Genomic DNA, 57,671 nt, shown 5'->3' on the forward strand with positions numbered 1-57,671 from the left:
AAAACTTTTTTTGCTAAATGTACGATCTTAGCTGATTTTCAGTGTGATATTTTTCGTGCATGAGTCCATTTCTGGACGCTGTTCAGGCGCAGTCAATTTCTCCGTTGCAAAAACTTTCGTTAAAATGTGTAAATAATATTTAATAGTCGGTTAGTATTCCTTAATTTCGAGCCATAAATTAGGATTACCTTATCAATATAGAATGAATTACAATAAGATTAACAACCTGCTAGGATGGATCTGTGCAGCAATCGCAACGATTGTCTATGTAATGACCGTGGAACGCACCGTAAGTTGGTGGGACTGTGGCGAGTTTATTGCTTCCGCTTTCAAGATGCAGATCGTGCACCAACCGGGAGCGCCGCTGTTTCTGATGATTGAGAATGTCTTTTCCAACTTAGCGATGGGCGATACCACCAAGATAGCATTTTGGATGAATATTGGTTCTGCGGTATGCAGCGGGCTTACCATTCTCTTTCTTTTTTGGACGATTACTGCGCTGGCAAGAAAAGTATTCGTCGGTTATTCAAATGCGACCCTGTTAACAGGTGCGCAGTTGTTCTTGGTGATGGCCGCTGGTGTAGTTGGGGCACTTGCGTATGCATTTACGGATACCTTTTGGTTTTCCGCGGTAGAGGCTGAAGTGTACGCGATGTCTTCCCTTTGTACAGCGGTGGTTTTTTGGGGGATCTTAAAATGGGAAGCGCATGCTGAACAGCCGCAGGCAGATAAGTGGTTGATATTTATTGCCTATGTTATGGGACTCTCGATTGGCGTCCATTTGCTAAATTTGTTGGTAATACCCGCAATCGCGCTTGTCATATACTTCCGGAAAACGAAAGAAAGCAGCAGCGCCGGTATCTTGAAAGCACTGGGTATTGGTGTGGTTGTTCTTGCCGTTATTCTTTGGGGCGTTATTCAGTTTTCCATCAAATTTGCGGCTTACTTTGATCTTTTCTTTGTGAACTCGCTTGGCCTTGGTTTTGGTTCAGGAGCCGCATTCTTTGCGTTACTCGTGATCGGTGGTCTTGTATACGGTATTATCTATTCGATCAAAAAAGTAAAACCGCTCTTAAACATAGCGTTAATTAGCACGGTCTTCATCCTATTGGGATACAGTTCGTTTGCGATGATTATGATTCGCGCCAAAGCAAACCCGACGCTCAATAACAGTGATCCTGATAATGCCTTCTCCTTTTTGAGTTACCTTAACCGCGAGCAATATGGCGACGAGCCGTTGTTTAAAGGCCGCTTCTTCGATTCCCGAGCAACGGGTATGGAGGAAGGGAAGAAGGTGTACCGCAAGGACGGCGATAGATATGTTGTAGCCAAACGTAATCCGGTTTATACCTATGATAAGGAAACACTTTTTCCAAGAATCTATAGCGATAAAGGCGGGCATCCCGACTATTACCGGGAGTACTTGGGCTTGGGGCCCAACGAGGCACCGACCTTTGCTGATAACATCAAATTCTTTTTTGGTTACCAAATCGGACATATGTACGGACGCTACTTTCTTTGGAATTTTGCTGGACGGCAAAATGACCAACAGGGGCATGGGTCCTACACAGAGGGAAATTGGATTAGCGGTATTACGCCTATCGATAATGCGTTGCTGGGCGGTCAGGATAAATTACCAACCTCCGCGAAGACCGATCCTTCACGCAATACCTATTTCTTTTTGCCGCTCATCATCGGTTTGCTCGGCGCTTTCTGGCATTTTGGAAGAAGGCAGCGCGATGCAGGTGTGGTTGGCTTATTGTTTTTCTTTACCGGAATAGCAATCGTGCTATACCTCAATCAAACACCTATGCAGCCAAGGGAGCGTGATTACGCGTATGCCGGGTCGTTCTATGCCTTTAGCATTTGGATTGGTCTCGGGGTGCTGGCTATTGCAGACTATATCTCCAAGAAGGCCAATGCGAAGGTTGCTGGCTATACGGCAGCCGCGATCGGTATACTAGCTGGGCCTGTCATCTTGATTGCGCAAAATTACGATGATCACAATCGTTCCGAAAAAAGCCTAGCCCGCGATATGGCGCGGAATTACCTAGAATCCTGCGCGCCGAACGCCATCCTTTTCAGTTATGGCGACAATGATACGTATCCTTTATGGTATGTGCAGGAGGTAGAAGGATTCCGAACCGATGTGCGCGTTGTCAACTTGAGTCTACTGAGTGCTGATTGGTATATGAGGCAAATGATGGATAAGGTGAACGACGCGGATGCGTTGCCCATTAATATCGATCCAGAGCTGGTGAAAGATGGCGTGCGAGACGTCATTTACTACCAAGATTACAACATCCCTGGACACGTACCCGTGCAGGATCTAGTGAAAGTAATGTTGTCGGACAATCCGCAAAATAAAGCACAGCTGCAGAGTGGCGAGTTTGTGAATTTGCTGCCCACCAAAAAAATGCAGCTTGCAGTCGATAAACAGGCCGTGATTGCTAACAAGGTGGTTCCGAAAGATTGGGAATCAGCGATCGTGGATACCATGCACTGGAACTACAGTTTAAATTATGTAAGCCGTGCGGAATTATCGATGTTGTCTATTTTGGCGAACAACAATTGGAAACGCCCGATCTACTTCACGATCACTACGCCCGAAGATAACTACATGGGCTTAGATCGCTATCTGGTTAGCGAAGGTTTTGCCTACCGCCTGATGCCAGTTGATTTTGGACTTAAAGAAGGTGAGCCTAGCTCTATTGAGAACGTTGATCAGACCTACGACAATATTATGAACAAGTTTACTTGGGGTAATTTGGGAAAGGCTTCTTACATAGATCCGGATTCTTATCGCTATATCAGTATGTATGTCGGGACCATCTATGGGCAAACAGCACAGCAACTATTAGCTGCCGGCGAGGCGGATAAAGCCAAGAAGTTGGTGGTAAACGCGTATGAAAATATGCCTAAACGTGCTTACCTCATGTCTGAAGTAATGAGTTACGTAACACTCTTAGAAGCCATGTACAAGGTAGGAGAAACCGCCAAAGCGAATGAGATTGCGCAGCGCAATCTACAGTTCATACGTGAAAATATGGCCTATTATGAGGCCGTATCGGAAGCTAAATCAAATTTGGAATACCGAAATATGCGATTTGGTCTTGCTTCTATTCAACGGTACAAGCAATTGCTGGATGGGGTTAACCAGCCCGCGCTCAAAAAGCAATCTGATGAATTGTTTAATGTGTACAAACATTACTTTGAACAGTCGCCTCAATAAAGGCACATATCGGTAATCCAAAATACACTGCCCCCAAAAAGTTTGACACGATTTGGGGGTATTTTTATGATTGTCGTTATTCCATATGGAAGATGTAGCAGGTTTGAAAAAAATACCGTAAGTTTGCCCAAACATTCCCATAATGAAACAATCGATTTTATTAGAAGGAGCTAAATTCCAGATCACGATCAAACGGCTATGCCAGCAGTTGATTGAGAATCATGGTGATTTTTCTAATGCCGTGTTAATCGGAATCCAACCACGAGGTACTTATTTAGCGAAGCGCATCCAAAAGGAAATCGCGCTTATGACCGGACTTCAGGTACAGCTGGGGGTATTGGACATCACCTTTTACCGTGATGATTTTCGCATGAAGGGGGCGAGCCCGCTGACGGCAAGCAGTACAGTCATTGATTTTATCGTGGATGGAAAAGCGGTGGTACTGATTGATGATGTGCTTTGGACGGGCCGCACGATCCGTTCGGCAATGGATGCAATGCAGGCATTTGGCCGGTCGGGCAAAATGGAGCTGTTGGTATTGGTCGACAGACGTTTTTCAAGACAGATTCCCATACAGCCAGATTATATCGGTATACAAGTGGATTCGATCGATTCGCAAAAGGTCATTGTGAGCTGGGAAGAGGTCGATGCTGATGACAGTATTGTGCTGGTGACAGAGAAAATGTCGGATTAGCAAGCCATCTTTTATCGAACCGTATTAGCGAGGCTCCGTCCGGGAGCGGCCGGACTTTTTTAAAACAATAACGCGCTGGAAATTCAAGAAAACATGTCAACAACAACCGAACAGCTTAGCACAAGACACCTATTAGGCATAAAAGACCTAAACGAGAACGATATTCAACTAATTTTGGATACGGCCGCCAATTTTAAAGAAGTCCTTAACCGGCCAATCAAGAAAGTGCCTTCACTACGCGATATCACCATTGCCAATGTTTTTTTCGAGAATTCTACGCGTACACGTCTGTCTTTTGAGCTTGCCGAAAAGCGTCTTTCCGCCGATATCGTGAATTTTGCGGCATCGTCATCATCCGTTAGTAAAGGCGAGACATTGATCGATACGGTCAATAATATCTTGGCGATGAAGGTAGATATGATTGTCATGCGGCATCCGTATGCCGGGGCCGGTGTTTTTTTAAGTAAGCACGTAAAAGCGCAGATAGTCAATGCGGGCGATGGCGCACATGAGCATCCTACACAAGCCTTGCTGGATTCTTTTTCCATACGCGAGCGCCATGGCGATATGGCTGGTCGTAAGGTGGCTATTATTGGAGATATCCTGCACTCGCGCGTTGCACTATCTAATATCCTATGCTTGCAGAAGCAGGGCGCCGAAGTCATGGTTTGCGGACCGACTACGCTAATCCCGAAATACATATCTTCATTGGGTGTTAAAGTGGAGCACGACCTGCGCAAGGCTTTGAATTGGTGCGACGTAGCGAACATGCTACGCATACAGCTAGAACGCCAAGATATAGCCTATTTTCCCTCCTTGCGCGAATATTCCATGCTGTATGGATTGAACAAGGAAATTTTGGATACGTTGGATAAAGAAATTACCATTATGCATCCTGGGCCGATCAATAGAGGGGTAGAAATCACCTCGGATGTGGCCGATAGTAAGCACGCTATCATCTTAGATCAGGTAGAAAATGGGGTGGCCGTGCGTATGGCTGTACTGTATTTATTGGCTGGTCAACGCGGCTAATACACAAACCCTCAGTTGCCTGGGATTTTATGCTCGACTTTTTTAAAGTGGAGCATATTTTTTGGGTAAAATTTACGTTATATAGGGCAGTTACCAACAGATGTTAAGAACTTTTGAGGAATACGTGGAACTTTAGTTATAATTTAGTATCCTGAAGGTTTGTGCCTTTGTGGGTAGGTTTCCTTTGATTAATGCGCAGATTTAGTAGTTGAATAATTCATCAGTATGAATAAGAAAATTTATGGTGTAGGTATAGCATTGAGTTTAATGAGCTCGGTTTCGTTTGGACAGCAAACAGCTTGGCAACAGATTAACAATGCGTACAAGTCTGGAATGGAGTTGTTTGAACGAGGGAAGTATAGCTCGGCCGCTAAACAGTTTGATCGAGTGGAAGATATTCGCACGAAGTCTACGCTTCAATTGGATGAAACGGAAGAACTTACCTTGATCAAGGAAAATGTGCGGTTTTACCAGGCTATTTGTGCATTGGAGTTGGGCGATTCGGATGCCGAATCTCGCTTTTTGAAATACATTAAGGATTATCCAGCAAGTGCCAATTCCAAAGCGGCATATTTCCAGATCGGCAAGTCGTATTATGCGAAGAAGGATTATGTGAAAGCCATCGAGTGGTTTCAGAAAATCGATAGCAAGAACTTAGCGGGAACAGAGAACACCGAATACCGTTTCAAGTTAGCTTATGCTCAGTTTATGACGGATGACTACGCGGCGGCTAAGCCACTTTTCGAGAAGCTTAAGGATGAGCGCGGACAATATCAGGAGGCCTCGATCTATTATTACGCTTATCTTTCCTATTTAAATGCAGAATATAAAACCGCGCTCAATGAGTTTGAACGTTTAGATGGTTCAAAAACATACGAAAATAGTTATCCTTATTATATTACGGCGCTTTACTTTTTGGATAAACGCTATGACGAGGTTTTAGCCTACGCGTTGCCCATCCTGGAACGTACCAAGCAAGAACACGAAACCGAGATCTTCCGGATTGTGGCAGCTACCTATTTTATTAAAGGTGACCTCCAAAAATCCAAAAGCTATTACGATAAATTCCAGGCGCAGGATCAAGGTAGAACACAAAACAACCAAGATAGCTACCAGATCGGCTATATTGCGTATAAATTGGGCGACTACGAAAAAGCCATCAAAGAGCTGGAAAAATTGACGGAGCCTGATGCCTACTACCAAAGTGCGATGATCACGCTGGGCGATGCCTTTTTGAAGACCGGAAACAAGCAGAGTGCCCGTAATGCTTTCTTTAGGGCATCTAAGCTCGATTTCGATGCGCAGCTGAAAGAAGAGGGGTTGTTCAATTATGCGAAGCTGTCTTACGAGCTGGAGTTCCATCAGGTAGCGCTGGAAGCAACACAGGAATATTTAGAGACCTACCCGCGATCCGCACGTCTAGAGGAAGCAAAAACATTATTGGCTGAAGTGCTGTTAAGTACCAAAAACTATCGTGCAGCGGTTGATATATTGGAAGGAATCAGCAAGCGCGGACGGGAGGCCAACGCGGCCTACCAAAAAGTAACCTATTACCGTGGTCTAGAGTTTTACAACGAACGCGCTTTTGAAAATGCGATTTCCATGTTCATGCGTTCGGAAGCTAACCGCTACGATGAGGAAATCTATGCGCTCTCGACATATTGGAAAGCAGAAGCGATGTATGAGGTGCGTAAATATGGTGAAGCGGTAGCCAATTTCAATAAATTTTTACAGCTGCCGGCAGCCCGAAAAACCGATGTCTACAGTTATGCCAACTATGCACTGGCCTATGCGGCTTTCCGGAATGATCGGTACAACACTGCTGCCAATTACTTTGAGCGGTTTTTGGCTACTGGAGGAAAAGACGGGATTGAAATCAACACCCGCAACGATGCGGTCGCACGCTTAGCAGATTCTTATTTTGGCATGAAAAACTATGGCCGCGCACTGGAATATTATAACCGATTGATCAATTCAAAAGCGCCAAGTCAGGATTATGCATTGTTCCAACGGGGTATCATCCAGGGCTTGCAAGGCGATAATAATGGTAAAATCGCCACACTCAACTCGGTTGTCAAGCAGTTTCCAAAATCCAACTATGCGGATGACGTGGCCTTCGAGGTGCCGTATACCTACTTCTTAATGGGGGATTACAATACCGCGATCTCCGGGCTGCAGGCTATGGTTCAGGAGTACCCGCGAAGCAGCTACGTCCCACGTGCGCTGGTCACGATTGGTTTAGTGCAATACAATAAAGAGGACAACGACGCAGCGTTGGCCACCTTCCAACGTGTCGTCGATCAATATGCTACGACTGATGAGGCGAAGCAAGCATTGCTATCCATCGAAAATATCTATTTGGACAAGGGCGACGCAACGGGCTATATCCGCTACGCAACAAGTACCAATATCGGTGATTTGAGCACCGCCCAGCAGGACGCACACACGTTTAGCGTTGCCAAAACCCTTTTTGACCGCGGAAACTACCAAGGTGCTGTGGAGGCAATCAATGCGTATTTTGATAAATTTCCGAAACCCATACAAGAGAAGCATGCGCGATTTATTCGTGGGGAAAGCTATGCCCAATTGCAGAAGGACAAAGAGGCTATACACGATTTTAATATCATCATGAACGATTGGACCAGCGCCTACACGGAGCAGACGCTGGTAAGCGTAGCAAAATTGCACCTACGCAATAAAGCTTATAATGAGGCTGTTCAGGTATTGCGGAAATTGGAACTTACGTCGGAATACAAGTCGAATTACGGCTTCGCGATCAATAACCTGTTGATGAGCTTTTTCCATATTGGAGACTATGTCGAAACGCTTAACTATGCCAAGCTGGTCAAGAACTATGAAAAATCTTCCGAGGAGGATATTGCTTTGGCTCATTTATATGCTGGAAAGGCTTATGCGGAAACAAATCGTGCAGCAGACGCGCTCAAAGAATTTAATCTAGCAGCGTTAAAAAGTAAAACAGTAACCGGAGCCGAAGCACGCTATCGCGTGGGTGAACAGCAGCTGAAAGCAAAACAATATGATAAGGCCATTGAATCAGCCTTCGACATCTCCAACACCTTTTCTTCCTATGACTATTGGGTAGCCAAAGGATTTATCATGATGGCGGATGCCTATTTGGGCAAAGGCGACAAATTCCAGGCGAAATCGACACTAGAGAGTGTGATTGAGAATTACGATAACGATAAGGATGATGTGCTAAAAGAGGCGAAGGCTCGTTTAGGTAAATTGAAATAACAAGAATAGGATAGCATGATGAAATTGCATAAAACAGTATTTAAGAATTACGCAGCTGTAGCGTTATTGCTTGGTTTGAGTGTCGAGGGATATGCACAAACGGATCCGCAAAGACCGGTAACCATCGATTCTTTTGATGTCGTACGTGACTATAGGCCTATTCTTGCTGACGCAGTAAAAATTCGACGTAGCCCCGATATGACCAATAAGCGCAGCTACATGCCCAAGCTTTCCTATGGTAATATCGCCGATAAGAAGTTGGACATTAATACGGGCCTGAAGGAACTTGATGTACAGGAAACACCGTTTTCCCAACTGCAGGACCAGCGCAGTAATTACGTGAAATTCGGACTGGGAAACTTCAACACGATTTTAGGTGAGGGTTATTTTTCTTACGATGAATACGAAGACCTCCGGGTAGGCGGTTTTGTGAAACATTTGAGCCAGAAAGGCAGCTTGGAGGGACAGCGTTTCGCACGGCAGGAGGTGGGCGTGTTTGGTCGGCGTATTTTGCCAATGTTTACCGTAGACGGCACGTTGGGATACAATCGTTTCGGTACGAATTTTTACGGTATCCCATTGGCCGACGACCGTGTAACAACCTTGAATCCGACACCCGAGAAGCAGGTATTCAACGATATTTACTTTACGGGCGAACTGACCAGCAACTACGATCCCCAGAACGAAGATGCATTTAGTTACTCCGCGAAACTTGACGCTTATTCTTTTAGCGACCGTTTTGATGCGAAGGAGACGTCGTTCGCAGTTTCAGCTTATTTCAATAAGCGTGTGCGCACATTTAACATCGGTGCGAATTTGAGTGTCGATGTAAACAATGTGGACGGAACACCGAATAGCGGCGTGGCCGGAAAAACGAACAACTCGTTAGCCACGTTGAATCCCTATATTCGCTTTAAGGGCGATAATTACGCCATCACCTTGGGTGCTAATTTTGTACCGGAATTTGGTGACAGTAGCAGCTTCAACATATTTCCTTCCGCAGAGCTTGATTTTGCCTTGGCGCCAGAATACTTCCATATTTTCGGTGGGGTAAACGGTGGTGTCAAAAAAGCCTCTTATCGCGATTTCGCACGGCAGAATCCGTTCATTGGGCCTAATCTGGGCATACAGAATATGGTAGAACGCTTAAATTTCTTTGGCGGTATCAAGGGAAATGCTGGCGCTACCTTTGGCTATAAGGTAAAGGCTATCTACCGTCAACTAGAGGGGCTACCTTTGTTTGTGAACAATATGGAAACACCGTTTCAGTTTGATCTGGTGTACGATGGTAACGGAGATAAAGCTGTTCGACACGTGGGCTTGGAGGGTGAACTGAATGTGCGTTTGTCCAAATTGGTTAACCTTGGCGGCCGTTTAAATATCGATCAATACACCGCTGCTCAGCAAGATGAAGTATGGCATACACCTAAAATGCGCCTAACGGCGAATGCTAGGTTTAATGTCTCCGAGAAATTATACATTGATGCGGAGGCCTTGTTTCATGGCGTATCGTATGCGAGGGCATATGCCTACGATGGAGATACTGGCGCAGTGATTCCTTCGGTTCCGTATGAACGTAGAGAAGTGCCTTCTTTTTTTGATCTGAGTGCTGGCGCTGAGTATAAAGCTACCAAACAATTGGGCTTGTTCGTCAAAGCCAATAACCTTTTTAATGTGGAGTACCAAACGTACTTGTACTACCCCAAATTAGGTTTTAACATACTCGGGGGCTTAAATTTTTCGTTTTAAGCGCAGAAGATTATAACTTTGCAATTAAGCATTACATAGGATGAATTTAGGAAAAAACGTATATAATCTGTTAAAAAGACAACCCGAGGTTTATATCAAAGGCTTGGGTGCCTTCAAGCGGAACCATACGCCAGCAACGTATGACGAAAAGCGACAGGTCTATCTTCCTCCTATCAGCTATATTGATTTTGACCAGACGAGCCTGCGGGGGGCGGATTTTATCGCTTATGTCGCGCAACTACAGGCTATCGATAGGCGCGAGGCTGAAGTGCAAGTTGCTGATGTTGTACAAACCTTGCTGCGGGAGATTCGTGAGGAGGGGCAAGCGAAGTTGGATGATTTGGGGTTTTTAGTAAGTTATGGTGAGGGCTACGTATTTAAAGCATTAGATCTTTCCGGATTTAACTACGAGCCTATTGATGCAGCTATAGCGCCGCCGGTTGAGGTCCCACCCACTGTCGCGGCTGCAGAAACGCCTGGTCAGGCCTATTCCGAAGGAGATAAGCCAGCGTTAACACAGGAAGATGTACCAACAGAACAACCCGTTTCAGCGGAAATCTTGGAGCCATTTTTCGAGAACGGCAACTTGGGGAATCAGCAGGCTAAAAGTAATGCCATATGGTATATCTTGATTGCTCTACTAGCTTTAGCGACTATCGCCGCTTTATATTACTTCAATAAGCGGTCAAGCAGCGTTGTAGAACAGGTCGTCGTGGTTGATTCTCCGGAAAATGAGGTGGATACCACGGCTACGGCTCTACCGGTTGATACGCTAAGCCGCCCCGATTCGTTGGCACTTGCGTTGATGGACAGCACGCAAGCAGAAATGTCTGCTGCTACGGAAGCTCCGCTCAACAACGATGTTACGCCTGATCAATGGCAAATTGTTATCGGCATTCATCCGACAATGGCTAAGGCAAATGAGCATGCCGCAGCCATGCGAAAGAAAGGGTACACTAGTGTCCGTGCGGTGCCGAGCAAGATGGTGAAGAATAATAAGAAAGTCATTTGGGACAGCTACGTCACGAAAGAGGAAATGGAAGCTGCCTTGCAATATGTTCGCAAGAATATCGAGAAGGATGCTTGGCCCGATAAAATCAATTGATAAAATAAACCTTATAACAAAAATACACAAAAAAGACTATGTCATTCATGCAAGATAATGTAACGATGGATTCTGTGAACACGGTTCAACAGCAAGCAGTACAGGTGGCAACAACGGGTGAGAATCTGAATCTTATCCAACTGTTGATGAAGGGTGGTTGGATTATGGTTCCGATTATTTTCCTTCTGTTTTTAGCGCTAGTCATATTTTTTGAACGCTATATCACGATTCGCAAAGCATCAAGAAGGGATTCCGGACTTATGTCTCAGATCAAAGGTAATGTCATGTCAGGCCGTTTGGACGCAGCCATAGCGGTGTGCCGATCAAGTAATTCAGCCCTTGCGCGGATGCTTCAAAAAGGACTTTCCCGAGTCGGACGCCCCATAAAGGATATTGAAGGAGCAATCGAGAATGCAGGTAAGTTGGAAGTATCGAAGTTGGAGAAAAATATCAATATTCTCGGTATTGTTGCGGGGATTGCACCGATGCTGGGATTTGTAGGAACTATTTTTGGAGTCATCCAGATTTTTCGGGATGTGGAAGTAGCGGGCGGTATCGACATTGGTTCCGTATCAGGGGGATTATATGTGAAAATGATCGCATCGGCCAGCGGCCTTACCGTGGGTATCTTGGCCTATATCGGCTATCATGTCCTGAACATGATGGTAGAACGTGTTATTTTAAGGATGGAAACAGATTCCGTTGAGTTTATAGATTTGTTGGACGAACCAGGCGCTTAAATTTTAAAGCATTCGTTACTTTTTAATTTGGAAGATGAATTTAAGAAATAGAAGACATAAGCCTACGGCAGAAGTACATACAGCGGCTTTGAACGACATCATGTTTTTCTTGATGTTGTTTTTCCTGTTGGCCTCTGCGGTGGCCAATCCGCAGGTGGTCAAGTTATTGCTGCCAAAGTCAAGTGCCGGTGAGCAGTCGGTCGCTAAAAAAACAATGACCGTGTCCATCACAGCGGATCTAAATTACCATGTCGATAAGCAGACGGTGAATCTTGAACAGCTTGAGCCTTTGATTCAAAGCCAAATCGTTAACGGCGATGAACTGACGATTATGCTCTACGCAGATAGCTCCGTGCCTATTCAACATGTTATTTCGGTCATGGATGTGGCAAACAGGAATCGTGTCAAGCTTGTTTTGGCAACAGAGCCAAAGAAAGATTAAAGAAGTAGGATAAGCTGCGTCTTACTCATGCTCGTTCAGCAAAAATGACACAGCAGGATAAGCTATTGCTTTTTTGACTTTTTGATGTTGACTTTTTAATTTGAAAGAAGATGTATTATCATTCGCAAGAGGAAAATAATCTGCCGAAAGCCCTCGGGTTGTCGACAGCGGTGATGGGGCTACTGGTGCTGATTGCGTTTTTCGTGGTTTTCGGCGGTGATGTACCGCGCTACGGAATGGGAGGGATAGTGGTGAACTATGGAACCGCAGAAGAAGGTATGGGCGATGACTATATGAGTGTTGACGAACCGTCGATGGATGAAAATGCCAACAGTGTGAAACCCGATAAAATAGATCCCATTTCTACGCCGGTACCCACTCCATCCCAACAAGTGGCTGATAAAATTGTGGCTACGCAAGATCTAGAAGATGCGCCCGCTGTGCCAAAAAACGAAAAACCTGTCAAAGCCAATGCTGATGTGGCAACGACGGAAAAGAAAGACGCCAAACCTGCGGTGAATCCCAATGCACTCTACAAGGGAAAAAAGAACAATGCAACGGGTACGGGCGATGGCACTGGCAGCACGGCAGGCAACCAAGGAAGTAATTTGGGAGACCCTTTGGCCAGCAACTATGGTGAAGGCGGCTCGGGAGACGGTAATATGATGCTGACTATTGCAAACCGTCGGTTCGAAGTTCCGCCGCGTATCCAAGATGATGGCCAGCAGGCAGGGCGTGTTGCGGTAGAATTTAAGGTCAACAAAAGTGGTGTTGTGACGTATGCCCGGGCAGGGGTTCGTGGCACAACGATTTCCAGCCGTAGCCTGTTGGAGAAATGTGAACGTGCGGTCATGGGTGCTAGGTTAAACCAGTTGCCAAATGCGCCCGACTCCCAGACGGGTGTGATCGTATTCAATTTCAAGTTAAGGTAGCCTTACATGATCAACACATATGATGAGGTAATCGCGTATCTTTATGCTCGCTTACCCATGTTTACACGCGATGGCGCTAGCGCCATAAAAAAAGATGTAAACAATATCATTCGTTTGTGCGCGGCGCTCGATAATCCCCACCAAAAATTTAAGTCTGTTCATGTTGCGGGAACCAATGGAAAAGGTTCAACTTCGCATATGTTGGCTTCCATACTTGCGTCGGCAGGTTACAAGACTGGCTTGTATACTTCCCCGCATTTGGTTGATTTTCGAGAGCGTATACGCGTTAACGGAGAGATGATTCCAAAGGCTGAAGTCATCGCATTTGTCAACGACTATGTGCAGACGATCGATCAGATTAAGCCCTCTTTTTTTGAAGTTACAGTCGCCATGGCTTTCGACTATTTTGCCAAACAACAGGTTGATATTGCTATAATCGAAGTTGGTCTAGGTGGTCGTTTAGATAGTACCAACATTATCCATCCCGAGTTATGCATCATTACAAATATCGGGATGGATCATATGGACCTTTTGGGCGATACCTTGCCAAAAATAGCCGCTGAAAAGGCAGGAATTATGAAGGCCAGCGTACCGGTGATCATAGCAGAACGTGACGAACAGGTGGCCCCTGTTTTTGAAAGGCATGCCGCTTTGGTCGGGGCGCCACTACGATTTGCTACCGCCGACATGCAGGCGTTGGATGTGACAAGGGACGCCTCAGGCCTACACATCAATGTGCTTCAGGTGCAGGCCGGGAAGAAACAGTTATGGGATCTGCAGTTGACAGGTTTTTATCAACAAAAAAACTTATTGGGCGTCCTGGCAGCGGTTGACGAGCTTAAAAAGCAAGGCTGGCGTATTCAGGACGCACAAATACGCGAAGGTCTATCGCATGTTCAAGAGTACACTGGTCTGCAGGGGCGTTGGCAAACCTTGTCGGTCGATCCGTTTATCATCTGTGATACGGGACATAATGAGGACGGAATCCGAGAAGTCGTACGAAATCTGCAGCAAACAGATTACGGTAGGTTACACATGGTCATTGGCGCCATGCGCGACAAAGATTTAAAACACATGCTGCCCCTTTTACCAACCGAGGCGCAATACTATTTCAGTAGCCCGGCCATGCCTCGGGCGTTGCCAGCAAAAGAGCTACGTGACGCGGCAAAACATTGGAAACTACGAGGCGAAGCGTTTGTTACCGTTGTCGATGCTTTGCAGGCAGCTAAAGAAAACTTTCAAAAAGGAGATCTCATTTTTGTTGGTGGAAGCACCTTTGTGGTCGCTGAAGTCCTGCAAGCAAATGGCTTCGCGTAAAATGGAGAGATTAGCCATCTCGAGCTGATCAATGATGCCTTTATTTGGCAAGATAGCCTCCATCCACAGGATAATAGCTGCCCGTTACAAAGCTCGCTTCGTCTGACGCTAACCATAAGGTTAAAGCGGCAACTTCCTCGGGCTTCCCCAAACGTTGCATCGCATGTTGTTCAGCCAAGTACTTCTGGCTGTCCTGATCAATATGATCATCAATCAAAGGCGTCGATATAAAGCCGGGCCCAACCGCATTGATTCGTACACCACGTGTTCCGTATTCCCAAGCAGCAGATTTTGTTAAACCTACCACACCGTGCTTGGCGGCCGCGTAGGCAGATGACTGCGCAAAGCCAACAGCACCCAAAATCGAAGCCATATTGATAATCGAGCCCCCAACCTTTTCTATCGCGGGAAGTTGGTAATGCATACCATAAAACACGCCATTTAGATTGATATTGATGACATTATCCCAAGCGTCTAGCGGATAATCGGCTACTGATGCAGCGGGCCCACCGATACCGGCGTTGTTGACGGCGATATGCAAGGCCCCGAAATTCTCAACGGCTACGTCCACGATTCTTTTGTTGTCTTCGGCCGAGGATGAATCGGCCCGAACAAATAAAATGCTGCCATCTTTGTCCGCATTCACTAATTCGTGCCCAAGCTTCTCATTCAAATCGGCCACGACGACTTTAGCCCCGGCCCTGATAAATTCTTCGACAATTGCTTTACCAATGCCAGAGACACCTCCTGTGACTATAGCGACTTTATTTTCTAGCTTTTTCATAAATCCTGCGATATGAAGACAATTTACGGAAAAGGCCGTAGGGAATTCAGGTCGCCTATCACCAAAATCGTGAAGATGAAAATAAATTAACAAAAACCCCGGTATGTGACACTCGTTTGATGATTAAAATCGATCAATCGTTCTAAAGGTCAGGTTGATACGCGGGCTCTTAATTTTTGTCGTCGGTGGCAAACGGTGCATCCAGTAATCCTGCGTTTGATCCTGCATAGTCAACAAACTGCCATGGGCGAGTTCGAGGTAAACCGTTTGTTTATTGAGCTTATGTTTGAAGCCAAATTTCCGTCGCGCACCAAACGTGACGGAAGCAATAACACCATGTTTCTTTAAATCTTTTTCCGCATCGCTATGCCATGCCATGCCTTCGGATCCATCATGGTAGAGGTTGCACAAACAGGAGTTAAAGGTTGCACCGCTTTTAGCTTCCACGGCTTGCTTAATATATTCCAGCGGGGCAGTCCATGGCATCGCTGTTTTCAATACGCCGGAATAGGTATACTGAAAAGGCTGGTCCCCATACCACGCAACCTTTCGTTTCGTGTGGATAGTTTTTCCATAAATAACTGCCCGATCATGTTCCCAGGCGAGCTGTGCTAACAACTGCTGGTAGTAGTGATCCGCCAAAGTTTGCGGAAAAATTTGTCCATAGTAATATACGCTGCCATCGTAGGGAAGCAGGTTTCTTTCCGGTTGCGGATCTGCTTCAAATAGTATCATCATGCATAGTTTGTATTGCGCTTTCCCAAGCGATAATTGCTGTTTTGCGAGGCAACCCCCAACGATACCCCCCCAAGAGGCCCGAAGTCTGTATGACGCGATGACAGGGGATGAGGTAAGCGATTGGATTTTGACCAATCGCTGTGCCGACGGCTCGAGACGCGGCAGCATTGCCTATCTCGGAAGCGACCTGTTGGTAGCTGACTAATTTTCCCATCGGAATTTTTAGAAGAGCCTCCCACACGCGCAATTGGAAAGGCGTACCTCGAAGGTGTAGTTTTAAGGCCTGTAGGTTTGACCAATCGCGGTGGAAAAAGGCGATGACGGCATCATGCAACGGCCTATGTTCGTTGGCAAAAGTCGCATTTGGAAAGCTCATGAAAAGTGATTCACGTAGGTTGTCAATTCCATTTTCGAAAGCAACCTCGCAAACGCCCTTGCTTGTAGAAGCGATCAGCATGTTGCCAAAAGGTGAGGGGTAGATGGCATAACAGATCGTCAACGATCGGCCCCCCAATTTGTATTCCGCAGGCGTCATGCCTTCGATTTGGATAAACAAATCGTGCAATCGGCTAGTACTGGAAAGACCAGTTTCCAAAGAAGCGTGAAAGAGGTTGGTTTGTGATCCCGTCAATAAGCGTTTTGCATGTTGTATGCTCGTATATTGAAGAAATTTCTTAGGGCTGATACCCGCCCATTCCTGAAAGATGCGCTGAAAATGCTCTGGGCTAACATGCACGTGCCCCGCGATATCCGATAGAGACGGCTGCGCTCGAAAATTTTGCTGCAGAAAGGCGATAGCCTTGGCGATGCGTTCAAAGTTTAAGTGATCTTGCGGCTTTTCCATATTCAAATGTCCAAATTTTCGAACGCATAAAAAATCTGTTTCTTGTGAAAATACGAATTATCCCTTGTCCCGATAATTTTCCATAGTGCTTCATACAGAAATAGCGAGAGAGATGGTCGACCTACGACACGTTTTCATATTCGTGGCTGTACAAATCACCGTTCCTATCCATTATCATAATAAAGCCTTTGTAACACGATATTTTCCTTAGGTATGATTTTTTTATAAAAATTACGCAATCGATTGTTTTTAATTATTTTTTATTATACAAGAAAAAATAATTAAAATTGAGAAGAAACACACTATAAATCACTACAATTATGAGAACAAGAAACACATTTATCTGCGTGGCTACCTCCCTGGCCATGTTGTTCATTTCGTGCGAGCAAACTGTGCTGACAGAATCCGTCGTTGAGCCGGATAATAGTACATCAATCGCGTTTGACACCATTCAAACTTTTACGGAAAAGCCATCGGGACCAAAAGAAGCTCGTCGGCTGGGACAAAACAACCCTGCTTCCGATTTTACGGCTACAGGCTTATTCGTACCGCCTAACACGGAGCTTACCGTGTATGTTGAACAGTTGGAGCCGGGGAGCGGCGTTCCCCGGCTTCTTATTGGATCCTACTCCCGCTATCTGGCACGCTGGAATCCACGTTCCGTTGACCTGACCGCAGGTGTGCAGACTATTTCCGGAGATGACCTCGGCGGATTGCTGTTCATACGCTACAATGCAAATGACGCTAGCCCGTTGGCTACAGGTAAAATCCGCATCGAGTTTCGTCAAGGGCATCTGCCCGTGCCATACTACGTATTGGGAAAAACAAGCAATGCGCAGTGGCAGACGATGTTAGATACCTGGACGGAAGCGCCGGATGTGATTTTGGAGAACAGCACCAATATGATCGTTGCATCGCGAAGCAAAGCATTGGAATACCGGACAGAAAATCAAGAAGAACTCCTTCAGTCGTTGGAGGAAGTCTCTAGAGCGGAGTATGCGATCAGCGGGATTGACAACTCATCTCCGCAGCATGCGACCAATGTGCACAAGATCCTGCTAACAGAAACCGATAGGCCGGACACTTACATGGCTGCCACTTTCTACCGTACCTGGTATCACAGAAACACCATGAATTTCGTACTGACAGTGGATGCCTTCCGTAACAACGGGTGGGGGCCATGGCATGAGCTTGGGCATATGCACCAACAGGGTGCGTGGAGATGGAGCACGTTGGGCGAAGTGACCGTCAATATCTATTCCCTTGCAGCCGAGCGAAAAATGGGTATATCTCCGTCTAGGCTGACACGTGATGGCGTGTGGACTAGAGTAATGGCCTATTTGGATAAACCGGAGACAGAAAAAGATTTTAATGCATCAACAACGAACGTTTTCGTCCGACTGGCTATGTTTCAACAACTATGGTTGGCATTCGGTGATAATTTTTATCATCGTCTGCATAAGGAAACGCGTGAACAGCAGGTTTCGCTGACCACGGATGCACAAAAAATGCGCTACTTTATGCTAAAAGCCTGTACCATATCCGGCAAGAACCTCACCACATTCTTCAGAAAGTGGGGTTTTAAGGTCGATGAATCGGTGTATTTAGAAATAGCGGCGTTAGGACTGCTAGCGCCTAATGAAGATTTGACTAAAAAAACCGATGACCCCAATTGGGCGAATTGAGAAAGACTGTAGGCCGAAGGATTTATCAAGAGATAGCATGTTATTCAAGCGTTTGTTAAATCTCTTTTTAATCCGTTTCGGATTGGGAGAGTGGGGGGGATGCTAAGGAGCATTCCTTTCATGTCGCCGCGCAATCGAAAGTCGATATTTATTCGATATTACATAGGCCGTCTTCTTAGGAGGACGGCTATTTTGCTGAAAACCTTAACGAAAGTACGCTTGACAATAATTAAAAAAGACCTGCAATGAAAATTATCAGCTCGGAAAAGGCGTTACTGTCCAAAACGGACGGTTACCTCTACCGGCTTGTTTCGCCTGCCTCGTTCCCATCGCGGCCCGTCGTTTAAAAACCTTACGGCCGTCGCATCATGCATGGCACTAACGGATTTTTTAATCTGTATATTTTCAGGATTGCCTTGCGGGTCTACTTCGAAACGCAGGACAACGTTTCCAAAGGATAAACCTGCTTCTTTTGCAGCCGCTGCCATATAGTTATCAAACGAGCCCCAGCCCCCATTTGGGCGGGGACTTTTTGGCGTAGACACTTTTTTGCCACGGCCTGCAACGACTACTTCATCTAAGCTGTTTTGTTCAGGATGCAGGCGGATTTCCAGTTCAGACGTCGTCGCTAATAGTCGCTGCTTGGGTTCGTAGCCGAGGTGATGCATGGCCAAATTAACCCGGCCTGAGTCCGATACCAAAAGGAATCGACCCAGACTATCCGCATGAACGGTTTTCTGGGATATCTGGTCGTTGATCACGACATGGGGTAATGGTCTGTTTGTTTGGCTATCCAATATTTTTCCGAATACTACGGTTCCTTTTTTTTCGTGGTTTGTACCGCTGCTCATGCCCCGGATTCGTAGCGATCGTGTCTGGACATTTGCGACCCGTCGTTGGTGAGCTTGCGCCCCTATCATATCTATGGCATCTAATTGTTTATCGGGTGTTTGTGCAAGGAGAAGCGCACTGCTGTCGAGACCAATACCTTCGGGCAGCTCTTTTGCAGCAAATAGCCCTGTGTCCGTCGTATCCAACGGTGGCTTTTTCCGCTTGGACTTAGCAGCTATGGCTTTCGCCGCTCCCGTTGGTTTGTTTTGCGCCAGGGAAGGGGCGGGGCTGTTTGTTTGGCGGCCCGTCAAGCTATCGTGCTGTCCGTCGGTTGGCCGATCTACTTCTTCAGTCGCTATCTTTTCTTGCTGTGCATGTTGGAATGGAGCCCCAAGATAGAGGTAGACCGCGATACCCATCACGGCAAACAGTGAAGCAGCGGCGCTTAATGCGATCCAAGGCCGTCGCACTTTTGTCTTGCCGGCTCGGATACGATCATCGATGTGCCGTTGCAGGTTGTCGGTAGGTACAGGAAGCTGTTGCGCATATTCGGTCTCAACGCCTAGAATAAGGTCCATCAGCATTTCGTCTGCTTCCGCGGCTCGTTCCAGCGCATGCATCTCTTTGGGAGAAAGATCTCCCCGTACATAGCGTCGGATATAGGCGATATCGAATTTTCTATCCTGCATTTTTCTCCATACAAATTTTCAAGTTTCTTTTCCCATTTTGGATAAAGCTCTTTACTTCACTCAAATCATACCCGCTCAATTCGGCGACCTCCTTGTAACATTTCTCTTGCAAAAAGAAAAGGTCTACCGCGATCTTTTGTTTGGCGGGAAGCTTGTCGATACACTGTTCCAATAGCGATAACCGTTCCTCTTTTTCAAGGCTGTTGTCCTCTTGATGCAGGTTTGTCGAAAATTCCACAAAGTCGTCTACCGGCACAATAAATCCTTGTTTATTATTGCGTAAAGCCATCAAGCAGTGATTTTTGCTGACGACGTACAGCCATTTTGGAAAATCTATTATTTGCTGTCTGTCTACTTTATGGATAAGATCCTCAAAAATTTGCATAACACCATCTTTACTTCGCTCGCTATCCTTAAAATAGCGCAAGCAAACATAATAAACCATCTCGCTATGCCGACTGTAAAGCTCGCCCAAGACCGTCAAACTGCGCGTCGCTGTATAGCGGTCGAGTAATTCTTTGTCAGTTAGGGCTTGTTTTGACGCGGTATGGATCTTCATATTTCGATAGCAAAATAATTTATTTTTCGCGATTATGGAAATTAAGATTTTCCCGCATCCATACCCAAAAATAGATAGGTTATGAAAAATAGAACATTTTTATCTGCACTATGTGCGATCTTGATGGGGATTGGCACCTGCCTGGGCGCGGAGGTCAGCGGTTGGGTACTGGAATCCGGAACAGGCCAAGCAATTGCTGGTGCTTCTGTATCGAACCATCGCACTCAAGTAACTATGCAGACGGATAAACACGGTGCTTTCAGCATCGAAGCTTCGGTAGGAGATAGTTTGGAAGTTAAGATGATCGGATTTGAAACCAAGATTGTCAAGCTTGGTGAAAATAACAGAATCAAGATCATGTTGAAACCTGAAGTGATGTTCACGGAAGAAGTCGTTGTAACAGCCCATGTTGGACGTGCTAAACAATCATCGAATGCGGTCATGATACGAGGTATGGCAATAGCTTCTCCAGCAAAGGCACCGCAGGAGAGCTATGCGCAGATTAAAGAGAATACCTTTATCAATCCACGGAAAGAACCGCTTTCTACCTTCGCTGCGGACGTGGATGCCGCCTCGTACAGCAATGTGCGCCGGATGTTGAAGATGGGGACGGTTCCGCCGAAAGATGCAGTGCGTGTAGAAGAAATGCTCAACTATTTTCAGTATGACTTGGAGGCTCCTAGCAATGGCGATCCGGTGTTGATAAAGACCGAGTTAACTGTGGCCCCGTGGAATAAGGAAAACCGGTTGTTGCGTATTGCGCTTAAAGCGAAAGACGTGCCTAAAGAACAGCTGCCCGCTTCCAATTTCGTGTTCTTGATCGATGTATCTGGTTCGATGTACGAAGCCAATAAATTGCCGTTGGTAAAATCTTCGCTGAAGATGCTGGTGGATCAATTGCGGACAAATGATCGGGTAGCAATTGTGACCTATGCTGGATCCGCAGGGGTGAAGCTGGAAAGTACATCGGGGAGCGAAAAAATGAAGATCAAGGATGCTATCGAAGCCTTAGAGGCTGGAGGCTCCACTGCTGGCGGCGCTGGCATTGCCAAAGCATACCAAATAGCTCAAGCCAACTATATACAACATGGTAACAACCGTATTATCATGGCTACCGATGGCGATTTCAATGTCGGAGCATCCAGCGATAACGATATGGAAGCGCTGATCGAGAAATATCGCGAAACCGGGATCAACATCTCGATATTAGGTTATGGCATGGGAAACTATAAAGATAGCAAGATGGAGATCTTAGCAGACAAAGGGCGGGGCAACTACGCTTATATCGACAATATATCAGAAGCCCGAAAGGCGATTATCAACGAATTTGGTGGCACCTTGTTCACCGTGGCGAAAGATGTCAAGATTCAGGTTGAATTTAATCCAGCGCAGGTGCAGGCCTACCGTTTGGTCGGTTATGAAAATCGTTTAATGGAAGCACAAGATTTTAATAACGATACCAAGATCGGTGGAGACATGGGCGTAGGCCATACTGTTACCGCGCTGTATGAGATCGTGCCGGCAGGTACGAAATCATCCATTATTGGCACGATAGATCCGTTGAGATACCAACAAGAAGAGACACCGGAAGGCGGACGATTTATGAGCGAAGTCGCAACGGTGAAGTTCCGTTATAAAGATCCCAATTCGAATAACTCAGAATTAAAGCAGGCGACCGTTAGCAATAAGATCATACCATTAGATGAAGTATCCGAAGACTTTAGATTTGCGTCGGCTGTCGCCGAATTTGGTATGCTGTTACGGCAATCCGACTATCGGCAGAGAGCCAGTTTTCCGTCTTTAATAGCTCGCGCCCGCGCGGCACGTGGCACCGATACAGAAGGGTATCGTATGGAGTTCGTCCGCCTGGCAGAGGATGCCGAAGCGTTGCTAAAAGCCCAAGAGGTCGACTAAGGGATCAAAAAGGATCCCAGCGAGCACATCCTGTACAAGAAGGATTTTTAATCCGTAGTTTGTCCATCGTCATCAGGTACGATGGGCAAACTACGGGTTGGCGAAGCGTTGGTTTTATCCTCTACCATATATCGGTATTCGCAGTAGCCGATCTCGCCTGCCGCATTAAAGGCTTCGATGATGATGGTCATTTCGCCCGTGTTATCGCCATTGTAATACGCAACGGAAGTTGTACCCTTTTCATCCGTCAGAATGTCGGGAAGCCAATGCAGCAATGTTCGAAAGTCGGGTTTAGCTGCTTCTTCCGCAGACAAGGATGTATAACGCGGCGCATAAAACTCTACCGAAGGCGAGTAGACAGGAACGGAAATCTGTAAAAGGCCTGGCGATCGACGGACGTTATACACCCCTTGGCCAGCATGTGTGTAAATAGCAATAACATGTCCCGTCATGGGGATCGTCATGGGCGAAGCTTCGGGATAGGTTTGCATATACAAATTGGCGAAGTTTTTCGCGAAGCGGATAATTTCAAAACTTTTTACTTCGCTGGGTGGGAAGTTAGGTATGATGTCGTAGGAATGGCCGGGCACAGGAATACCGTCTACTACGACTAATGTCGGTTCGCTTCCGTGAACTTTGGCCACCAAATACCCTCCGGCGTCTTCCGTACGTTCGATGCGGATATCATTTGGGAAATTAAACAATAAGACACTGTACAATCCGTAGGACCATTTTTGTTCTTTTTCTTGGATATCTTTCCCCGATATCACAGCGTCTGCTTCGCCATAGGTGTCCAATACCTTCTGTTCCTGTTTACTTAATTGTTTCCTTTCTACAATAACCTCGTCTAGCAGAATGCCGCCGTTAGCTGTGCGGTATGCAGCCTCCTGTCTACTGCGGTCCTGTCTTTTCCGTGCCAATAGGGCGATGGTGCTGTCGATACGTTCCATCGATTGGAAAGCGTCGTAGTTGATATCCAACGCATGCCGCTTATCCAAATGAATGGTATAATCGCGGTTTTTTCCGGCCTTACTGGCCGTTTGGAGCAGGACGTCCAGTGTATCACAGTACTGATCGGGCAATTGAAAGAAGAAACTTCCTAAGCTGTCAGTACTTTGCACCTGGAATATGTTGCTGGAACCAAAACCGATCAAGGAAAGCTGTACGCCAGCTTGCTTTTTTTTCGACAAAACGCCTGTTATTTCGCCTGCGATATACGGCATGAATTCTGGTGAAAATGAAAACGATGTTGGCATGGGTTCATTATACTTGTAATTGCGCCATCCTTGGGTCAGCATCAAGGCATCCAAGTCGGCTGCACGGATTGCAGAATCGCCGTGGAAATAGTAGTTTGGTTCTTCGACTTCACCACGTAGTTCGGATTGCAGCAAGAAATGTGTTAAGATATTTTGCCGTGTGGAAGCTTTCTTTCCGATATGGTCGCTTGCCACTGCCATGACCGATAACTTTGCTTGCGTAGGAAGGCCGTCGCTTCCCCATACTTGAATCGCCAAGTCTGTTTCTGAACGTTTTTGATGATGTTTACTCGCCGTCGCTGCTTGTATAGCCAGCCGATTTTCAGGTCGTTCATGAAAGTAGATACGCGCTGCGATGGGACGCATGTGCCGATCCAAAAGGGTAAAGAGTAAAATACCTTCCGGCAGGCTTTGCACGGGTATAGACGCAGAAACCTGCTTGCCTTGGCTGCCAGTCTTGATGAAATAATACAGGTTTCCTCTACAACTGACCTGTACAAATAAGCTGTCCCGAATGGCTTCCGTGCTTTGGATGCTTATCCTGATCTGCTGTTCGTCCCGTGATATGGCCAACCGCTGACCATCGCTCCTTGTCGCGGGCAGTGCATAGCGCGGCGCGCGCACAAGATTGCGGTCTGTCGTACTATCGAGCACGGCATGGTAGGTATGCCCTTCGTTCGCTGTGAGGTAAACAGCCCCGATACCTAAATGGTTGCTTGTAAAGGAGCTGATCGTATCGCCGACATTATTGCATATGGTTCCCGATACTGCGACTCCCTTTCCGGCAGGGTCGACAGCCTTAAATCCAAGTTTTGTAGGTATGTTTTGTAGCCATTCACCGCCTTCAGGGAAAAACTGTAGATCTATGGGGGCTGTTGGGGTTGCTAAGCTTTTGGTATAGCCGATACCATTATGCGTGCGCATTTGGATGATGGCCGTAGCGGTATGCGGCGGCAATTGCTTATCCAATAGATAATATCCCTGATCGCTTTCTTTTAACAACATGCTGTCTTTTTTACCGTCCAAAATGAGGTGTAGCGACAGGTGTTTGCGATGCGCGGGGTCGATCAAGCGAGGGAACAATTTTGCTTGCAATCGATAACTGTTGGGCTCAAGTTCCAGCATCTTGATATCGATGATGGGCGCCATCTTCGTTTCTACCACGGCCGGAAAGAGATCGATGTATCGGCTGAAAATGAAATCTTTGCCAAAATTATGGTTCCATTCTGTGTATGCGCGCAGTAGGTATTTCCCTGCTGGATAAGTCTTTTGTAATGTAAAGGCACCATGCCCACTCCCTTGGCTCAGCTGTATACGCTTGCTGTTCACGATTTGTTCGTTTGGCGCGATAAGTTCGACGTGTAGCACCCCGCTAAATTGAGAGGGGTAGTGGCTAGCCGATTCCAGCACAATAGCCTTGAACCAAACGGTTTGGTCGGTCGTGTATACATCGGCGTCCAATTGCAAGTAGATCTTCTCTGCATAGGCGCCTTTCCGCTGGAAGGTACTTGGATGCATTTGCGCGTAAGCATGCATGTGCATAGAACTCAAAAAGCCGACGGCCAACAATACTTTGCCCAGACATCGAAACTGAAGCCAGAGCAGACAAGAGGAAAAATACCGAAACGACATACATCTAAAATAAAAAATAATTTTGGAATAGTATGGCTGTTTTTGGGTCGAAAAAAAGCCTGTCCGTGGATTGGACAGGCTTTCGTAAGGTTGCTAATAGACTTCGTCAGAAATCTGTTTTACAAGCTCTTAAGTTATGCACCTAACTGTACGCGTTTGAAAGCGGTAACGGTTAAACCTTTGGCAACCGAGTCTAGGAATTGCGCAATGTTTTTCGAAGAATCTTTTACAAATTCTTGGTTCAACAAGGTGTTCTCTTTGTAGAATTTGTTCAATTTACCGGCAGCAATTTTTTCAACCATCTCTTCTGGTTTACCTTCCGCACGGATTTGCTCTTTAGCAATTTCAAGCTCGCGCTCGATCGTGTGTGAATCTACACCATCTTTATCGATCGCTACGGGATTCATCGCAGCGATTTGCATCGCTACATCCTTACCAGCTTCTTCCGCACCGGCAGCGTCAGCAGATAGACCTACCAACACACCTAAACGGTAATTACCATGGATATAAGCAACCACTTTATCGCCAGAGATCGTTTCGTACTTCGAAACATCGATTTTCTCACCGATAACGCCAGTTTGTTCGATCAACGCATCAGCAATTTTCTTGCCATCGATATCCAAAGCTTTGAGCTCCTCCAAAGAAGAAGGTTTATTAGCTAATGCAATATCAGCGATTTTTTCTGCGAAAGCGATAAAATCAGCATTTTTGGCCACGAAGTCTGTTTCACAGTTTACTTCCACTACAATACCTGATTTTGCATCTGCTGTAGCTTTCGCGATGATCACACCTTCGTTAGAATCGCGGTCTTGACGACTAGCAGCAACTTTAGCACCCTTTTTGCGTAGGTAATCAACTGCTGCTTCGAAATCGCCATTAGCTTCCACTAGTGCTTTTTTACAATCCATCATACCAGCGCCAGTTTGTTGACGCAATTTGTTTACATCTGATGCAGAAATTTGTACTGACATATTTTTATTTCTTTAAAAATTTACAATCTAAAAGCCTTGCAAGTATAGCATCATGATGCAACTTGGGCATTAAACTTATGTTAAATAACAAAACCGGACAAACCGGTGTAGACACTTTGAAGTTTGACTTCAAAAAGGCTAACACATGTTTATCCGGCTTTTTATAGGATATTATTCTCCGTCTTTCGCTTTACGAGGGCGTTTTCCAGCGTTAGCATCGGCATCAGCCTCTGCAGTAGCGCCATTATCTACAGCCGCCTTTGCTGCCGCAGCTTCTTTCTCTGCGTCCTCTTCTTTATCGCGTTTACGTTCTTCTAAACCTTCTTGGATCGCTTTTCCAATAATTCCTGCGATTAAGCTAATAGACTTCGTCGCATCATCGTTTGCCGGAATCGGGAAATCGATATTCGAAGGATCAGAGTTTGTGTCGACCATTGCAAAAGTAGGAATGCTCAACTTCATTGCTTCTGCTACAGCGATGTGCTCTTTTTTCACATCGATGATGAATAGGGCAGCAGGCAAACGGTTCAAATCAGCGATACCACCTAAAAGGTTCTCTAATTTGATACGCTCCCGTTGAATCATCAACTTTTCTTTCTTAGACAATACATCGTACGTGCCATCTTTTTGCATCTTGTCGATGTTAGACATCTTTTTGATAGACTTACGTACTGTTTGGAAGTTTGTAAGCATACCACCTAACCATCTTTCTGTAACGAAAGGCATGTTCACATCTTTCGCTTGTTGTGCGATGATTTCTTTTGCTTGTTTTTTAGTAGCTACGAATAGTACTTTGCGACCTGATTTTACGATCTGTTTGATAGCTGAAGCAGCCTCTTCCAATTTCGTAAGGGTTTTATTCAAGTCTATAATGTGGATACCGTTACGTTCCATGAAAATGTATTTCGCCATTTTCGGATCCCATTTACGTGTAAGGTGACCAAAGTGCACACCTGCATCCAATAATTCTTGATAAGTTGTTCTTGCCATTTTTTGATCCTCCTTTGATTAACGTTTACTGAATTGGAATCTTCTACGTGCTTTGCGGCGTCCTGGTTTCTTACGCTCAACCATACGGTCGTCACGCGTAACTAAACCTTTCGCACGTAAAGCTGGTTTTACTTCTGGGTCAAGTTCGACCAAAGCTTTAGCGATCGCTAAGCGAACGGCTTCAGCTTGTCCTTTGACACCACCACCTTGAACGTTAACATTTACATCAAAATTTCCAGCAACACCAGCTACTTCTGTAGATTGAGTAACGATATATTGCAAAGGCAATGTTGGGAAATATACTTTAAAATCTTTACCGTTTACGGTAATGTTTCCGCTACCAGCAGTCAAGTAAATGCGGGCAACAGCAGTTTTTCTTCTTCCTGAAGTGTTAGTTGTTGACATGTTTGCTCTCCTTAAAATTTAACTGGTTTTGGGTTCTGTGCCTCATGTTTGTGCTCTGATCCCGCATAAACAAAAAGGTTTCTGAATAACTCACGTCCTAAACGATTTTTAGGAAGCATACCGCGAACCGCTTTCTCAACAATGCGCTCGGGGTGTTTTGCCAATAGCTCTTTTGGAGAAACAAAACGCTGACCACCTGGGTAGCCGGTGTAGCGAACGTATACTTTGTCGCCCAATTTGTTTCCTGTCAATCTAACTTTGTCTGCGTTGATAACGATCACGTTATCTCCACAGTCTACGTGTGGGGTGAATGTAGGCTTGTGCTTTCCGCGAATTACTTTCGCAATTTCGCTTGCCAAGCGCCCCAAAATCTCTCCTTCAGCGTCAACAACGATCCACTCTTTGTTAACGGTGTTCTTGTTGGCAGAGACAGTTTTGTAACTTAACGTATTCACTTGCTTTTATTTAATTAATTAAAAAATGTATGTCCCTCTTGTAATCCCTACAATGAGGTCTGCAAAGGTACGATAAATATTCTGTAATATAAAAGCCAAATTTGTTTTTATGAACTTACCGGCAGGACACCTCATGGCGACGCCAAACTTGCGGGTTGGATATTTAACATGTTTTAAGATAAGATGCTTAAACTTTTGCTTTTTTTTGTCATCTTTATAAAAGGTGTGCTGTGCACCGTGTAATCAAACAAGAAGGGAAATTAATGAAGATCAGTAAGAAGTTAGTCTGTTTAAGTCTGTCGGTTGTTTTGGGATTGTCCGTGCTGGTTGATGCCCATGCGCAACAAGTTCCAGTGGGCGATAAGCCATACAAGAACGATTTGACGTTGGTGGAAGGCAAACTTCGGAATGGCGATCTGGCCGGGGCGGTGGCCATATTGGATACCGTTATCGCGAAGTACCCAGATGCCGCAGAGGTATATTATGCAAAAGCGCTGCTTTTTGGTCAAGCAAGGAATTTGGAAGTCGCGATACCGCTGGCGCAAAAGGCGCTGACACTGGAGCCCAGAAACCTGCTTTTCGCCAATTATTTGGTGGAGCTCTATAAAGGTGCCGGTGATTTGATCTCGGCGATAGCTGTAGTCGATCAAGTTATCCTGCAGTACCCGGCAAACGCATCGCTTTACCGGGAGAAAATGCTACTGCTGCACGCGAGTAAGCAATCGGAACAATCTTTGGACGTTTACACGGATGCTGTGGATCGCTTTGGTGCCTCTGATACCTTGGACGTTATCAAAGCCGAAGTACTCGTGGATATGAAACGTGCCGATGAGGCCCAAGCCGTCCTGTTACCTTGGGTCAAGCACAACTCAGGTATTCGACAAGTGTACAGTACGTTGGCATATATTTATTTGGATAAAAAACAACCGAAGCAGGCACTTGACGTGTTGAAGAGAGGAGTGGAAAATACAAAAGACGATCTATTGTACCTTGATTTGGCAGACGCCTATAGCGCAGATAGAAAAAGTAAAATGGCCTTTGAATCGTTGAAGAAGGCCTTTGAGTCAGGCAATGTCGATTATGCAGATAAGTATCGAGCGATGTTTACTATGCTAAGCGGTACAAGCGGGTTTGAGCTGGATCAAATACAGGAACTGGCTAACATATTGGTGATCAAATATCCACGGGTAGCGGACAGCCATGTTGCGAAAGGGGATATTCTGTGGCGTCGCGGAAAATTACAGGAAGCGCGTTCCTTGTTTCTAACGGCTATCGGGATTAATAAAGGGCATATTGATGCTTGGCGGATGCTAATGAACGTGGAGCTCGCACTAAATGAGGCCGATCAGGCCATTGCACATGGATTTGAAGCGTTGGAAGCAAATCCTAATAATCCCATGCTTCTGTATTTTACCGGTTTAGCCTATATGGTGAAGGACGATAGTGAACATGCACGCAAAATGATGGAGTCTGCGCTTGACAATAGTGGTGAGGAAAATTCTTATTTACAGTCCCTGATCTATGCCGGTTTGGGCGACCTATATCATAAACTCAAGATGCCAGATGTGTCTGACGTGGCTTATGAAGAAGCCATAAAACTTGACAGCACGAATGCTACGGCGATGAATAACTATGCATACTACCTTTCAGAGCGAAACGAAAAGTTGGCATTGGCTGCGTCGCTGTCAAAGCAGTCGAACGAATTGGATCCTACATCCGCTACCTTTCAAGATACGTATGCATGGGTTTTATTCAAGCAGGAGAACTATAAGGAATCATTAAAGTGGATAGAGAAGGCGATCCGTGGTTCAGCACCGTCCGCCGTGCTTTACGATCACTACGGGGATATTTTGTATAAAAACGGAAATACGAAAGAAGCGGTAAAACAATGGGAGAAGGCGTTGTCGATGGATGGGAGCGGCGTGGATGCAGATAAGTTGAAATTAAAAATAGAGAAAAAGAGCTATGTGGAATAGAGGTTTAATTATCCTCCTATGTGGGTTGGGATTGCTGGCAGGAGGCTGTAAAACGAAGCAGCGTATAAAATTGCCTGATCAGGGGGCTCCAACGGCGGTGACAGCAGCTAACGAAGCCAGCATCAAAAGTTTCGAAATGAGTAATCTTGATTTCCATACATTTTCAGGAAGGGCCAAGACCAAGGTTGAACTAGATAAGCAGGTGCATGACCTCACGCTGAATGTGAGGATACAGCGGGATAAGGCTATTTGGATGTCCGTAACTGCGACGTTGGGTATCGAAGTGGCTCGGATCTTGATCACGCCAGATAGCGTTCAAATCTTAAACAAACTGGCGGGAGAGTACATTGCTAAACCATTTAGCTACATTTATCACTATACCAATCGGGGGGTTAACTTCCATACGCTGCAGGATTTGCTGATCGCAAATGTTTCCTCTAGCCTCTTGCGCAATAGTAGTATGCAGGTAGCTAGCGCCACTGACGAATTTATTGTCGTAGGACTAAAAGAACAACTGTCTTACCAGTACAGGATTAATAAAGCAAACCGGCCCTTTAATTTTGTGCTGCAGGAAGTTGGCGGATCGCAAAACCTAGAAGCTTTCTATAGCGATTATGCTATGTATGGTGGGTATAATTTTCCGAATAATACAACGTTGAATATCTTAGGCGACCAGATTTCCTTGAAAGCGAGCATATCCTACAATCGCGTCACGTTCAATGATGATGTAGCGATGCCCTTCTCGGTATCCGGACGCTACAAAGTGATAAATTAGTGACCACTAAGCAGAAAATCGCAAAATAATTGCGTGCTTAACAGGTATATCCTTATTTTTGTAGGCTAAATTTAAACCGATATAGAGAGAAAACGGTTCATGGATGTAAAAAAGATTATAGGTAGCTTCTTCGTGGTTTGGGTGTGCGGATTGACTTTGCTGCACGCACAGAGTAGCGCCGAACTCAAGAAGCAACGGGAAAAAATAGATGTGGAAATTGCGGAGCTAACCAAGGTGCTTCGCGCCAAGACACAAGAGAAATTACTTTCCCAAAGAGAGGTCAATGCATTGAGCCGACAACTGGATTTGCGGGAAAACAAGATAAGCACCATCAACGCGGAACTGCGGATTATCCATGCCAATATTCGTACGAATACGCAAAAGGTGGATCAGCTGAAGGCAGAGCTGGAGAAAATGCGTAAAGATTATGAAAAAATGATCCTTTTTGCTTTTCGAAATAAGAACGGATACAATAAATTGATGTTTATTTTCGCTTCGAAGGATTTCAATCAGGCATTCAAACGGGTGAAATATTTACAGCAGTTTAATGATGCCAGAAAGATAAAAGCAGCCGAAATTGAAGCCACAAAGAAGGAGATCGAGTTGAAGATAGCGCAGTTGGAGCGCGATAGGCAAACGCAAAACCAATTGTTGAAGGAACAACAGGCTGAGCGCGCAATTATCGAAAAAGATCGCAGGGCCCATGCCAATGAACTGAGCCAGTTGCGTCGGGAAGAGTCTAGCTTTAAGGGACAGCTTACAAAGAAACAGCAGGAGAAGAAACGTATCGACGCGATGATCCAGACGGCGATCCGCAGGGAAATCGAAGAAGAGCGGAGGAGAGCAGAGGAGGCACGCCGCAAAGCAGCAGAAGCTGAAGCCAAACGAACAGGTAAAACTGTTGAAGAGGTGGAGAAGAAGACCCCGCGAAAATCTGATAGCGAAATACTGCGCTCCACGCCGGAAGCAGCCAAACTCTCGGCGGATTTCAAATCCAATCGAGGACGTCTGCCTTGGCCAGTAGCGCAGGGTAACATTGTGCGTAACTTCGGTTTTGAAACGGTAGAGCGCAATGTACGTATCGATAACTCTGATGTGGCCATTCGGACTTCAACCAATGCGGCGGTGAAGGCCGTTTTTGAAGGTGAGGTGGTACAGGTTATCGGTAGTTTCGTTGTTATCAAGCATGGCGAGTATTTCACCTCTTACTCAAACCTGAAGAGCGTAGCCGTCAGAAAGGGGCAGAAGGTAAATCGGGGACAACAAATTGGCTCTGCGGATGAAGATGCCGATGCCGGATACTCGGTTGTCAATTTCGGGGTGTTCCAAGGGCAAACGGCGATGAACCCGTCATCTTGGCTAGCAAAATAGTTACAGGGATTTAAAAAATTAAATTATATATTTGTAATACGCTGATAATGAAAGCAGCGTTAAGAAATTAAAACTATGTACACATCGGGATTATTATTTATCGGGACGCAGGAGATTATCATCATCGTGGTTTTAGTATTATTACTTTTTGGTGGTAAGAAAATTCCAGAGTTGATGCGTGGTCTGGGACGTGGAGTGAAAGAGTTCAAAGACGGTCAACGAGACGAACAGAACAACGAAACCAAAAACAATACAACAAACAACACGACCAACAGTAATACACATAACTAGTGTCTTGCGTGTAAAAAAATAGAGAGTTTCTGGTGCAAAACCTGAAACTCTTTTAATTTTTATAGCAACCTATACTAATGAACATTAATTGACGTTTTACTAAGCATGTGGAACGTATCGAAAATCACAGACCTTTTGACCGTGCATTGTTCATGAAATAACGACGTATGAAGAAAATCCATTTATGGGTACTGCCGTTTTGTGCCCTGAGCTGGCTACAGCCAATCCAAGCGCAAGATATGGCATTCACAGAAAATGAAGAATATCCCCTGCATTTGAAGGAGCTTGCCAGCATCCAACGCGAAGCTATCTTTTCGGGTATAGATTCTTTAAAAAAACTCTCTCACACCGATCCTATCCATACTGCCGAAGATTCTTTGATATTTCATCGGATGCGTAAAATCCAGAAGACCATTCCCCTGGCCCTCAATGAAAAGATCAAATTTTACATTGAAAAATATGTTTCCCGGAATTACAACCCTTATATGAGTAAGCTCCGTGGACTATCCGAACATTATTTTCCTATTTACGAGGAAATTCTCGCCGATAGCCAGCTTCCCGATGAAATCAAATATATATCTATTGTGGAGTCTTCTTTAGACCCGCATTTGGTGTCGCGATCTGGAGCTGTGGGGCTGTGGCAGTTTATGTATGCTACGGCAAAGGGCTACGACCTAACCATGGATAGTTATATTGACGAGCGTAAAGATCCGTATGCTGCCTGCTATGCAGCGAGCCGATATTTTAAAGAGGCCTATGACGAATTCAATGATTGGCTGCTAGCCTTAGCCTCCTATAATTGTGGGCGTGGAGCTGTGCGGCGTGCCATCGAACGATCGGGGCTGGATAATCCAGATTTTTGGCAGCTTTCTCCTTATTTGCCAGAGGAAACGCGAAACTACGTGCCGAAGTTTATAGCGATGACGTATACCATGAAACATGCCGATGCATATGAGATCGTTGGATCGGAAACAGATTTTACGTGGTCGGCAAAACCTATCATGCTGCAGAATAATGTTGATTTGAACCGTGTCGCAGATGCTATTCATGTACCGCTCTCCACGTTAAAGATGTTCAATCCTTCGTTCAAAAAAAATATCATCTTAGCTAGTGTCGATAAGCCTAAGCGGCTGATCTTGCCTGAAACATCGGAACGAAACGATAGCTTGTTATATGCCGCTTTGAACAACGTTTTGGCTCCGGGTGCGGATATTGAACCGACTGGACTTTTGGCGTCCAAAAGCTCTACACACTATACGGCGAGGCGGGGCGAGTCGTTGGCGTCCGTATCCCATAAATTTGGCGTCAGCGTTCAAGATTTAAAGGCTTGGAATGGCTTGTCTAACAACACGCCAATTGTCGGGAAATCCTTGATCATACAAAAAGAAGAACGCTTAGCAAGCCGCAATAATCAACCTACAGCTGCCAAGACGCGTAATGTCGTAGCCTATACCACCTATACCGTTCGGAAAGGCGACACCCTTTCCCATATTGCAAATAGATTCAAAGGCTGTACTGTAAGCCAGATTAAATCGGATAACAATCTGCACGGAAGCGCCTTGAAAATTGGGCAAAAGTTAAGGATTAAAAAGATATAGATAAAAAAGGTGCAGCTAGGAGAGCCAAGCTGCATCTTCTTTATGATCAAACTCTTCCAATTCCACTTCTACATGTTCTTTCAATATAGTCGATAGTTTTAAGCCATAATAGTCGCTAAAGAGCGGGAACTGATGGTGTGAACGATCGATAAGTACCGCTGTGCGCATTTTCTTCAAAGGGACGTCGAGAAACATACCTAAGCCATAAGCCAATGTCCTTCCGCTGTTCAATACATCATCGATCAGGATAATAACTTTGTCTTTGGCGATCTCTAATGTCCCGTCTGTTGTTGCTTCCAAACTCCGTTTTGTTTTGGCTATATTGATCCTTAACAGATCAAATGTTTTCCCGGGTGCGATACGCATCAGTATCTCCTGAAGCCGTTGCGCGAATACATAACCCCGATCAGCAATCCCCACCAGTAAAATGGAGTCTTCTTCGAAATTGTCTTCCAAAATTTGGTAAGCGATACGGATAGATTTCTGACGAATTTGCTCTTTATCCAAGATAAGCGTTCTTTTATTAGACATGTTGGATGCTTTGTGTACAGCGTTAAAAATACGAAATCTTTTAAATAAATATCCAGGAGCGAGGATGTTTCGGTAGAGTTTATGCTTGTACAACAAAAAAGGTCTGGATTTCGAAATCCAGACCTTTTATGCTATGGTGAAATATGGAAACTAATTCAAGTTTTTATTGTCGTCATCCAATTCTGCATTTGCAGTCATTGTTCCCGGTTCTTCAATAGGTCTTCCCCCATTGTAATAATAGCGTTTCCAATAAGCTTCATTAAGATTGCTTACCATAACGCCGCGGCTGGAAGAAGCATGGGCAAATTTGTCATCGCCCAAATATACGCCAACATGTGTGATCTGTCTGCTTCGGATCTTAAAAAACACCAAGTCGCCAGGCTGCAAGTCATTTTTACGTACCTGCTTAACATTGGCATATTGATTGCGGCTATTGTAACCGATCGTGGTGTTGAAAACATTCTCATAGACTGCAAGGGAAAATTTGGAGCAGTCAATACCTTTTTTCGAATCCCCGCCCAAGCGATAAGGTGTTCCTACCCACTCGTAAACAAATTGATAAAGCTTCGTGTTTGCCATGGCATTCGAAGCAACACCCATGATTTGGGAAAAGTATTCCTTTGCTAAGTTATCGGGATCGGAAGAGGTGGTTTTGGTTTTGGTTGATTGTGCCTGCGACACTAGACATAAGCCTATGAAGAGCATTCCTGCTACTAGTTTCTTTGTATTCATTTGTTCGCTTTAATTACAACTTCTTTATACACTGTCTTGTATTTTCTACAGGACTGAAGCAAAACTAATACATAATGGCTACCCTTCCAAACATTTTCTTGATTATTTAATGACAATTTAACGAATTTTAACATTTTAATTTATATACTAAAATCGATCAATTTACGTTCAGTCAAATGTTCCATGAACCTCAAGACTGGACTACATCTTGATAAATCTTCAAAAAAAATGAAAAATAATTTGATATATATAAAAATTAACACTTATCTTTAAAAAGTTTTTAAAAGACCATGTACAAGCACACTATTATTACATCCATTATTATTACCACCGGCATAACGAAGCGGAGGAAGTAATTCTATTGTATAAATAAGTGTACACAGCATATAGAGCCTTCCTCCATCGGGGAAGGCTTTTTTATTGAAACACACTATTTTAAAATTATAAAAAAGCAAGCATGAAAGTATTAAAGTTCGGTGGAACATCAGTAGGTACGGTGGAGAGCATCAGCGCAGTACTGGAGATTGTTAAAAAATCCTACGACAACGGCGAGAAGCCGTTGGTTGTGTTGTCCGCAATGTCCGGCGTAACAAATCTGCTCACCAAGATGGCTGAACATGCGGCAACGCGCCTCCCTTTCGAAGATGATCTAAAGTTTTTGGAAGACCGACATTTCGAGGTGGTGAAGAAGCTGATCGCCGTAAAATTTCAAAATCCGGTCTTCACCAAGTTGAAACTCATGCTCAACGATTTGGAAGAAATCCTTCAGGGGGTGAGTGCTTTGAAAGAACTAAGTGCACAAAGTAAAGACCTGATCGTATCTTTCGGCGAACGCTTTTCCAATTATATGGTGTCAAAAGTGATGGAACAATATGTCGCACAAACGGAATTTATCGATGCAGCCTATTATGTGAAAACCGATTCGAATTTTGGACATGCACAGGTAAATGAGGAGCTTACGCAACAATTGATTCAATCCTTGTCCCATAGCCATGCCGATAAACTACTGTTCGTAACGGGCTTTATAGGTTCCAACGATAAGGGTCGAGTGACTACCTTGGGTCGTGGCGGGTCCGATTATACAGCCGCCATCTTTGGGGCTGTGTTGCAAGCATCGACCATCGAGATCTGGACCGATGTAAATGGCATGCTTACCGCAGACCCTCGTATCGTAAAGAAGGCTTTTTCTCAAAGCGTTCTTTCCTACACCGAAGCGATGGAGCTTTCCTACTTTGGCGCAAAGGTTATTTATCCGCCCACGATGATCCCGGCTTTTTTAAAGAAAATCCCGATTGTGATCCGAAACACTTTTGAACCTGATTTTCCCGGTACCACCATCCAATTCGAAAGTGGCAAATCGACTTTTCCAATAAAAGGCATATCGTCGATATCCGATATTTCAGTGATCAATCTATCCGGAAGCGGTATGATTGGAAAATCGGGCTTTAGTGGGCGGTTATTTACCTTATTGGCGCGCGAGCAAATTAATGTGGTGCTGATCACACAATCGTCCTCCGAGCATAGCATCACGTTTGCGGTAAATCCGGATGATGCGCCGAAAGCGGTGGATTTAATAAAAGCGGAATTTGAACTGGAATTGGAGGCGAACAAACTGCAGGTGCCGGTAGTCGAAGAGAATCTCTCGGTGTTGGCCATCGTCGGTGAGAATATGAAACGTACACCGGGCATGTCTGGACGCTTGTTTTATGCGTTGGGCCGAAATGGGATCAATGTACGGGCCATTGCACAGGGATCCTCCGAACTGAATATTTCCGTGATCATCGGCAAGGAGAATTTGGGCAAGGCGTTAAATGCCGTGCATGATGCTTTTTTTGCTCAACTTAAAAAGACCCTATATGTATTCAATTTGGGTACGGGCAATATAGGTGCCACGCTGTTTAGGCAGATTGCCGAGCAGCATAACTTCCTCTTGGAAAACAATGATATGGAGATCAAAGTGGTAGGCATTTCCAACTCGAGAAAAATGGTTTTCGATGTAGAGGGAATCGATCTAGGCAGTTGGACAGATACCTTGGAAGCCAGCGGCGAGGTAGCTGATCTAGCCCTGTTTATAGATCGTATGCGAACCATGAACCTTCCAAACTGCGTGTTCATCGATAATACGGCGAGCAAACTGCCGTCTACTTATTACGAGGAAATATTCAAAGCTAATATTTCGATTGTAACTTGCAATAAAATCGCGAATTCGGGAACCTATGCCCAGTATCAGCTGTTGCATGAAACAGCGCGTAAACACGGTGTGGATTTCTTCTACGAAACGAACGTGGGGGCTGGATTGCCGATTGTACGGGTACTAAAAGATCTAATGCTGAGTGGGGACCGCCTTGTGAAGATCGAGGCCATCCTTTCTGGAACGATTTCCTATATCTTTAACAACTTTGTAGGCGAGGCTTCTTTTTATGAAACGGTGAAACAAGCGCAAGCGTTGGGCTATACGGAGCCCGACCCTCGCGATGACCTCGGAGGGGTAGATTTTATGCGGAAAATGCTTATTCTAGCCAGAGATGCTGGCTACGCCCTCGAGCCGGAAGACGTAGACTTGGGCGCTATCTTGCCGCAGGCTTGTCTAGCGGCTTCTTCGGTCGATGACTTCTATGCCGAACTTCTGAAAGCCGATAGCTATTTCAATAGCCTTAAAGAACAGGCCGCTAGCGAAGGGAAGGTGATCCGTTATGTCGGGAAGCTGGAGAATGGCCACGTATCGATCGCACTGGAGATGGTGGACGATAGCCATCCGTTCTATGCATTATCCGGAAGCGACAATATCATCTCCTTTACGACAGAGCGCTATAAAGAACGTCCATTGGTCGTCAAAGGCCCGGGGGCAGGTGCCGAGGTAACGGCTGCAGGTGTATTTGCGGATTTAGTAAATGTTGGAGCATAAAAAATAGGTTATGGAACTGGAAAAAAAACAATATCAAATAGATTTTAGCAAAATACGCGATCGCGTTCGGGTTTTTGCTCCCGCGACTGTCGCCAATATGATCTGTGGATTCGACATATTGGGCTTTGCTGTAGACGAACCTGGCGATGAAGTAGCGATGTACCGCGTGGCTGAACCTGGCGTCCGTATTCGTTCAATCGCGGGAGACGATGGCAGGTTGCCGCTAGACGCAGACAAGAATACGGTGAGTGCATGCGTAAAAATGTTGTTAGCGCATTTGGGGTTGGAGAACGAGCTTGGCGTAGAGATCGAGTTAACGAAACATATGCCTATTGGTAGCGGATTGGGATCTAGTTCGGCCAGTACGGTAGCGGGTCTCTTTGCAATCAATAATCTATTGGGCGACCCGCTTTCAAAAGCGGAGCTGATGCCTTTTTGCGTAGAGGGTGAACGGATTGCTTGCGGCCACGGGCACGCTGATAACGTGGCTCCCGCATTGATGGGCGGGATCACGCTGATCCGAGGCTATAGTCCTTTGGACGTAATTGACCTGCCCGTGCCAAATGAACTGTATGCGGGTATCGTATTTCCGCAGGTAGATGTGCCGACGCGTGATGCACGGCAGCTGATCAAGCAAAAGGTGCTGTTGAAAGATGCCGTAACGCAGTGGGGTAATATAGCTGGACTCATTGCAGGGCTGTACGAATCGGATTATAAGTTGATCAGCCGAAGCATGCAGGATGTGTTGATCGAACCGACGCGCGCCATTCTTATCCCAGAATTTTACGAGATGAAACGCATCGCACTATCCGCAGGGGCGTTAAGTTTCGGTATTTCGGGTTCCGGCCCGTCAGTGGTGGCCATCACCCGGGGAAGAGATGTTGCAGAACGTGCCACCGCAGAAATCCAACAACACCTAACCGGATGCGATATCGATAGCCTGAAATATGTTTCCGCCGTGAACATCGGCGGTCCCAAGGTTTTAGGATAGTCATTTTTTAAAGCAAAAAAATATTAGATAATAATGAAATTATATAGTACCAACAATAAAGATTTACGTGTCTCTTTTCAAGAGGCGGTCTTCCACGCACTGCCGCAGGATAAAGGCTTGTACATGCCGGAGGTTATCCCGACGCTAGATTCCGCGTTTATCCGCCATATCCAACAGTACTCCTTGCCAGAAATAGCTTTCCATGTAGCCCATGCATTGATTGGCGATGCAATTCCCTCGGCCGACCTCAAAGCGATTATTGCCGATGCCATCAATTTCGATGCCCCCGTTCGGTTTTTAGATGCCGAGCAAGCGGTACTGGAGCTATTTCACGGTCCATCCTTTGCTTTCAAGGATTTTGGTGCGCGCTTTATGAGCCGTGTGATGGGATACTTCTCTAAGCAGGGCGATCAACTGCTGGATGTGCTGGTGGCAACATCGGGGGACACCGGAGGAGCTGTGGCGCTCGGATTTTTGGGTGTAGAGGGTACGCGGGTAACCATTCTTTACCCCAAAGGAAAGGTGTCAAAAGTACAAGAAGATCAACTGACGACCAACGGAAAAAATATTCGTGCACTCGAAGTGGACGGTACCTTTGATGACTGCCAGGCTATGGTAAAGACAGCCTTTAGTGACGAAGACCTGAACAGGACTTTGCGTTTGACATCGGCCAATTCCATCAATATCGCGCGCCTGATACCGCAAACTTTCTACTATTTCTGGGCCTACGCCCAGCTGAAGTCGCAAGGGGCAGGCGATGTTGTTTTCTCTGTGCCGAGCGGAAACTTTGGAAATATTGGAGCTGGTCTTTTAGCCTATAAAATGGGGCTCCCCGTGCAGCACTTTGTCGCCGGGACAAATGTGAACGATACTGTTCCACGGTATTTGACGGATGGTCAGTATCTACCCCAACCCTCTATACAAACGCTGGCCAACGCCATGGATGTGGGCAACCCGAGCAATTGGGTGCGCATACAAGATCTTTTTGACCAGGATATCGATTCTATACGGCAAGTTGTTTCCTCCTACACGTTCACGGACGAGCAGACCAAGCAGGCTATGGACGAGCTGTTTGCGCAATATGCCTATGTCGCCTGCCCGCATACCGCCATCGCTTATCTCGCAGCTAAGCAGTACAGAAACGAACACCCAGGAAGTTATGCATCGGTGTTTTTATCGACAGCACATCCCTGTAAATTTCCAGACGCGATACCTGCAACCGCTTTTCAAGCCGTTAAACTTCCCGAAGGAGCCGAGGCTTTAGCAGGAAAAGAACGTAGGGTCACGGAAATTGGTGTAGACTACGAAGCCTTTAAAACGTACTTACTGGACAACAGGTAGCATCTTGCGAATGTTCTTCTATAAAAAAATTTGGTCTTTTCCTACGCGAACTACAAAAGGTATGACTTATTTTTGCAGCAATGGATAAAATAACCCTTCACCGAGGAAAAGATAAAGCGGCTTGGCAGCTGCATCCTTGGGTATTCTCTGGAGCAATCGCCAAAATGACAAGAAAGCCCGCCAATGGTGCCGTGGTAGAGGTCTATAATGCCGATGAAGAATTTATCGCTTTCGGCGTGTATAATGCGATGTCACGTGTCGCTGTCCGCTTGCTGGAGTGGCACCCAGAGCGTGTTATCGATGATCGTTGGTGGCGCGACCGGATACAGCGTTCCGTTGATATGCGTAAGCATTTGTTAACCATGGATAATACGACGGTGCGGTTGGTCTTTGCCGAAGCGGATTTTTTACCGGGGTTAATTGTGGATAAGTATGGTGACTTTATCTCCATACAAGTGCATTCCTCGGGCGTAGAGACGGTAAAAGACGTCGTTATTGACGAACTGGTTAAGCAATTGAAACCAAGAGGGATCTATGAGCGTAGTGACTTGAAATCACGGGAGCATGAAGGCTTGGCGGATGCCAATGGCCTCTTGTATGGCGAAATGCCTCCCGCGTTTGTGGAGGTCATCGAAAACGGTATTCGCTATCAAATTAATATCGTGGAAGGGCAAAAGTCAGGTTTCTATTGCGACCAACGGGATAACCGATGGCTCACGGCCCGATATACGAAAGGAAAGCGCGTGTTGGACGGCTTCTGCTATTCTGGAGGGTTTACGTTAAATGCTTTTCAGCAGGGAGCTGCGGAGGTTGTGTCAGTAGATAGTTCGGCCTTGGCGATCGAAACGTTGAAGCGCAACCTGTCAGCAAATGGTTTTGGCGAGGTCGTGCACCATGCCGTGCAATCCGATGTCAATAAATACTTGCGGCAGTTAGGCGATGCGGGAGAGAAATTTGATGTAATCGTGCTGGACCCCCCTAAGTACGCGCCTTCCCGATCGGCATTGGATAAAGCGTCGCGCGCCTATAAAGATTTGAACCGTCGCGGCCTGATGCTGTTGGAAAGTGGCGGTTTGCTGGCTACATTTTCGTGCTCTGGCGCGATGGACATCGACACCTTTAAACAGGTTGTTGCTTGGGCGGCGCTCGATGCAGGAAAGGAGATTCAATTTATCCGACAGTTTACACAACCGGAAGATCACCCTATTCGGGCCTCGTTTCCCGAGGGCGAATATTTAAAAGGTTTGTTGGTAAGGGTTGTTTAACGACCCTTACCAATTTCTTGCGTTACGTAGGACCGAAAATAGCCGCACTCCCGAATCACTTCTTGATAATATTTGGTGTCAGCGTAATCGTTTTTTAGCGTTTGAAAGCCCGCCCAGTCCTTAAACATCGTTTGTTTCGCATCTGCCCAATAATAATCGTCGGCTTGCAGGTACTGTTGCCGGTAGAAGTTATTCCGATCTACTTTAGCCAATAAGTAAGACACTTTTGCGCGTTGCTCGTTATCTTGAGCAGCATGAAACGCCTTTTCATAATACTTTTTTGCGTTGGACATGCCCAAAATATAGGGTTGGTTTTTCGTGGAAATGTAATTGCCGTATTCGGCGATAATCGCATTATAATAGAAAACACGTGCATTGCCGAAGAAAGAAGTATTGTAATAAGCATTCCCTAGCAACAGGGCGTTGGCGTACAGATCGGTGCCCTGATCGACATTTTGCTTTAGCTCCTGCACCTTCCGCAGAAAGTCAAGCTTTGTGTATTTGACCTTCTGCGGTGCTGCATGGTCACAATCATTACAATCCTTAATCTTTCCATTGAATGGGTTGCCCCGCAATACGGCATTGTTGTAATGCATATCATTATAGCCACGATCGTTTCGCATCCGTGGTGACGTAGCGCGCTCCATCAAATCGATCGCCTCGTCGATATGGTCTTGGTAATAGGCGTATATCGCTCGACTTTCATAGATATCGCTCAAGTTGTAAGGGTACAGTGTTGCAAATAGGGTGTTCCATCCGCTTTTGTTTTCTTGCAGTAGAAATTGTACCATCCGATCGCCGAGTTCTTCGTTATCATAAAAACCCTTTTTGCTATCAAGCAACTCCGCCATAAGCGGATTGTCGTTTTTAGTATACACTGCCGAAAGGGCTGTTTTTATCCAGCTGGAAGCGTACTCATAGCGGAAGGACGGGATAAGTACAGAATCTTTGGGCACCTCGTGGTATAGCCATGTAAGCTCAGGAAGCAGCTCTTTTTCGTTTTTTGCACTGACATGGCCGAGCTGTGAAATGTTGTTGAGCAAGTTGAATAGACGAATTTGAGCGGCAACCAATGGCTTGCCTCGCCCAAAGCGCTTCGCTTTGGAATAGGCGACTTGGGCAACGTCATGTTCGTTGCACAACATGTTGATGTATCCGTAAGCAAGGTAAGCAAGCCCGGGATTATGCAACTTTCTAGGCTGCTTCAATATCTCTCCCAGCCAGTTAAGTGTCTCTTTATCTATTTGGCTTGCATCCCAAGTAGCGTTGCTCTTTTGCACGTTGTAGTAGTCGGTTACCTTCGATTCCTCTGCATTCACCCAGCGGGTGAGTAAAAAATCGAGATGCGGACTGTTTGCCTGAATGGCGTAGATGCGCTTCATGGCCTCGGCTGCATCATGGTAATAGCCATTCATGGCTACCATGCTGGCCTGTACAGCTTTGCTGTCAACCCGTTGTAGTGCTTGATGGAGAGAGTCCGTGGAAAGCGGTCTAAAGTTATATAGTGCTTCGTGTCGTTTGCTGGGCGCATCGTTGAAGATGGAGGCAAAGAGTGCATTGGATTTATCGTAGGCTGATTGCTGGTAGTAGGCGCCCGCTACATAGCCTAGTGCACGATAATACAGATCGTTTTTGGGCTGTTTGTTAGCGCTGGCTTCGAAAAATGGAATGACACTGCCACGATCGTTGGAGTAGAATTTTGCTTTCAATACCTGAAACCAAATCCGGTTGGCGAAGAAAGCATCCGGCTTTTCCAGGTTTTGGTAAAAAGTCTCGATGTCCGCCACAAGAGACGGTTGGGTTTGAACAACGATACGGTCTTCATAATCCCAAGAGGAAAAGGTTGTTGTAGAGGAAGCTTCCACTGCCTTGGCATAATGTAAAAACTGTACAAAGTTCTGTGCTTTTTTCGAGGCGAGAAGGCCTGGTTGCTGCGTCGCATCTCCTTGTAGCGCTCGGTAAAGCTGCTCGATCTCTGCCGCGGCCGAGTCGTTCAGCAGGTAAAATGCGATCTTGTTTTTGGGAAATGCAGAACCAAGGTAGTGTTGCCAGTCCAGCAGGATATCTTCTCGGTCCTTTTCGATATACTCCAGCTGTGCATAGTCGTAAAATTTTTCTTCAGGAGCGTAGAACAGGGGCTTGTAGGATTTGTCGGCGAATGCCTCGGGCGTAAAGGAGGATACATAGGAATAACCCCACCATCCATCCGCGCAGCCGTATACGTATATGCCCGTGCCTAGGGCCATGAAGCTAGCGGAAGCGAGAAGCAATTTCTTGAAAAAAGTCTTTTCCATGGCGACGGATATTCGTTTGATCTAAATCGTAAAATATGATTTCAGTAGGCTGTTGTGTAAGGTGCTTTTTAAGGTCGCTGGCCATTTCCAGCAACATCTTGGGATCTACACTTTCCAGCTTTATCTCATCTCCCAAAGCAAATAGTTGACCAAAATATGTTCCTGCACGGGTTATTTTGTATTTTCCGCCTTCCGTTTTTTCAGACGTAGGTAGGGCAGCTACTTCCTGTTCTTCCAAACGATTGATCAGGTTGACAACCTTCCCATGACGGAGGTGTACACCCCAGCCGAATATGGGCAAGGCAACCTTCAGGGGCAAAGGGTATTTGGCTAGACTTGAAATGTACCTTTTTGCCGTATTCCTATCGTAGATCGAATTGGATTGATTCGCTGAAATTGTTCCCATGTTATAGTACATAAGCACGCCATAATCGACGGGTGGGATGCCTGTTTTTTCGAAGTACTTCACTTGGTGCAACCGTATTGTACAGGAGAGGACACCCTTCCATTTCGTCTTCAGCTCCTTCACCAGCAAAAAAAAAGCGTCTTTGCTCTTTAAGCTCCAATCGCAGTCGAGCTGAAGTTCCGGTGTGGTTACGCCATAATGGTCGTTTATCTGTACGATGTATGCCAGGATACGATCTGCAAGGAGCGGGACATCGGTGGCTGGACTTAACAGCACTTCATTTTTGATGTAAACAACGGGTACGATTTCTTGCTTTGGTATTTTTTTGAAGACAATAGCGCTGATTGGAAAAGGCTTTCCCTGCGTTAGACCCACATCAAAGTAACGGATATATATCCGCCTGCTTTGGTTATCTTGTAATGCCTGCTCTTCGGCTTCACTTGGTTTAAATGACGTTTTCCAATAATAGAAGGATACGTCCACGGGCTTGGAGGAAGGTGTGCAACAGCCACATAACAGGATCAGGATAGCCCAGCATATTCTCATATGCGTACAAAGCTAGCTATTTTTGCGGCCCATGCGATGGACAGTGCTTAAAAAAAACGCTGTATCTGTTGGCGCGGCCATAGGATACAACGTTTTCTATATTACTTGATTAAATCCAGCCAAGCTTGAGCCATCAGGTTGGCGCCTGCCATGGACGTATGCACGCCATCGGTTGTCCAATAGTCGCCCGACCCTCTTTCTGCTGCTTTATCGAACACAGTCTGATAGGGGAGGAAAACAGCTTTAAATTCTTCGGCAATCTCCTTCGCTGCCTGCTGATATCCCAAAAAATCGGGGTACCAATCGTCTTTTACATGTTTCACTCCTTTTACACCGAAAGGTTCCCCTATGATAAGTTTCACATGTGGTAGTGCCTTGTAGGTGGTTTCGAGCAATTGCCGATATTGCTCTTTGTACTGTGCCGGACTATTGCTGGCACCGCTATCTTTCGTGCGCCAAAAATCATTGACGCCAATGAGGATACTGAGTATTGTCGGCTTTAGCTGGAGCGTATCCTCTTCCCAGCGTTTAATCAGATCTGGAACCCTGTTGCCGCTAATGCCTCGGTTATAGACCTTGATGTGTTTATTTGCATACTTATTGAGCAAGGTGCTGCCCGCCAGCAATGCATAGCCATGGCCAAAAGCTGCGGTATCGTTTGCCATTGTTTGTTCTCGTTTGCGACCGGCGTCGGTAATGGAGTCGCCTTGAAACAGGATGATGTCATTTGCCTGTACAGCGATCTTGCCCGTAGGCTTTGGTTTTGTCTCCGTTGCCAGCAGCCTTTCAGCACCCAATGTGGCAGCGCCCAATGAGAGTAGGCTTTTCGTTAAAAATTTTCTTCTTGATTCCATAGGTTTACAGCTGTTTATATGTATTCTAAAATAATATTTTAGCAGAACTTTTCAATGGCTGTACGAATAATTTTACAGGCATCCTCTATTTCTTGAAAGGAGATAGTTAGGGGAGGCGCGATGCGCAATGCAGTTTCGCAATGCAAGTACCAGTCAATCATGACGCCCTGGTTCGCGCAGTAGCTACTTACCGAGCATACTTGGTCAAAGGATTCCAGTTGTAAGCACATCATCAGTCCAAGTCCACGGATCTCCTTGACCTTTGGGCTAGCCAGTAGTTCGCGGAATCGGGCAGCTTTAGCGGGAACGTCGGCAAGCAATTGTTCTTCTTGTATCACCTTTAGCGATGCGCGTGCTGCAGCACAGCTAAGCGGGTGGCCACCAAAAGTGGTGATATGTCCGAGCATGGGGTTGTCTTTGATCACATCCATTATCTCTTTTCGTGCGATGAAAGCGCCAAGTGGCATGCCACCACCTATCCCTTTAGCCAGCATCAGTATGTCCGGAACGATATCAAAATGTTCAAAAGCAAACATCTTTCCCGTCCTGCCAAAGCCGGTCTGTATCTCATCAAAAACCAATAGCGCCCCCGTTTCATCACATTTCTCCCGTAGCGCCCGGATATAGGCCACATCTGGCACGCGAACGCCAGCTTCACCTTGCACAGCCTCGATGATGACGGCTGCGGTATCGCTCGTAATCTTCTCCAGCGAGGCTTGATCGTTAAAGCGAATGAAGTCGATCTCCGGTAGTAAAGGGGCATATGCCGTGCGGTAGTCTTCGTTTCCAATTAGGCTCAGTGCACCCTGGGTGCTGCCGTGATAGGCGTTCTCAGCAGCTATGATTTGGCGGCGACCGGTAAACTTTTTAGCGATTTTCATTGATCCTTCTACCGCTTCTGCACCACTATTGGTGAAATAAACCGATTCAAATGTTCGGGGTAGTATCGTCAAAAGCTCGCTGGCGAAATAAACTTGTGGCGCTTGCACAAACTCTCCATATACGGTGACATGAAGGTACTTGTCCAACTGCTGTTGTATAGCATCCAGAACCTTAGGATGTCGATGCCCGATATTGCTGACGTTGAAACCCGACACGAGATCCATGTAACTTTCGCCATTTATGCCATAAAGGTAAATCCCTTCTGCCCGCTCCACTTCGATAAGTCGGGGAGAGGACGAGGTTTGTGCGGTATTTTGTAAGAAAAGTTCTCTATTACTGATCATCACTTGTATAAAGAAACAAAAATAGCTATTATCTTATTAGAAACACAAGCTGCTTGGTAGCAATACGTGGAACGATTACCATTCATAAAAAAAGAAGCTAAACCTAGCTTCTCTTATCTGTTTCTTCGCTGTAACTCTTTATAAAGGAGTTCTCTGAAATTTTGCTCGATCTCAAAAAACTGGGAGGCTCGCGAGTTGCCGATCACCTCGGCGAATTTCTTGCGGTATTCTTTTTTCACCTCCAGTTCTTTTGCATCATAAGACAATACGTCGCGTCTAGCTGTGCCATTGAATGAGCTGGCTCCACGTGGTGCATCGCCTGATGCGCCGGTTTTTTCCGATTTCAAAGCCCACATTTCCTTGTTATATTGATTATAAACCGGAAAAAAGCGTTGGGCCTCAGCTTGGGAGAGGTTTAGTTCTTTGGTGATGTATGCTACTTTTTCGTTTTCTATTGCTGCAAAGCGTTTGGAATCACGCTGTTGGGCGCTTAGACAAAACACACCAAAAAGCAACATACTGAACGTGATGGATAAATGTTTTAAACGTAACATTATAGCGTGTAATTTAAATAGTCTTCGATATCATCTTCTTTAATCTTACTGCAAACGCCTTCCGACTCTGCAGGCTGGTAGATATATTCCATGATATAGAGCACATCATCATTTCCTTTAGAAGATGTGAGGTAATTGATGATTTCCTCCTCTTCAATGGCGGCCAGGTGTGAAGCCGTAACATCCACTTGGTTATGATCAATTACGGCATTATAGGATGCCGTTCCAAGTACTGTCGCTACGCAGGCCGCTGCGGCATATTGGATCCAGCGTTGTGCCCGTAACTGGCGTACCGGTCTTTCTGCTGACACACTTTCTGACGCGTTTGCACCTAGGCTTGCGCTGATGCTGCTCCTTAACGCTTCAAAATACTTGGGCGGTATAGCGAATCCATCTGATGGAATTTTGCTGCGGAGATCTTCTTCAAAAATATGGGTTTGAATTCGATCACCTAACGATTCGAAATAGCCAGCGGGCACTATGAAGTTTTCCTGCTCTTGAAAAGCCGATTCAACGGTTATGCGTGATTGGATTTTGTCTTGAAGCGTATCGAAATAGTTTTTGGGCGTTGTCCACGATTGGACTTCTTCTTTTGGGTTCGTAAGCGCGATCTGGGCAGTAACAAGCTCGGTTAAGTGGGCGAAGTATCCTTCAGGGACAACAAATGGCTGCTTCTCTGGCGGCACCTTTCCTTCCAGACTAGCCTGGGCGATAAGCATCGATTCGAGTCCATCGAAATAACCTGTAGGAACTGAAAAAGGATTTACACGCAGCGATTCCGGTAGATTTTGGCCTTCCATTCCTTCGTGATATGTGTTATTTTCCTTCATAGTCTATTTTAGAGTAGTGCATGCGGTAAAGGTTTAATCATTCGAGGAAAAAAAGTACTCTATTTTTTTTACAGCCAAATGATAGGATGCTTTCAACGCGCCAACACTAGTTCCCAGAATTTCTGAAATCTCGTCATACTTCAGGTCTTCAAAATATTTCATGTTAAATACCAACCGTTGTTTTTCAGGAAGCGTCAATAGCGCTTGCTGTAGTTTCATTTGCGCCTTGTCGCCACTAAAATAACTTCCTTCCGCCAAGGTGTCTGCCAAATAAGCAGAACTGTCGTCGTCCAACGACAGGTTCCGCTTCTGCTTTTTCTTATTTAAAAAAGTAATGCACTCATTGGTGGCAATCCGATACAGCCAAGTGTACAGTTGGGCGTCTTCCCTGAATTTTTCCAAGTTGCGCCACACCTTAATGAATACATCTTGCACCACATCGTCCGCATCGTCATGGTCAATGACCATCCGGCGCACGTGCCAGTATATTTTTTGTTGGTATTTTTGAAGTAAATAGCCAAACGCCTCCTCGCGTGTGCGTTCATCAGCAAATTTTGATATGATTAAGGCGTCTTCCATTTATGCTTTAAAATGTTATTTCCTAGCGATTACTTTACGTGCGGCAGCAACAATGGAGCTTGCATTCAAGCCATATTTTTCCATCAGTTGCGTTGGCGTTCCTGACTCTCCGAAGCTATCGTTCACCGCCACAAACTCCTGTGGGGTCGGGTTTTTAGTGGCCAACAATTGTGCCACGCTATCTCCCAAACCGCCAAGTCTGTTGTGTTCCTCTGCCGTAACAACACAACCAGTTTTAGTCACTGAGTTTAAAACAGCTTCCGCGTCCAGTGGCTTAATCGTATGGATATTGATAATTTCCGCATGAATGCCTAACTTTTCTAATTCCTCACCCGCTTGGATGGCTTCCCACACTAAATGGCCTGTCGCGATGATCGTGACGTCGGAACCCTCGTTCAGCATAACAGCTTTACCAATTTCAAACGTTTGGTCTGCAGGAGTGAAGTTTGGTACAACAGGGCGACCGAAACGAAGGTAAACAGGTCCTTCGTAGTTGGCGATAGCCATCGTAGCAGCTTTTGTTTGATTAAAATCACAGGGGTTGATGACGGTCATGCCTGGCAGCATTTTCATCAGCCCTATATCTTCTAGGATCTGGTGTGTAGCGCCATCTTCACCAAGGGTAAGGCCAGCATGCGAAGCGCATATTTTTACGTTTTTGTCGGAATAGGCTATGGATTGACGGATTTGATCGTAAACCCGGCCGGTAGAGAAGTTGGCAAAGGTGCCCGTAAATGGGATTTTTCCGCCAATTGTCAAGCCAGCCGCGATTCCCATCATGTTTGCTTCGGCAATACCAATCTGGAAGAAACGTTCCGGAAATTCCTTGATGAAGTCGTTCATTTTTAGCGATCCGATAAGATCCGCACATAGCGCAACTACATTTTCATTTTGTTTTCCCGCTTCCAATAGTCCTGCACCGAAACCTGAACGTGTATCTTTTGATTCGGTATATGTATATTTTTTCATTCTTTTAGCATTATGCAGTACATCGTCGCGCTATGGTATTCGTTTGGAAACGAATGCTTAGGGATGATGCACGAGGGTCTAATATCTGGTTAATAATCTCCGATGGTTCTTGGCAGCTGGTTTAAGGCGAGCTCCAATTGTTCGTCGTTCGGCGCCACACCGTGCCATTTGTGCGATCCCATCATATAATCGACGCCATTGCCCATTTCGGTGTGCAATAGAATAACGACGGGTTTTCCTTGGCCGGTTCTAGATTTCGCTTCTTCAATACCCTCGATCACAGCAGTCATATCGTTCCCTTTTTCTATATCCAATACATCCCATCCAAACGCTTCCCATTTTGCGCGAAGGTTTCCAAGCGATAATACTTGTTCTGTAGAGCCGTCTATCTGTGCACCGTTGTAATCTACGGCTGCGATCAAGTTGTCAATTTTGTTATGCGGAGCATACATGGCCGCCTCCCAAACTTGTCCTTCCTGCAATTCACCATCACCCATCAATACGTATATCAAGCTGTTGTCTTTGTTGAGTTTTTTTGCCTGCGCAGCACCAATGGCAACCGATAATCCTTGTCCTAAAGATCCTGACGCAATACGGATACCAGGAAGATTTTCGTGTGTGGTAGGGTGCCCCTGCAAACGAGAGTCGATTTTTCTAAATGTACTTAATTCACTTGCCGGGAAATAGCCCGCACGTGCCAATGTACTATAGAAAACCGGTGAAATGTGACCATTGGACAAGAAGAATAGATCCTCATTGACACCATTCATGTTGAAGCTGGGGTCGTGTTTCATCGCATGGAAGTAAAGGGCTACAAAGTAATCTGTACAACCCAGCGAGCCTCCTGGATGACCAGATTGACAAGCATGTACCATACGAACGATGTCTCGTCTTACCTGTGAAGCGATCTGTTCAAGTTTGTTGATATCTGCACTCATTTTTTATATAATGTTTCGATTATTTTAAGGGTAAAGGTAATGATTTTTAATTGTGTAGATGACAAAAATGAGCACTAAAATCCCAAAAACAGTAGCCCAAAACAGGTTGTCGTACGCTTATTCTCTTGAACGTCGTCAGTCGACGGCAGCCTGCAGGATAGGTAAAACGAATTAGTGCAGCACAAAAAAAGGAAGACCACGTCTTCCTTTTTCTATAAAATAACTTGTGTTTTTTACATGGCCTCGGCCACGACCTCTTCCACTTCAGGCACCATACGTTTGAGTAAACCTTCGATCCCTGATTTCAAGGTAATGGTAGAGGACGGACATCCGCTGCACGAACCCCGAAGTTCAACGGTAACCACGCCGTTTTCAAAAGCTTTATAAGCAATCGCTCCGCCATCTTGTTCCACGGCAGGACGAACATAGTCATGTAAGACCTGCTGTATTTTTACCTCCACTTCGGTGCCTTCAAAATTGACATCGTCGCTATGCTCAACGGGCTTCACGGAAAGTTCGGATTCGACAGCCCCCTTAACAAAGTCCTTCAATAGCGGCTCGATATCCGACCAGGCTACTTCTTCTGTTTTGGTGATCGTCACGAAGTTACTTGCGAAAAAAACACCCTCCACAAAGTTGAACTTAAAAAGCTCGCGCGCAAAGTCAGATTCTTGGGCCTTTTCTTTATTCGGATAATCCAAACTTCCGTTGATCAACAACTTGTTGACCAAAAACTTCATCGTTGACGGGTTAGGAGTGGATTCTGTATATACGTTGATCGTTGCCATAATTTCTTAATATTGAACAAATATAAACCAAAAGTCCCTCATACTAGTCATTTTCACGTCAAAGCTTACAGGCTAACGCCGGTGTATGTGCTTGGTGAGATGGCTTTTATTTCGGCTTTTATTGCTTCGGAGACATTTAGTCTATCCACAAATTGGGCGATTGTTTCTCGTGTCACCTGCGTATTCGTTCGCGTCAGGTCTTTGAGGGCTTCATAGGGCTTTGGATATCCTTCGCGGCGAAGGATGGTTTGTATGGCTTCCGCCACGACCGCCCAGTTGTTTTCTAAATCGGTTTGCAGAGCGACCTCATTGAGGATAAGTTTACGCAATCCGCGCAAGGTCGACTTGATCGCGATGATGGTGTGCGCAAAGGGGACCCCGATGTTGCGTAGCACCGTAGAGTCTGTAAGGTCGCGCTGAAGACGTGATATAGGAAGTTTTGCCGCTAAGTGTTCAAATAGCGCATTGGCCAGCCCTAGGTTTCCTTCGGCGTTTTCGAAGTCAATAGGGTTTACTTTATGTGGCATCGCTGATGAACCAATCTGCCCAGCGGTGATTTTCTGCTTGAAATATTCCATGGAGATATACGTCCACATATCGCGGCAAAGGTCGATCAGGATATTGTTGATTCGTTTGAAACCGTCACAACTGGCCGCAAAATTATCGTAATGTTCAATTTGCGTGGTGGTCTGGGACCGCGAAAGTCCCAATGCTTCATTGACGAAACGATTGCCGAAGGATACCCAGTCTATTTCGGGGTAAGCAACATGGTGGGCGTTGAAATTCCCGGTCGCACCTCCAAATTTTGCGGCATAGGGCACTTGCTTTAATCCCTCTAGCTGCTTTTCGATCCGTTCAATAAACACCTTTACCTCCTTGCCTAACCGCGTCGGTGATGCGGGTTGTCCGTGCGTTCGCGCAAGCATAGGTATATCGCTCCATTGCGCCGAAAGATCGCGAAGCTCGGTTAAGAGTTCTTGAATTTGAGGAAGGTAAACCTGATGGAATGCTTCTTTCCAGCTGTATGGAATGGCGGTGTTGTTGATGTCTTGCGAGGTCAAACCAAAATGGATGAACTCCAAGGAATCGTGGAGGCCTAACTTTTCAAATTCATGCTTGAGAAAATACTCCACAGCCTTAACGTCGTGGTTAGTGACCTTCTCTTTCTCTTTTATCCATTGTGCATCTTCGGTGGAAAAGTTTTGATAGATCTGGCGTAAGCGATCGTTGAGTGAGCCGTCAAAGTGCGCCAATTGCGGGATGCCAGACTGGCATAACGCGATAAAGTATTCTACCTCGACCAATACGCGGTATTTAATCAAAGCGAATTCAGAGAAATAGGGAGCCAGATCGCTTGTAGCATTATAGTAGCGTCCGTCGATAGGCGTGACAGCGGTTAAGGGCGATAAAGTCATGATCAAAATGAAAATAATAATATATAATACATGTCGCTATTGTACCGTTTTACCGTGGATAAGGATGTACAATACTTGGCAAAAATAAGAAAACTCGTCGACAAGGAGGTTAGAATGGGGGTATAAAAAGAAAAACCCACACATGGTGTGGGTTTTAAGTATCTTTTGAATGCGGTTCGGATTACTGAACGTTTTTCAAAGAATCAGCGATTGAATCACCAGTAGCTTTTACTGAATCAGCAACGTTGTTCAAAGAATCAGCGATAGAGTCAGTAGAGTTTTCTACTTCAGTAGCCAATGAATCAGCAGCTTGCTCAGATTTAGTTTCTGCACCACCACAAGCAGCGAAAGCGATAGTTAATGCTAAACCTAAAAATCCGAATTTGAATAAATTTTTCATCTTTTAATCTTCTATTTTAATTGAAACAAATTTGTTTATTTATCCTTTTATACCAGTAACCTAAAAAGGTAACCCTACTTCCAGAAAAAAAATAAAAAAAGCGAAATATTTTGATTTTCACCTCTTTAGCTTACGTTCTTCTGCTGAAAGCCGGGGCAAATATAAGACTGTTTTGCTGAATTGCAACAATAAAAAACAATTTTGATAAAAAAAATGTTACAACTATATAAAACACCGTATTGAACCATGATAAAGAAGCTGAAAAATATTATTCAATTATTGCGGACTGTGGACTTGGAACAGATTGAGAAGCTTTCACAAAAGGTTGATCTGCCTGCTGTTATGAAAGCCGTATCCAAAATGGAAGACAATCAGTTAAAAGGCTTGATGAAAATGCTGACCAGTTCAAGTAAAAAGCGGGAAGCACCGCCAATAGATGCTGATTTTTATGCTGTTGAAGCCAAGCTTTCGCCGGAGGATCGGGCGCTACAGTTGCGTATACGTACTTTTTTGGAAACAGAAATTAAGCCCATTGTCAATAAATATTGGTTGCACGATGAGTTTCCTTTTGAGATTATTCCCAAGTTGGCAGCGTTGAATGTTTGCGGTTATGTATATGAAGGTTATGGCTGTGCGGGTGGGTCGTCTCTCATGGACGGCATTATCGCCGCCGAGTTCGGCCGAATAGATCCCTCGATAGCTACATTCTTGGGTGTGCAAAGCGGCTTGGCCATGGGATCGATTTACCTTTGCGGATCCGAGGAACAGAAACAAGAGTGGCTTCCGAAAATGCAGCGTCTGGAAAAGATAGGTGCATTTGGCTTGACAGAGCCGGAGGTAGGATCAGCCACGGCAGGGGGACTCACCACCACCTGCAAGAAGACTGAAGCGGGATGGGTTTTGAACGGACAAAAGAAATGGATCGGCAACTCCACGTTTTCTGATATGACGATTATCTGGGCCAGGGATCTCGAGGATGGACAGGTCAAAGGGTTTATTGTCCGAAAAGAGAACCCCGGCTTTGCAGTGGAAAAGATCAAGGGCAAGATGGCGCTTCGCATCGTACAAAATGGATTGATCACACTGACCGACTGTCTGGTGCCAGAGAGCGATCGACTAACAGGAGCTAACAGTTTTAGAGATACGGCTAAGGTATTGCAGATGACTCGTGCAGGTGTTGCGTGGATGGCTGTAGGCTGCGCACGTGGGGCATATGAGAATGCGTTGGCATACACCTTGCAACGCAAACAATTTGGGAAACCTATTGCTTCTTTTCAGCTTATCCAAAACCATTTGGTGGAAATGCTCTCTAATTTAACAGCTATGCAAACCTTGGCTTTCCGTCTGTCCGAACTGCAGGACGAAGGTAAGTTGAAAGATGAGCACGCATCATTGGCGAAGGTGTTCTGTACTTTACGGACAAGGGATATTGTTTCCCGTGCACGCGAAGTGATGGGCGGAAACGGTATTCTGTTGGAGTACAATGTAGCCCGTTTTCTTGCCGACGCTGAAGCTATTTATTCGTACGAAGGTACAAAAGAGATCAATTCCCTTATCGTGGGGCGCAGTATTACAGGGTTCAGTGCTTTCGTGTAAGGCATAAACGAATGGTCATTTCCGGTTGTCTGGAAAAGCAGATGTGCTGAAAGTGGCAAGGTATTCAATGTGTCCGACATGCAATCGAAACGTCTGTCGATCGGATCGCAGAGAATGGAGATGTGGTAGATGTCGGCAAGATAACCGGAAACGCAAATAGGATGCAATAAAAAAGAATAGTCCGGAAACTCTCCGGGCTATTCTTTTTTATTGTGTCAGCAACCTTACTTCTTTTTCTGGTTGGCTTGTTGTTGGCGCATCATATCTTCCATTTTTTGCTGGAAAGATGATTTCTTCTGTACTTTCGGATTCTTTTTATTCGATTCGATCTTGGCGAGGATCTTTTCATCGTCAACAAACTGACGGATAAGTACCTGTGTTAAGAAAGTGAATACCGCAGCCAGGAAATAATAATAGTTTAGTCCGGCAGGGAAGTTGTTCAATACAAAGAAGAAAATCAAGGGCATGATATAACCGATGTATTTCATTTGATTATTTGCTGCACCCGATGTGGAATTGTTGTACCAAGTCGTCAATAAGGTGGTCAGGGTCATCAATACACACATTAAAGAGATGTGGTTGATACCGAAGATGGCCGGGAATGTAATTGCCGCATCGTAGGTAGACAAATCTTTAACCCAAAGAAAGCTTTCCCCGCGTAGCTCGAACAGGTTAGGGAAGAAAAAGAAAAAGGCGAGGGTAAACGGCATTTGCAGCACCAAAGGTAAGCATCCGCCCAATGGATTTACACCGGCTTGTTTGTAGAGCTTCATCTGCTCCTGTTGCAGCAGCATCGGGTTATCGTCGCCCACTTTTTCCTTTATTTCATCCAACTGCGGCTTCAATACACGCATTTTGGCCATCGACTGGTAGGATTTATAGGTGAGTGGGAAGAGTACGCCTTTCAGGAATATCGTTAAGACCAAAATGATAATCCCATAGCTCAGCGCAAATCCGTCCAAGAAGTCAAAAATTGGAACGGTGATAAATTTGTTGATCCAGCCCATTGGTCCCCATCCCATGTTGATGATTTGTTGGAAATCATTTCCTTGAGCCTTCAGGACTTTGTATTGGTTTGGTCCGAAAAAGAAATTAAAGGAGTATTGGTTGTCTTTTTGCGCAGCAAATTCGAGGTCAGCGCTAGCTTTGTAGTGCTTCACCACATGTGGAGCTGCATCCGCGCGAACATCGAGTTCTGTATTCGATAAAGGTTGATTGGAAGTCAATACTGCCGAAAAGAAATGCTGTTTGAAAGCGATCCAGTTCAATTTTTCTTCCGGTTTTTCATTATCGTCGCTTGTTTCGGAAAGGTGCTCCACAGCACCGGCTACCTCTTTGAAAAAGATGGTTGATTTTTCCCGTTCCGACTTGCCGTTGAGCTCTTTTTGAAGCAATGTGGTTTCCCAGTTTAGCGCTATGCTTCTGGTTTTGACATCCATAAGATTTTGGATACCCACCGCCTTTACGTCTAAGCCCAAGCTGTATTCATTCCCTTTAATGGAGTAAGTGTATTCCAGATATTGGGTATCACTGTAATTCAATCGGAAGGTAACCGACTGCGCATCTTCGCCGGTTACTGAAACACTGCTATTTTGGGGTGCAAAATTCAAGGTGCTGGTGTTGATGTTTTCACCGTTGGCTTTAAACGCAAACCCGAAGCTGTTGTAGTTTTCTTCCAAAATCATCAATGGCTTACCATCGTAGTTTGTTTCATCTTTCAGTTGGACCGATTTTATCTGTCCGCCTTTCGAACTGATTTTGGCGATTATCTTCTCATTTTCCAAGGTCAACACCTGTTCTTCACCTAAACGTGCGTTGCCAAAGGGTTGGCCCAGCACGGCGGCAGAGTCGATGACGCTTGGAACATTCGCCTTTAACGTGTCGGCCAATGGCGATAATCCTTCTTTGGCTCTTTTAATTGAATCTTGGAGTTTTTGTTCTTGTTTCAATTCCTGCTCGGAAGGTTTCATCAAATAAAACGAGCCTGCCAGAATTCCAAAAATCAGCACTAATCCAATTAGGGTATTTCTATCCATTTTTTATTTTTTTATTTACAAATTTCCTATCCTGTCGATCATTAACCTTTTTTGTTGGCTAAAGAAGCGGCTACAAAGCTAACAAAAAGTGGGTGAGGATTTGCCACGGTGGATTTTAATTCTGGGTGAAATTGTCCAGCGACGAAAAAAGGATGGTTTTTGAGTTCTACAATTTCGACCAATCCCGTCTTTGGATTTATGCCAGAGGCGACC

The 57,671-nt window shown here is 45.4% G+C and carries 48 protein-coding genes (1 of these 48 cut by a window edge); 22 read left to right on the top strand and 26 right to left on the bottom strand.

Annotation, left to right across the window (positions count from 1 at the left end):
• The first annotated feature begins 202 nt into the window (after positions 1-202).
• The 10 genes from IE165_RS14695 to IE165_RS14740 all read left to right on the top strand — a co-directional run bounded on the left by IE165_RS14695 (position 203) and on the right by IE165_RS14740 (position 14,498).
• On the top strand, positions 203-3,232 hold the full coding sequence (locus tag IE165_RS14695) for a glycosyltransferase family 117 protein (protein WP_189627399.1): 3,030 nt from the start codon (positions 203-205) through the stop codon (positions 3,230-3,232).
• A gap of 142 nt (positions 3,233-3,374) precedes the next feature.
• Positions 3,375-3,926 (top strand): bifunctional pyr operon transcriptional regulator/uracil phosphoribosyltransferase PyrR, encoded by a 552-nt coding sequence (gene pyrR, locus IE165_RS14700; RefSeq protein ID WP_189627400.1) that lies wholly within the window; start codon positions 3,375-3,377, stop codon positions 3,924-3,926.
• Between the two features lie 93 nt (positions 3,927-4,019).
• Entirely contained in the window at positions 4,020-4,958 is a 939-nt protein-coding gene (locus tag IE165_RS14705) for an aspartate carbamoyltransferase catalytic subunit (protein ID WP_189627401.1), read from the top strand.
• Between the two features lie 225 nt (positions 4,959-5,183).
• Positions 5,184-8,213 carry a tetratricopeptide repeat protein gene (locus IE165_RS14710; protein WP_189627402.1) on the top strand — a complete coding sequence of 1,010 codons (3,030 nt, stop codon included), beginning with the start codon at positions 5,184-5,186 and terminating at the stop codon, positions 8,211-8,213.
• 15 nt (positions 8,214-8,228) lie between these two features.
• Positions 8,229-9,962: a TonB-dependent receptor gene (locus IE165_RS14715; protein WP_189627403.1), complete on the top strand. Its 1,734-nt coding sequence runs from the start codon at positions 8,229-8,231 to the stop codon at positions 9,960-9,962.
• Between the two features lie 40 nt (positions 9,963-10,002).
• Positions 10,003-11,067 carry an HU domain-containing protein gene (locus tag IE165_RS14720; RefSeq protein WP_189627404.1) on the top strand — a complete coding sequence of 355 codons (1,065 nt, stop codon included), beginning with the start codon at positions 10,003-10,005 and terminating at the stop codon, positions 11,065-11,067.
• Between the two features lie 47 nt (positions 11,068-11,114).
• Positions 11,115-11,807, top strand: a complete 693-nt coding sequence (locus IE165_RS14725) for a MotA/TolQ/ExbB proton channel family protein (protein WP_373297924.1) — start codon at positions 11,115-11,117, stop codon at positions 11,805-11,807.
• A 34-nt stretch (positions 11,808-11,841) separates the two neighbouring features.
• Positions 11,842-12,249, top strand: coding sequence for an ExbD/TolR family protein (locus tag IE165_RS14730; RefSeq protein ID WP_189627406.1), 408 nt, complete (start codon positions 11,842-11,844; stop codon positions 12,247-12,249).
• Between the two features lie 110 nt (positions 12,250-12,359).
• Positions 12,360-13,181: an energy transducer TonB gene (locus tag IE165_RS14735; RefSeq protein WP_189627407.1), complete on the top strand. Its 822-nt coding sequence runs from the start codon at positions 12,360-12,362 to the stop codon at positions 13,179-13,181.
• Positions 13,182-13,187: 6 nt separating this feature from the next.
• Complete coding sequence (locus tag IE165_RS14740; RefSeq protein WP_189627408.1) at positions 13,188-14,498, top strand: bifunctional folylpolyglutamate synthase/dihydrofolate synthase; 1,311 nt, start codon at positions 13,188-13,190, stop codon at positions 14,496-14,498.
• 40 nt (positions 14,499-14,538) lie between these two features.
• Here the strand turns inward: IE165_RS14740 and IE165_RS14745 are convergent, their stop codons facing one another.
• The 3 genes from IE165_RS14745 to IE165_RS14755 all read right to left on the bottom strand — a co-directional run bounded on the left by IE165_RS14745 (position 14,539) and on the right by IE165_RS14755 (position 16,864).
• Entirely contained in the window at positions 14,539-15,282 is a 744-nt protein-coding gene (locus IE165_RS14745; RefSeq protein ID WP_189627409.1) for an SDR family NAD(P)-dependent oxidoreductase, read from the bottom strand.
• A gap of 123 nt (positions 15,283-15,405) precedes the next feature.
• On the bottom strand, positions 15,406-16,020 hold the full coding sequence (locus tag IE165_RS14750; protein ID WP_308434304.1) for an alpha-ketoglutarate-dependent dioxygenase AlkB family protein: 615 nt from the start codon (positions 16,018-16,020) through the stop codon (positions 15,406-15,408).
• Positions 16,004-16,864: a bifunctional transcriptional activator/DNA repair enzyme AdaA gene (locus IE165_RS14755; RefSeq protein WP_189627410.1), complete on the bottom strand. Its 861-nt coding sequence runs from the start codon at positions 16,862-16,864 to the stop codon at positions 16,004-16,006. Before IE165_RS14755 ends, IE165_RS14750 begins: the two co-directional genes overlap by 17 nt.
• 320 nt (positions 16,865-17,184) lie before the next feature.
• Here IE165_RS14755 and IE165_RS14760 point away from each other — a divergent pair, with 320 nt between their 5' ends.
• Positions 17,185-18,549, top strand: a complete 1,365-nt coding sequence (locus tag IE165_RS14760) for a M60 family metallopeptidase (protein WP_189627411.1) — start codon at positions 17,185-17,187, stop codon at positions 18,547-18,549.
• Positions 18,550-18,821: 272 nt separating this feature from the next.
• Here the strand turns inward: IE165_RS14760 and IE165_RS14765 are convergent, their stop codons facing one another.
• Together IE165_RS14765 and IE165_RS14770 are read right to left on the bottom strand one after the other, a co-directional pair.
• The gene (locus IE165_RS14765; RefSeq protein ID WP_189627412.1) at positions 18,822-20,069 is read right to left on the bottom strand and encodes a carboxypeptidase-like regulatory domain-containing protein; all 1,248 of its coding nucleotides are present in this window, start codon (positions 20,067-20,069) and stop codon (positions 18,822-18,824) included.
• Positions 20,059-20,628: an RNA polymerase sigma factor gene (locus IE165_RS14770; protein WP_189627413.1), complete on the bottom strand. Its 570-nt coding sequence runs from the start codon at positions 20,626-20,628 to the stop codon at positions 20,059-20,061. Before IE165_RS14770 ends, IE165_RS14765 begins: the two co-directional genes overlap by 11 nt.
• Positions 20,629-20,709: 81 nt before the next feature.
• Between IE165_RS14770 and IE165_RS14775 the strand changes: the two genes are divergently transcribed.
• Positions 20,710-22,542 (top strand): vWA domain-containing protein, encoded by a 1,833-nt coding sequence (locus IE165_RS14775; RefSeq protein ID WP_189627414.1) that lies wholly within the window; start codon positions 20,710-20,712, stop codon positions 22,540-22,542.
• 47 nt (positions 22,543-22,589) lie between these two features.
• Here the strand turns inward: IE165_RS14775 and IE165_RS14780 are convergent, their stop codons facing one another.
• From IE165_RS14780 to rplM, 5 genes are all read right to left on the bottom strand, one after another.
• Entirely contained in the window at positions 22,590-25,334 is a 2,745-nt protein-coding gene (locus IE165_RS14780) for a hypothetical protein (protein WP_189627415.1), read from the bottom strand.
• Positions 25,335-25,564: 230 nt separating this feature from the next.
• Positions 25,565-26,401, bottom strand: a complete 837-nt coding sequence (tsf, locus tag IE165_RS14785) for a translation elongation factor Ts (RefSeq protein WP_189627416.1) — start codon at positions 26,399-26,401, stop codon at positions 25,565-25,567.
• 171 nt (positions 26,402-26,572) lie between these two features.
• Positions 26,573-27,391 (bottom strand): 30S ribosomal protein S2, encoded by an 819-nt coding sequence (gene rpsB / locus IE165_RS14790; RefSeq protein ID WP_189627417.1) that lies wholly within the window; start codon positions 27,389-27,391, stop codon positions 26,573-26,575.
• An 18-nt stretch (positions 27,392-27,409) separates the two neighbouring features.
• Positions 27,410-27,796, bottom strand: coding sequence for a 30S ribosomal protein S9 (gene rpsI / locus IE165_RS14795; RefSeq protein ID WP_189627418.1), 387 nt, complete (start codon positions 27,794-27,796; stop codon positions 27,410-27,412).
• Between the two features lie 11 nt (positions 27,797-27,807).
• Entirely contained in the window at positions 27,808-28,251 is a 444-nt protein-coding gene (gene rplM, locus IE165_RS14800; protein ID WP_189627419.1) for a 50S ribosomal protein L13, read from the bottom strand.
• 263 nt (positions 28,252-28,514) lie between these two features.
• Here rplM and IE165_RS14805 point away from each other — a divergent pair, with 263 nt between their 5' ends.
• From IE165_RS14805 to IE165_RS14825, 5 genes are all read left to right on the top strand, one after another.
• The gene (locus IE165_RS14805) at positions 28,515-30,227 is read left to right on the top strand and encodes a tetratricopeptide repeat protein (RefSeq protein ID WP_189627420.1); all 1,713 of its coding nucleotides are present in this window, start codon (positions 28,515-28,517) and stop codon (positions 30,225-30,227) included.
• The gene (gene lolB1 / locus IE165_RS14810) at positions 30,217-31,002 is read left to right on the top strand and encodes a lipoprotein insertase outer membrane protein LolB1 (RefSeq protein ID WP_189627421.1); all 786 of its coding nucleotides are present in this window, start codon (positions 30,217-30,219) and stop codon (positions 31,000-31,002) included. The genes IE165_RS14805 and lolB1 overlap by 11 nt, the downstream gene beginning before the upstream one ends.
• A 99-nt stretch (positions 31,003-31,101) precedes the next feature.
• Positions 31,102-32,373: a murein hydrolase activator EnvC family protein gene (locus IE165_RS14815; protein WP_189627422.1), complete on the top strand. Its 1,272-nt coding sequence runs from the start codon at positions 31,102-31,104 to the stop codon at positions 32,371-32,373.
• A gap of 75 nt (positions 32,374-32,448) precedes the next feature.
• Positions 32,449-32,664, top strand: a complete 216-nt coding sequence (locus IE165_RS14820; RefSeq protein WP_189627423.1) for a twin-arginine translocase TatA/TatE family subunit — start codon at positions 32,449-32,451, stop codon at positions 32,662-32,664.
• 167 nt (positions 32,665-32,831) lie between these two features.
• A complete protein-coding gene (locus IE165_RS14825) occupies positions 32,832-34,262 on the top strand; it encodes a lytic transglycosylase domain-containing protein (protein WP_189627424.1) in 1,431 nt (476 codons plus the stop codon).
• Between the two features lie 15 nt (positions 34,263-34,277).
• Here the strand turns inward: IE165_RS14825 and IE165_RS14830 are convergent, their stop codons facing one another.
• Together IE165_RS14830 and IE165_RS14835 are read right to left on the bottom strand one after the other, a co-directional pair.
• A complete protein-coding gene (locus IE165_RS14830) occupies positions 34,278-34,793 on the bottom strand; it encodes a phosphoribosyltransferase family protein (protein ID WP_189627425.1) in 516 nt (171 codons plus the stop codon).
• Between the two features lie 150 nt (positions 34,794-34,943).
• Entirely contained in the window at positions 34,944-35,525 is a 582-nt protein-coding gene (locus IE165_RS14835) for a C40 family peptidase (protein ID WP_189627426.1), read from the bottom strand.
• Positions 35,526-35,982: 457 nt separating this feature from the next.
• Between IE165_RS14835 and thrA the strand changes: the two genes are divergently transcribed.
• The 4 genes from thrA to IE165_RS14855 all read left to right on the top strand — a co-directional run bounded on the left by thrA (position 35,983) and on the right by IE165_RS14855 (position 42,027).
• On the top strand, positions 35,983-38,430 hold the full coding sequence (thrA, locus tag IE165_RS14840) for a bifunctional aspartate kinase/homoserine dehydrogenase I (protein ID WP_189627427.1): 2,448 nt from the start codon (positions 35,983-35,985) through the stop codon (positions 38,428-38,430).
• A 10-nt stretch (positions 38,431-38,440) separates the two neighbouring features.
• Positions 38,441-39,421 (top strand): homoserine kinase, encoded by a 981-nt coding sequence (locus IE165_RS14845; RefSeq protein WP_189627428.1) that lies wholly within the window; start codon positions 38,441-38,443, stop codon positions 39,419-39,421.
• A 33-nt stretch (positions 39,422-39,454) separates the two neighbouring features.
• Entirely contained in the window at positions 39,455-40,762 is a 1,308-nt protein-coding gene (gene thrC, locus IE165_RS14850) for a threonine synthase (RefSeq protein ID WP_189627429.1), read from the top strand.
• An 80-nt stretch (positions 40,763-40,842) separates the two neighbouring features.
• Entirely contained in the window at positions 40,843-42,027 is a 1,185-nt protein-coding gene (locus IE165_RS14855; protein ID WP_189627430.1) for a class I SAM-dependent rRNA methyltransferase, read from the top strand.
• Here the strand turns inward: IE165_RS14855 and IE165_RS14860 are convergent.
• The 12 genes from IE165_RS14860 to IE165_RS14915 form a co-directional block, all read right to left on the bottom strand.
• Positions 42,024-44,321 (bottom strand): hypothetical protein, encoded by a 2,298-nt coding sequence (locus tag IE165_RS14860; protein ID WP_189627431.1) that lies wholly within the window; start codon positions 44,319-44,321, stop codon positions 42,024-42,026. The genes IE165_RS14855 and IE165_RS14860 overlap by 4 nt on opposite strands.
• Positions 44,278-45,273: a hypothetical protein gene (locus IE165_RS14865; protein ID WP_189627432.1), complete on the bottom strand. Its 996-nt coding sequence runs from the start codon at positions 45,271-45,273 to the stop codon at positions 44,278-44,280. The genes IE165_RS14860 and IE165_RS14865 overlap by 44 nt, the downstream gene beginning before the upstream one ends.
• A 101-nt stretch (positions 45,274-45,374) precedes the next feature.
• Positions 45,375-46,127 (bottom strand): SGNH/GDSL hydrolase family protein, encoded by a 753-nt coding sequence (locus IE165_RS14870; protein ID WP_189627433.1) that lies wholly within the window; start codon positions 46,125-46,127, stop codon positions 45,375-45,377.
• 38 nt (positions 46,128-46,165) lie between these two features.
• Entirely contained in the window at positions 46,166-47,353 is a 1,188-nt protein-coding gene (locus tag IE165_RS14875; protein ID WP_189627434.1) for an aspartate aminotransferase family protein, read from the bottom strand.
• Positions 47,354-47,466: 113 nt separating this feature from the next.
• The gene (locus IE165_RS14880; protein ID WP_229826575.1) at positions 47,467-47,907 is read right to left on the bottom strand and encodes a hypothetical protein; all 441 of its coding nucleotides are present in this window, start codon (positions 47,905-47,907) and stop codon (positions 47,467-47,469) included.
• The gene (locus IE165_RS14885; protein WP_189627435.1) at positions 47,907-48,737 is read right to left on the bottom strand and encodes a hypothetical protein; all 831 of its coding nucleotides are present in this window, start codon (positions 48,735-48,737) and stop codon (positions 47,907-47,909) included. Before IE165_RS14885 ends, IE165_RS14880 begins: the two co-directional genes overlap by 1 nt.
• Positions 48,738-48,770: 33 nt before the next feature.
• Positions 48,771-49,316, bottom strand: coding sequence for an RNA polymerase sigma factor (locus tag IE165_RS14890; RefSeq protein WP_189627436.1), 546 nt, complete (start codon positions 49,314-49,316; stop codon positions 48,771-48,773).
• Between the two features lie 15 nt (positions 49,317-49,331).
• A complete protein-coding gene (locus IE165_RS14895) occupies positions 49,332-50,285 on the bottom strand; it encodes a transketolase family protein (RefSeq protein WP_189627437.1) in 954 nt (317 codons plus the stop codon).
• 89 nt (positions 50,286-50,374) lie between these two features.
• Positions 50,375-51,223 carry a transketolase gene (locus IE165_RS14900; protein ID WP_189627438.1) on the bottom strand — a complete coding sequence of 283 codons (849 nt, stop codon included), beginning with the start codon at positions 51,221-51,223 and terminating at the stop codon, positions 50,375-50,377.
• A gap of 233 nt (positions 51,224-51,456) precedes the next feature.
• Positions 51,457-52,011 (bottom strand): NifU family protein, encoded by a 555-nt coding sequence (locus IE165_RS14905; protein WP_189627439.1) that lies wholly within the window; start codon positions 52,009-52,011, stop codon positions 51,457-51,459.
• Between the two features lie 65 nt (positions 52,012-52,076).
• Positions 52,077-53,426, bottom strand: a complete 1,350-nt coding sequence (purB, locus tag IE165_RS14910) for an adenylosuccinate lyase (RefSeq protein ID WP_189627440.1) — start codon at positions 53,424-53,426, stop codon at positions 52,077-52,079.
• Between the two features lie 181 nt (positions 53,427-53,607).
• On the bottom strand, positions 53,608-53,826 hold the full coding sequence (locus IE165_RS14915) for a hypothetical protein (protein WP_189627441.1): 219 nt from the start codon (positions 53,824-53,826) through the stop codon (positions 53,608-53,610).
• A gap of 246 nt (positions 53,827-54,072) precedes the next feature.
• On the opposite strand from IE165_RS14915, the gene IE165_RS14920 reads away from it, so the two are divergent.
• Complete coding sequence (locus IE165_RS14920) at positions 54,073-55,422, top strand: acyl-CoA dehydrogenase family protein (RefSeq protein WP_189627442.1); 1,350 nt, start codon at positions 54,073-54,075, stop codon at positions 55,420-55,422.
• A 224-nt stretch (positions 55,423-55,646) separates the two neighbouring features.
• Here the strand turns inward: IE165_RS14920 and yidC are convergent, their stop codons facing one another.
• On the bottom strand, positions 55,647-57,458 hold the full coding sequence (gene yidC, locus IE165_RS14925) for a membrane protein insertase YidC (RefSeq protein ID WP_189627443.1): 1,812 nt from the start codon (positions 57,456-57,458) through the stop codon (positions 55,647-55,649).
• Positions 57,459-57,499: 41 nt separating this feature from the next.
• Positions 57,500-57,671, bottom strand: the 3' end of a protein-coding gene (gene pyrG, locus IE165_RS14930; protein WP_229826576.1) for a CTP synthase. The gene runs 1,436 nt beyond the window's last position; 172 of the gene's 1,608 nt are visible here — the last part of the coding sequence; its start codon lies beyond the right edge, outside the window — the gene reads right to left on this strand; it ends in the stop codon at positions 57,500-57,502.

It is taken from the genome of Sphingobacterium griseoflavum, from assembly GCF_014653155.1.
Taxonomy (GTDB): Bacteria; Bacteroidota; Bacteroidia; order Sphingobacteriales; family Sphingobacteriaceae; genus Sphingobacterium; species Sphingobacterium griseoflavum.

Bases quoted from the DNA above. Each gene is read 5' to 3' on its own strand.
- IE165_RS14740 (WP_189627408.1), top strand. From the start codon at position 13,188: ATGATCAACACATATGATGAGGTAATCGCGTATCTTTATGCTCGCTTA.
- IE165_RS14765 (WP_189627412.1), bottom strand. From the start codon at position 20,069: ATGCAGGATAGAAAATTCGATATCGCCTATATCCGACGCTATGTACGG.
- IE165_RS14720 (WP_189627404.1), top strand. From the start codon at position 10,003: ATGAATTTAGGAAAAAACGTATATAATCTGTTAAAAAGACAACCCGAG.
- IE165_RS14760 (WP_189627411.1), top strand. From the start codon at position 17,185: ATGAGAACAAGAAACACATTTATCTGCGTGGCTACCTCCCTGGCCATG.
- IE165_RS14705 (WP_189627401.1), top strand. From the start codon at position 4,020: ATGTCAACAACAACCGAACAGCTTAGCACAAGACACCTATTAGGCATA.
- IE165_RS14890 (WP_189627436.1), bottom strand. From the start codon at position 49,316: ATGGAAGACGCCTTAATCATATCAAAATTTGCTGATGAACGCACACGC.
- IE165_RS14745 (WP_189627409.1), bottom strand. From the start codon at position 15,282: ATGAAAAAGCTAGAAAATAAAGTCGCTATAGTCACAGGAGGTGTCTCT.
- pyrR (WP_189627400.1), top strand. From the start codon at position 3,375: ATGAAACAATCGATTTTATTAGAAGGAGCTAAATTCCAGATCACGATC.
- IE165_RS14775 (WP_189627414.1), top strand. From the start codon at position 20,710: ATGAAAAATAGAACATTTTTATCTGCACTATGTGCGATCTTGATGGGG.
- IE165_RS14835 (WP_189627426.1), bottom strand. From the start codon at position 35,525: ATGAATACAAAGAAACTAGTAGCAGGAATGCTCTTCATAGGCTTATGT.
- IE165_RS14825 (WP_189627424.1), top strand. From the start codon at position 32,832: ATGAAGAAAATCCATTTATGGGTACTGCCGTTTTGTGCCCTGAGCTGG.
- IE165_RS14730 (WP_189627406.1), top strand. From the start codon at position 11,842: ATGAATTTAAGAAATAGAAGACATAAGCCTACGGCAGAAGTACATACA.
- IE165_RS14735 (WP_189627407.1), top strand. From the start codon at position 12,360: ATGTATTATCATTCGCAAGAGGAAAATAATCTGCCGAAAGCCCTCGGG.
- IE165_RS14865 (WP_189627432.1), bottom strand. From the start codon at position 45,273: ATGAGAATATGCTGGGCTATCCTGATCCTGTTATGTGGCTGTTGCACA.
- IE165_RS14805 (WP_189627420.1), top strand. From the start codon at position 28,515: ATGAAGATCAGTAAGAAGTTAGTCTGTTTAAGTCTGTCGGTTGTTTTG.
- IE165_RS14880 (WP_229826575.1), bottom strand. From the start codon at position 47,907: ATGTTACGTTTAAAACATTTATCCATCACGTTCAGTATGTTGCTTTTT.
- IE165_RS14895 (WP_189627437.1), bottom strand. From the start codon at position 50,285: ATGAAAAAATATACATATACCGAATCAAAAGATACACGTTCAGGTTTC.
- IE165_RS14905 (WP_189627439.1), bottom strand. From the start codon at position 52,011: ATGGCAACGATCAACGTATATACAGAATCCACTCCTAACCCGTCAACG.
- IE165_RS14900 (WP_189627438.1), bottom strand. From the start codon at position 51,223: ATGAGTGCAGATATCAACAAACTTGAACAGATCGCTTCACAGGTAAGA.
- lolB1 (WP_189627421.1), top strand. From the start codon at position 30,217: ATGTGGAATAGAGGTTTAATTATCCTCCTATGTGGGTTGGGATTGCTG.
- IE165_RS14860 (WP_189627431.1), bottom strand. From the start codon at position 44,321: ATGGAAAAGACTTTTTTCAAGAAATTGCTTCTCGCTTCCGCTAGCTTC.
- IE165_RS14780 (WP_189627415.1), bottom strand. From the start codon at position 25,334: ATGCATGCTTACGCGCAAATGCATCCAAGTACCTTCCAGCGGAAAGGC.
- IE165_RS14725 (WP_373297924.1), top strand. From the start codon at position 11,115: ATGCAAGATAATGTAACGATGGATTCTGTGAACACGGTTCAACAGCAA.
- IE165_RS14845 (WP_189627428.1), top strand. From the start codon at position 38,441: ATGGAACTGGAAAAAAAACAATATCAAATAGATTTTAGCAAAATACGC.
- IE165_RS14830 (WP_189627425.1), bottom strand. From the start codon at position 34,793: ATGTCTAATAAAAGAACGCTTATCTTGGATAAAGAGCAAATTCGTCAG.
- rpsB (WP_189627417.1), bottom strand. From the start codon at position 27,391: ATGGCAAGAACAACTTATCAAGAATTATTGGATGCAGGTGTGCACTTT.
- rpsI (WP_189627418.1), bottom strand. From the start codon at position 27,796: ATGTCAACAACTAACACTTCAGGAAGAAGAAAAACTGCTGTTGCCCGC.
- IE165_RS14885 (WP_189627435.1), bottom strand. From the start codon at position 48,737: ATGAAGGAAAATAACACATATCACGAAGGAATGGAAGGCCAAAATCTA.
- thrA (WP_189627427.1), top strand. From the start codon at position 35,983: ATGAAAGTATTAAAGTTCGGTGGAACATCAGTAGGTACGGTGGAGAGC.
- IE165_RS14820 (WP_189627423.1), top strand. From the start codon at position 32,449: ATGTACACATCGGGATTATTATTTATCGGGACGCAGGAGATTATCATC.
- IE165_RS14755 (WP_189627410.1), bottom strand. From the start codon at position 16,864: ATGGAAAAGCCGCAAGATCACTTAAACTTTGAACGCATCGCCAAGGCT.
- IE165_RS14815 (WP_189627422.1), top strand. From the start codon at position 31,102: ATGGATGTAAAAAAGATTATAGGTAGCTTCTTCGTGGTTTGGGTGTGC.
- tsf (WP_189627416.1), bottom strand. From the start codon at position 26,401: ATGTCAGTACAAATTTCTGCATCAGATGTAAACAAATTGCGTCAACAA.
- IE165_RS14715 (WP_189627403.1), top strand. From the start codon at position 8,229: ATGATGAAATTGCATAAAACAGTATTTAAGAATTACGCAGCTGTAGCG.
- IE165_RS14915 (WP_189627441.1), bottom strand. From the start codon at position 53,826: ATGAAAAATTTATTCAAATTCGGATTTTTAGGTTTAGCATTAACTATC.
- thrC (WP_189627429.1), top strand. From the start codon at position 39,455: ATGAAATTATATAGTACCAACAATAAAGATTTACGTGTCTCTTTTCAA.
- IE165_RS14875 (WP_189627434.1), bottom strand. From the start codon at position 47,353: ATGATCAGTAATAGAGAACTTTTCTTACAAAATACCGCACAAACCTCG.
- IE165_RS14710 (WP_189627402.1), top strand. From the start codon at position 5,184: ATGAATAAGAAAATTTATGGTGTAGGTATAGCATTGAGTTTAATGAGC.
- IE165_RS14695 (WP_189627399.1), top strand. From the start codon at position 203: ATGAATTACAATAAGATTAACAACCTGCTAGGATGGATCTGTGCAGCA.
- yidC (WP_189627443.1), bottom strand. From the start codon at position 57,458: ATGGATAGAAATACCCTAATTGGATTAGTGCTGATTTTTGGAATTCTG.
- purB (WP_189627440.1), bottom strand. From the start codon at position 53,426: ATGACTTTATCGCCCTTAACCGCTGTCACGCCTATCGACGGACGCTAC.
- IE165_RS14870 (WP_189627433.1), bottom strand. From the start codon at position 46,127: ATGGAATCAAGAAGAAAATTTTTAACGAAAAGCCTACTCTCATTGGGC.
- IE165_RS14855 (WP_189627430.1), top strand. From the start codon at position 40,843: ATGGATAAAATAACCCTTCACCGAGGAAAAGATAAAGCGGCTTGGCAG.
- IE165_RS14750 (WP_308434304.1), bottom strand. From the start codon at position 16,020: ATGATGATACTATTTGAAGCAGATCCGCAACCGGAAAGAAACCTGCTT.
- IE165_RS14920 (WP_189627442.1), top strand. From the start codon at position 54,073: ATGATAAAGAAGCTGAAAAATATTATTCAATTATTGCGGACTGTGGAC.
- IE165_RS14770 (WP_189627413.1), bottom strand. From the start codon at position 20,628: ATGAAGATCCATACCGCGTCAAAACAAGCCCTAACTGACAAAGAATTA.